This is a genomic window from Pseudomonas onubensis, assembly GCF_965653655.1.
Taxonomy (GTDB): domain Bacteria; phylum Pseudomonadota; class Gammaproteobacteria; order Pseudomonadales; family Pseudomonadaceae; genus Aquipseudomonas.
The window spans coordinates 1-40642 of sequence record NZ_CBFHAZ010000056.1; the positions used below are offsets into that span (position 1 = coordinate 1).

Consider the following 40642-nt stretch of genomic DNA (forward strand, 5'->3'; position numbering starts at 1 on the left):
CAGCATAACTGTAACTGACCCACCGCATTCGCGAGCAAGCCCGCTCCCACAGTTTGACCGCGTTTCTTCAGGGGCGATACAGGTGCGCATGCCCCGCCCGATACAGCGATGACTCGCTGAAACCGTCACTGGCCAACACCCGACCCACCACAATCAACGCCGTGCGCCGAAACCCTTTGGCCGCCACCTTCACGGCAATATCCGCCAAAGTGCCCACCACCCAATCCTGATCCGGCCACGTCGCGCGGTGCACCACTGCAATTGGGCAGTCGGCGCCGTAGTGCGGCAGCAGTTCGGCGACGATCTTCTCCAGATGGTTGACCCCCAGGTGAATTGCCATCGTCGTGCCATGTTGCGCCAAACTGTCGAATGCCTCACCTGCCGGCATGCTGGTTTTATCGGCATAACGGGTCAGGATCACACTTTGGGCGATGTCGGGCAGTGTCAGCTCCGTCTCCAGCAACGCTGCGCAAGCCGACACCGCCGTCACCCCTGGGATGATCTGGAACGGTATGCCCAACTCACGCAAACAACGGATCTGCTCGCCAATCGCGCCATACAGGCTCGGGTCGCCGGAGTGCACGCGGGCCACATCCTGGCCGTTGGCGTGGGCTGTCTTGATCAGCTCAATGATCTGCTCCAGGTGCAATTCGGCGCTGTTGACCACCTGTTCGGCCTGATGACCTTGCAGTACCGCCGCCGGTACCAGGGAACCGGCATAGATGATCACCGGGCAACTACGGATCAGCCGTTGGCCCTTGACGGTGATCAATTCCGGGTCGCCGGGGCCTGCACCGATAAAGTAGACGGTCATGGAAGTTCCTGTTGAAAAACGGGCGAGCATGAAAGTTGCTCATGATCGAGGTGGGCAATTATCGGGATTTTAGTCGGCGCACGCCAATGCAAAGGTGGCCTGGGCGGTTTTTTTGCGCGTGATCAACAGGCGGGCAGGGCGATGCGACAACTGTTCAGCCAGGGCCAGTGCCGCGCTTTCGGCGATGCCATAGCAACCGGTATGCGCAAAAGCGACGGCTGACTTGTGGCTCAAACGCTGTGCAAAACCGGCCAATTGTTCTGCGCTGAAACACTGCAAAGGCAGTTCCAGCAGCCGGGCCAGGGCCAGCAGGCCGGGTTCAGCCTGTTTGCGATCAATACTTGCCAGCGCCGTGATGCGTTGGCGTTCAATCCCGGCGTCGGCGAGGGCTGCGTCAAACAGGCCGAGCAGGGCGTGAACATCACAACCCCGCTGGCAGCCCAGGCCGACCACCAGTGTCATGCCGAGTATTGGCCGTCGCGGTTACGGCGAAACAGCCACGCGCTGATCCAGCCCAAGGCCAGCCAGAAGGCGACGTTGGTCAGTTGCGAGGCGATCTTGAACTGCGCTTCCAGGGCTTCGGGTGCCAGCATCGAATGCACTTGCGGTTGCGGCGCGCCGATCACGTGGGGCACGGCCAGGATCGCCACGCCCAGCACCTTGAGCAGCCAGCTACGACCAAACACCAACAGTGCGATACCCGCAGCGGTAGAGGCTGCAGTGCCGATCCACCAGATCTGCCGTTGGGCCAGGTCGGCGGCTGCGGTGCCCGGCAATTCCGGCGGCAGGCCCAGGGTGGGCGCCAGTACAAAAGTTGCGTAACCGGCCAAGCCCCACAACAACCCTTGAGCCGTGCGGGTCGGCGCGCGCAAGGTGTAGAGGCCGGCCAGCATCAGTGCGAAACCGACCGCTACCACCAGGTTGCCGCCGGTGGTCGACAACACACGCTGCCAGCCATTTTCCGGCTCCCAGGCTTCGGCATCGTGGGTGTGGGCTGCGGCGCCAGCGGCGTGTTCGTGCGCCACTTCGGCGACCGGGGCCTTTTCAAAGGTTTCCGCCTGCAAAATCAGCGGGGCGACCCAGAAACTTTGCAGCAGGGTCAGCAACAGGGCAGCCAGCAGGCCAGTGAAACCTGCGGTTTGGGCAATACGCTTGATCATGTCGGCAGCCCTCAGTGGCACGGGAACGCGGCGCTGTGGCGGGTATCGTGGGCGGCGTTGTGCACGGCCTCAATATGCGAGAACCCGGCGAAGTACACCAGGCACGCGCCGAGGATCGACGCGCCGATGGCGGCGCTCAGGCGTTGGCTCAAGGTGGCGGTGCTGCTGGCGGTGTGCGAAGTGCTGCTGATGATCGACATGGCGCGTCCCTTCAGGGTTTCAGGGTGACACGAGCGCATGAAAACCCCGCGAGCCAGGCACGCAGGGTTCCGAACAGCGCCCGCCCACCGCGGGTTTGTTATCTGATTTTTCGGGCCGGTCTCCGGGCTTGCGAGGGGCGCTCTTGGGAGAAGAGGTGGGCCGTATCAAGCATCGCCTTCCCATGCCCTACAGGCACAGTGGTTGTGACGCATCGCTCGCTTACCGTTGCGGGGGCAGCACCGGACTCGTCATTACGCGATGACTCACCGGTTTCCCGTTTCACCCTGTGAAGGGCACCCGAAACAAGATGTGTAGGAGAGCATGGGCGGGCGACGGTAGTCAAATGCCGCGAGCCCCTGTAGCCTTGCACCTTCGAGGTTCTTCGGCCCACGCCGAAGCTAAGAAGGGAACGCGGTACAAGCCGCGGCTGCCCCCGCAACTGTGAAGGGTTTATCTGCCTGCCACGCCACTGCCATAACGGCGGGAAGGCGCAGCCAGCGCGGGTCGCAAGGCCTGCAAACCCCAAGCCAGGAGACCTGCCTCGTAACCGATTTTCTACTTAACCGGGCGGGGTGATCCGGTGACGAAATCCGCTGCTGCGCGCCGTCGCAGGGTCTATCGTCCCGTCTGCCCGCCCCCAAGGGCATCCGATGAAAACACTGGCCAAACTCCCCGTCACCATCGTTACCGGCTTCCTCGGTTCGGGTAAAACCACCTTGCTGCGCCATATGCTCGACAACGCCCAAGGCCGTCGCATCGCCGTGATCGTCAACGAGTTCGGCGAACTGGGCATTGACGGTGAGATCCTCAAGCAGTGCTCCATCGGTTGCACCGAAGAAGAAGCCAACGGCCGCGTTTACGAATTGGCCAACGGCTGCCTGTGCTGCACCGTGCAGGAAGAGTTCTTCCCGGTCATGCGCGAACTCGTGGCACGTCGCGGTGACCTCGACCATATCCTTATCGAAACCTCGGGCCTGGCCCTGCCAAAACCCTTGGTGCAAGCCTTCCAGTGGCCGGAAATCCGCAGCGCCTGCACGGTTGACGCGGTAATCACCGTGGTCGACAGCCCGGCCGTGGCCGCCGGCACCTTCGCCGCCTTCCCGGACCAGGTTGATGCCCAGCGCAAACTCGACCCGAACCTGGACCACGAATCGCCGCTGCACGAGCTGTTTGCCGACCAACTGGCCAGCGCCGACCTGGTGATCCTCAACAAATCCGACCTGATCAGCCCCGAAGACCTGGCCCGCGTGCGCCTGGAAGTCGCCGAGGAACTGCCGCCGGCGGTGAAGATCATTGAAGCCAGCAGCGGTCGTTTGCCGTTGGACGTGCTGATCGGCCTGGGCGCCGGTTCCGAAGAACACATCGACGGCCGCCACAGCCATCACGATCATCACCATGAAGGCGAAGACGATCACGACCACGATGCGTTCGACTCCATCTCCATCGACTTGCCGCAGGCCGACGAAGCACTGCTGCTCGACGCCCTGACCCAGTTGGTGGTGCAGCACGGCATCCTGCGCGTCAAAGGCTTCGCGGCGATCCCGAACAAGCCGATGCGTCTGCTGATCCAGGGTGTGGGCACGCGTTTCGACAAGCACTTCGACCGCGCCTGGGGCGCCGACGAAGCGCGCATCACACGCCTGGTGCTGATCGGCCAGGAACTGGACGCGGCGGGCCTTGAAGCGCAATTGCGCGCAGCGCTCAGCGTTTAACCCATGCACCTGCTCAGGACTCAGCCGGGCGGTTTCGTTTCGGACGACAATATTGCCGACCTTGGCCAAACCCCTGCCGAGCTGGTCATCCTGTGCAGCGGTGATTCCAGCCTTGCACTGTTGGCCGAGGCTGGCCAGCAGTTGCCGGACGACTACCCCAGTTTTCGCCTGGCCAACCCCATGCAGGTGCAGAACCACGCCTCGGTCGACCTTTACGTCGACGAGGTGCTGCGCCACGCCAAGGTCATCCTGATTTCGCTGCACGGCGGCATCGGCTACTGGCGCTACGGCATTGAGCGGCTGGTGGAGTTGGCCGAGCGCGGCGTGCAGTTGATTCTGGTGCCGGGCGATGATCGCCCCGACCCGGAACTCAGCGGCTTAAGCACCGTTGGCATGGCTGAGCGCGACCGCCTCTGGCACTTCCTGCGCCAGGGCGGTTTGGGCAATGCGCTGGATTTCTACCGTTGCCTGGCCAGCAGCCACCTGGGCCGCGACTACACCTGGGACGAGCCGCAAACCCTGGCGCGCACGGCCATTTATCACCCGTATAAACCCCACCCACGGCTGAACGACTGGCAGGCCGATTGGCACGCCGACTGGCCGGTGGCGGCGGTGTTGTTCTACCGCTCGCACTTGCAGGCGGCCAACACCGGTTTTATCGATGTGTTCTGCCAACGCTTGCAGGCGGCGGGCCTTAACCCGCTGCCGGTGGCGGTGGCCAGTTTAAAAGAGCCCGGCTGCCTGACGGTGGTCGAGGACTTGCTGGATGAAGTGCAGGCGGCGGTAATTTTGAACACCACCGGCTTTGCCCAGTCCAGCCCGGAAGCCCCGCACCTGCGCCCGTTTCGCCGCAATATCGCGGTGATCCAGGCGATCTGCGCGCAAGACAACCAGCCCGGCTGGGAGGCCAGCGAACAAGGCCTTGGCCCGCGTGACCTGGCCATGCACATTGCCTTGCCGGAGCTGGACGGGCGCATTATCAGCCGGCCCATCAGCTTTAAAGATTTAGCCTGGCGCAGCGAGCGCAGCCAATCCGACGTGGTGTGCTACCGCGCAGCGCCCGAGCGCATGGATTTTGTCGCTGAGCTGGCGCGGCGCTGGGTCGAACTGGCGCGGGTGCCGAATGCCGACAAACGCATCGCACTGATCCTCGCCAATTACCCGACCCGCGATGGCCGCATCGGCAATGGCGTAGGCCTGGACACCCCGGCGGCAGCGCTGAATATCCTGCGGGCGCTGCACGCCGAAGGTTACCCGGTGCCGAGTGAGTTGCCCGCCAGCGGCACGGCCTTGATCCATGAGCTGCTCGGCGGCGTCACCAACGACCTCGACAGCCTCGACCTGCGCCCGTGCCATCAAAGCCTGGGCCTGGACGACTACGAGGCGATGTTCCAGCGCTTGCCCGAGGCCAATCGGCAAGCCGTATTGGAACGCTGGGGCGCGCCGCACAACGACCCGATGTGCCGCGACGGGCGCATGATGATCGCCGGCCTGCGCCTGGGCCTGACCTTCGTCGGCATTCAGCCGGCACGCGGTTATCAGGTGGACCACAGCGCGGTGTACCACGACCCCGACCTGGTGCCGCCCCACGGCTACCTGGCGTTCTACTTCTGGTTGCGCCACACCTATGGCGCCCATGGCGTGATCCATGTGGGCAAGCACGGCAACCTTGAATGGCTGCCGGGCAAGGGTGTCGGGCTATCGCAACATTGCTGGCCGGATGCGCTGCTCGGGCCGTTGCCGAATATCTACCCGTTTATCGTCAATGACCCAGGCGAGGGCGCCCAGGCCAAGCGCCGCACCCAGGCGGTGATCATCGACCACTTGATGCCGCCGCTGACCCGCGCCGAAACCTACGGCCCGCTGCGTAACCTGGAGCTGTTGGCGGACGAGTACTACGAGGCGCAATTGCTCGACCCGCGCCGCGCCCTTGAGCTGCAAAAAGACATTCTCAAGCTGGTGCGCGAAACCCGTATCGACCAGGAACTGGAGCTGGATAACGACGCCGACGCGGCAGTCTGGCTGCCGCGCCTGGACACCTACCTGTGTGACTTGAAGGAATCGCAGATCCGCGACGGCCTGCATATCTTTGGCGAGTCGCCCGACGGCCGCCTGCGTATCGACACTTTGCTGGCCCTGCTGCGCATTCCCCGTGGCGATGGCCGTGGCCCGCAATCGAGCCTGCTGCGGGTGTTGGCCAAAGCCTTCGACCTGGGTTTCGACCCACTGGACTGTGCCTTGGCCGAACCCTGGACCGGGCGCCGCCCCGAGGTGTTGCAGAAGATCGATGCGCAGTTGTGGCGCACCGCCGGCGACACCCGTGAACGCCTGGAACTGTATGCCGCGCGACTGATCGAGCAGGCACTGGAAGGCCCGCTCGAACAGCTAGAAGAACCCGGTTGGGAGGACGTGAAGTCGGTGATCGAGAGCCTGCGCATTGTTGTCGCGCCGCGCCTCGACGCCTGTGGCCCCGCCGAAATGCGCGGCCTGCTGGATGCCCTCAGTGGTCGCTTCGTACCGGCTGGCCCCAGCGGTGCGCCAAGTCGTGGCCGCCTGGACGTGCTGCCCACCGGGCGTAATTTCTTCAGCGTGGATGTGCGCAACCTGCCCACCACCACGGCCTGGCGCATTGGCTTTCAATCCGCCAACCTGATCCTTGAGCGGCACTTGCAAGACCATGGCGACCACCTGCGCCAGCTCGGTCTGTCTGTATGGGGCACCGCCACCATGCGCACCGGTGGCGACGATATCGCCCAGGCCATGGCGCTGATGGGCGTGCGGCCGGTGTGGGCCACCGGCAGCCAGCGCGTGGATGACTTTGAAATCCTGCCGATCAGCCTGTTGGATCGCCCACGAGTGGATGTGACGCTGCGCGTGTCCGGGTTCTTCCGCGATGCCTTTGCCAACCTGATCCGCCTGTTCGACGCGGCGGTGCAGGCGGTGGCGGCGCTGGATGAGCCGGACGACATGAACCCGCTGGCGGCCAAGGTGCGCAGTGAGCGTGAAGCGCTGCTCGCGGCGGGCCTGGACGAGGCGGCGGCTGCGAAGCAGGCGGGCTGGCGCATCTTTGGCGCCAAACCCGGTGCCTATGGCGCGGGTGTGCAGGGCGCGATTGACGGCCGCCTGTGGCAAAGCCGCGAAGACCTGGCCGAGGTCTACCTGAACTGGGGCGGCTACGCCTATGGGGGTGCCGATGAAGGCACCGCTGCCCGCGAACAATTCGCCCAGCGCCTGAGCCAGGTGCAGGCGGTATTGCAAAACCAGGACAACCGCGAACACGACTTGCTCGATTCCAACGATTACTACCAGTTCCAGGGTGGCATGCTCGCCGCCGTGGAAACCCTGAGCGGCGACAAGGCCGCCAGCTACCATGGTGACCACAGCCAGCCGGACCTGCCGAAGATCCGCACCTTGAAGGAAGAGCTCAACCGGGTGATCCGCTCCCGCGCCGCCAACCCCAAGTGGATCGACGGGGTGAAACGCCACGGTTATAAAGGCGCATTCGAGATGGCGGCCACGGTGGACAACCTGTTCGCATTCGACGCCACCACCGCGCTGATCGACGATCACCAATACGCCTTGCTTGCCGACGCTTACCTGCTCGACGCCGACACCCGCGCCTTTGTGCAACAGCACAACCCGGCGGCACTGCGCGACATGACCGAACGCATGCTCGAAGCCCAGCAGCGCGGCATGTGGCAGGAGCCGGGCGCGTACCGCGAGGCGTTGGAAAACCTGTTGCTGGACATAGAAGAAGACAGCTGACCGATCGCTCGCCACAAGAAATAGCAGAATTTAAAGAGAGCAGGTATGACCGATATTCCCCATTTCCCGCTGTCCGCCGTGGTCGGCGCCGATGAGCTGAAACTGGCGCTGTGCCTGACCGCCATCGACCCGAAAATCGGCGGCGTGCTGATCGAAGGTCCGCGCGGCATGGCCAAGTCGACCCTGGCGCGTGGCCTGGCGGACCTGCTCGCCAGTGGCCAGTTCGTCACCCTGCCATTGGGCGCCACCGAAGAGCGCCTGGTCGGTACCCTGGACCTGGACGCCGCGCTGGGCGAGGGCCGCGCACAATTCTCCCCGGGCGTATTGGCCAAGGCCGATGGCGGCGTGTTGTATGTCGATGAAGTCAACTTGTTGCCTGATCATCTGGTCGACTTGCTGCTGGATGTGGCCGCCAGTGGCACCAACCTGATCGAGCGTGATGGCATCTCCCATCGCCATTCGGCGCGCTTTGTGCTGATCGGCACCATGAACCCGGAGGAGGGTGAGTTGCGCCCGCAACTGCTCGACCGCTTCGGCTTCAATGTGGCGCTGAGCGGGCAGACCCTGCCCAACGAGCGCGGGCAGATCATCCGGCGCCGCCTGGATTTCGACAGCGACCCGACTGCGTTCTGCAGCCAATGGGCTGAACCACAGGCGGCGCTGCGTGAGCGTTGCACCCAGGCGCGCCAGCGGCTCGACAACATTGAACTGGACGATCAGGCCCTGGCGCAGATCACCGAGCGTTGTTTTGCCGCCGGTGTCGATGGCTTGCGTGCCGACCTGGTCTGGTTGCGCGGCGCCCGTGCCCATGCTGCCTGGCGCGGCGCGGCTGCTATCGCCGAAGAAGATATTGAAGCGGTGGCTGAGTTCGCCTTGCGTCATCGCCGGCAACCGCAGTCAGCGTCGACAAGCCCGCCCGATCAAGGCCAGGCAGCAAAACCGTCTGACCCGACACCCGGCCAGGGCCAGTGGGGCGATATGCCCGCACCCGCATTGCCCACGGGCGCCCGCCGGGAAGTGCCCGCCTGGCCAAAAAAGCCCTAGGCATCCGCCCTCGACCTGACGCGGGGGCGGATGCACGACCCAAGGCAGGGCGACTGGAACACGGCAGGCACGGCAAGGCGCGCAGTGCCCAGCGTGGCGCGATCAATTGGCCGGGCACCTTGCTCGGTGGTCGCCCACACAGCCGTGAGGATCTGCTCTATCACCTGCGCAGCCGCGCGGCCCATGAGCTGTGGCTGGTGATTGTCGATGCCTCGGCGTCCACCCGCCGCCATGGCGCACTGAGCGACGCCAAAGGCCTGCTCGCCCAGCTGTTTGACGACGCCTATCGGCAACGCGCGCGCATGGCGTTATTGACCGCCAGCGGCCAATCGCCCAAGTGGCAGGTGCAGGGGCTCAAGGCTGCCCAAAGCTTGACCGGCTGGTTGGCACAGTTGGGTGCCGGGGGCGGCACACCGTTGCTGGCGGCGTTGTCCGAAGCCGGCCACTGGCTGCACGTGCGCCGCCAGCGTTACCCGGCCGAGCAGCAACGGCTGCTGGTGATCACCGATGGGCGGCTCAAAGATATCGCTGGGTTGCCCGTGCTCGATTGCCCTGGAGTACTGGTGGATATCGAGCGCGGCCCGATCAGGCTGGGCCGGGCTAGGCAGTTGGCGATGGCGTTGGGCGTGGACTATCTGCCGATCGATACGTTGTAAGGACTGAAACAACGCCGCCCAGCGACCGGATGTTTAAACCGGCGGACTTAACAAGTCATCAAAACTCTCAAGCATCTCCTCCTTTGCCATTTTGTAGATCCTCATCTCCATTTTATAAGTCCGGCTACCCGGTACGAGCTGCTCCGGCGGGAGTGACTGGATATCAATCGGATAGATTTTTTGGTCTTTGGCACTGTAGAGGAAGTTCTGCAGCACTAGATCCTGATGGAATATTCCCCTACTTTCCATGTCGATCAATGTCTGTTCAAGCAGACCTTTGACGTCAGCGGACAGGCTATGTTTACTGACTTTTGATAGCGGTACGCCGTCCAGCTTCCCCATCTTTATATAGGCGCGGCCGTCCTCAATGATGCTCGTCGCAAACCCATCCCCGTAATACCGGTTGAGCGCGTTCACTTCGGTGTCCAGGTCAATACCGGAAGGCCGTGAGGAGAGCAGACCAAAGTCTTTGTACACGTGTTTTCCGTCCAGGCTTTCGTAGACGACCGCCTCGGCGCCGCTGTCGATCTTGCGGCCAATGTCTGATTTGACCTGAGTCGGGAGTGCATCCTGTCGCGGTTGCTTGGCATCATTGTCTTGAGGCGGGCCGGGTCGCTTGCGAGACTGCGGCGCCAGGTAAATGTCCATTTCAGGATCCCAGTGCGGGTTCAATGGTGGCTCCAGTGTGATTCCACCGGGCGCACCCAACCGTTGCCATTGATCACCCTGGATATGCTGGAGGAGCAATTCGGTTTGCCGATTGTTGTGATACACCCGCGCCTGCACGCCGCCGCCTTCTGTGCGCGAGACCTGTCGAACCTCATAGACCGCTGTTTTACCGCTGCTGTCGGTATGGCGGATATACGACAGGTGCCCGTCGGCTGCGACATACACGCCCTGACTATTGCGTGTAAGCCCGGCGATGCGGGATTCGGGCACACTGAGATGACCAAACAGCGCATAGCTCAGATCTTGCCGCCCGGCATTGCGTGCCGTCTCCACGTTCCCCGCCACAGCCTGGGTCGCGACCGTGAAATCGTCGAGCGGGCTGCCATACGGTCGCATTGTATTGGTATCAAATGAATACCAATGGCCGTTCTTGAGTACCGCAGCGCTTTCCACCGTCCGGCCAGCTACCTTGAGGCTGCCGGTTGCCGCAGCGTCATACTGCTTGCTGATCGCCTTCAACAGGTCGTAGCTGCCGGTAGCGCCTCTGAGCTCGTTCACTGCTTTGACGCCTTTGGACAGCAGAAACAGACCAGCACTGCCCGCAAACTTGACCAGATCACCCACGCCACCCACGGGGTTGAGTACGTCGATGGCCGCCACGCCAACCACCTTGGCGACCTGCAATGCCTTGCCGGCGGTGGACAGCAGAGAACGGCCGACCTTGAGCAGTTTTCCTGCGGTTGCGGTGCCGGCGGTCAAAAAGCCGAAAACATCCAGTAAGAGATCGACTGCGCCCGCGCCATGCTGGCCGTTCTGAAAATTGACAATGGCGGACCTGAACGGAATCAGGTTTAACAAAAACTCGCTCAACTGCGCGTTCGCCTTGTCCAGGGCCGTCTGCCCGCGCGCCTGCTGTTTGATAACAGGATCGTCAAGGTCCAGGTGCTCGACAAACGCCGAGGCGATCACCTGGGATCGAGCGCTGGTAAAACTATTCCAGGGTGAGTCATTCAGCGGGCGTTCACGCTCCAGGCTCTGTGCTGCATCCGCCGGGGTGAACACTTTGGTGGTAAAAACGGTGTTGGCGTTCCTGGTTTCCTTAACCCTTGCGCTGTACAGGCTCGTCGTTTCAATCACACCCTTGTTGAAGTCGATGACATAGGCCTGTCGGTTGGCACCGCGCTGCGTCTTGACCAGCAGGCCCGGGTTATTTGGGCCATGGGTATTATTGAAATGACCATCCATGACGTATGAGCCTTCCTGGAAAAAACTGACTTTTCCAAACTCGAAGTTCTTTCGATCCTCAAATGGCAGTTGCGAGATCATGTGCCTGACCGTGGTATTGACCGCGGCTTTTTTATCCTTGACGGCGGCGCTGAATTGCCTTTCGAATTCAGCCGGCACGCCAAACTGCGGGTTTGCGTTCAACAGCGTTAACACCCCGCGCAATGCATCGGACTTGAGCGAGCTGCTGGGTTCATGTGCCTTGAAGGGCCTGGGTTCCAGCCAGTCGATCATGGCGATATCCAATAGCGAAAGTGTGCCCCGTTCAATCGCCACGTAATGTTGATCAACAGAAAATATTTTTTCCTGGAAGAACCCGCCGAGGTCGCCAAATCGCGCCTTGAGTGCGGCCAGTGCGATCGCCTCACGCGTGGGTAATCCTTTGTCCAGTGCCTCAGAGGCCGTGAGCCGGGTGTGGAGCTGCGCGTTGAAGTGGGTTCTTACCGATTCAAGTTGGGCGGGAGGGTAGTTGTCATCGGGTGTTTTGGTGAGTATTCCATTCGCAATCGCCCAATCGAGCAGCGCCGTCGCTTGTGCCGTTTGGCTGATCGCCGGGTCCGCCCGCTGAGCCTGTTCAGCCGCGCTCATGACTTGGGCAAACGTCATGCCGGGGACTTTGCCCGGTGTCTGCGCCTCAATCGTCATGGCGGCAATCGTCAGACTGGCCCATGCCTGGCTGCCGATTTTTACCGTCGGGGGAATGTCTTTGATCAGAAACTGCGGCGCCGATCTGGCCAGCAACAGGTAAGCACCGACGCTCGCCAGCGCCGCGCTGGTTCTGCCGGTGCGGCTTAAATGGTTGGCCAGGTTGTCCACGACCGTAGACGCATGCCGCCCGCCCTGTGTATCAGGGGCCAGATCGAAGCCGGCGACGGTGTTGCGAGCGGGCGCGGTAATCGACTCAGGGTCCATCTGCAATGCGATTGCCGCCAGCAGGTAATCCGTCACGCTGCTATCACTGTCGATGCCTTGCATGCTCTGTTGCAGGGCTTTGCCCATCAGTTGCCCTTGCGGCGAGCCGACCAGCGCTTCGAGGATCTTGGCAGGGTCGTTCCCCGCGCCTGCCGGGAGCGGCTGGCGATAACGCAGGAACTCCAGAACGCCGCCTTTGGTTTGCATCACCAACGGCTGCTCGCCCAGCGCGTGTTGGTGGTTCAACGTAAGAAGGCGCAAGCGCCGCTGTTCGTCGGTATCCAAAGGGATCGGCCAGGACAACGCGCCTCCCAGACTACCCAGAGGGGGCTTCGTGGTGCCGGCGGACACGTTACTGGCGCTGCTGTGGAGGTCGACTGGGTTGCCGGTTACAGACTCTGCCTTTGGGCTGCTCTCGAGTGGCAGGGGCTGGGTACGCAGCGGCAGGTGAGCGATGGTCGTCATGAGGTTCAGGTCCTGGGTAGAGACGCGTATTTGACGCCTCTGGGTGCCGGAATCGGGTGCGCGGGTTCCACCCTGACTGTTAGGCCATATGTCTGCGTAGAGAGCCGCTTTGTCCCCGCTTCCCATGTCACCCCCTGCCTGCCAAATCCCTTAATTTTCCAAGCCTGCCGCAAGCCACCCCAGGCCCCCGGCTGCGCCCGCGTTTTCTTTCCGGCGCCCAGCACACCCGCTTCAAACGGCAGCTGAATACGGACGTTCTCCTCAACCGTGACTTATCAGGCAGGTTACCCCATGCAGTTCAGTGAATTATTGGCAGCGATTTCCACCCATGCGATCCGTCTTCAATTGGAGGAAGGCGACCTGATTATCCTCGGCGATGACCAAGCCCTGGATGACGCGCTGTGGGATCAACTGATCGCGCACAAACCCCAACTGCTTGCCTTTGTGGCTGAACACGGGGGTGACTGGCTCAGCCCGGCCTACCGCATTACCCCGGACATGCTGGCACTGGTCACACTCGACCAGCCCGCCATCGACCGTATTGTCGCCGCCATCCCCGGAGGCGCTGCGAATGTGCAGGATATCTACCCGCTGGCGCCGCTGCAGGAAGGCATGCTGTACCACCACCTGTCGGCGCAGCAGGGTGACCCCTACGTGTTGCACGCGCAGTTTGTATTCGACAGCCGCGCGCGCCTCGATGCGTTTGCCGAGGCGCTGCAATGGGTGATCGACCGCCATGACATCCTGCGCACTTCCATGGCCTGGGAGCGTCTGGACGAACCGCTGCAAGTGGTGTGGCGCAAGGCAACCCTGGCCTGCGAAGAAGCGCATTTTACCGACGGCGACCGCCTGGCGCAGTTGCTCGCCCGCTATGACGCCCGCAGCTACCGCATGGACCTGGGCCAGGCACCGTTGCTGCGCCTGGTTTACGCCAATGACCCGGCCAACCAGCGCGTGGTGGCGATGCTGTTGTTCCACCACACCATCCTCGACCACACCGCGCTGGATGTGGTGCGCCATGAGATCCAACGGTATCTGGCCGGTGAGCAAGCCCAGGCTGCTGAGCCGGTGGCGTTTCGCAGCTATATCGCCCAGGTGCGCCATGGCGTCAGTGAACAGGCGCATCAGGCGTTCTTTCGCGACATGCTGGCGGATATCGATGCGCCAACCTTGCCTTTCGGCCTGCAGGATGTGCAAGGCGATGGGCACGGCATCGATGAAGTGCGCGTGCCCGTCGACAGCAGCCTGAGCCGGCGCCTGCGCAGCCTGGCGCGGCCGTTGGGCGTCAGCGTGGCGAGCATCATGCACCTGGCCCTGGCACGCGTACTGGGCGTGGTGTCCGGGCGCGATGCCGTGGTGTTCGGCACGGTGATGCTCGGCCGCATGGGCGCCGGCGATGGCGGTGAACGCGCGCTGGGTATGTTTATCAACACCTTGCCGCTGCGCGTGGATGTAGGCGAGCAGGGCGTGCGCGCCGGGGTCAAGGCCACCCACGAACGCCTCACCACCTTGCTCAATCACGAGCATGCATCCCTGGCGTTGGCCCAACGTTGCAGCGGTGTGGCGGCGCCGACACCGCTGTTCAGTGCGATGCTCAACTACCGTCACAGTGCCGCCACCGACATGGCGGCGGTGATCGAGGTGGCCGAAGGCATCCAGGTGCTGGGCGCCGAAGAGCGCACCAACTACCCGCTGACAGTCAACGTCGACGACCTGGGTGAAGACTTTGCGCTGACGGTGATGGTCGATGCGTCCATCGGCGCGCAACAGGTCGCCGGTTACCTGCACACAGCCCTGCATAGCCTGGCCGAGGCCCTGGAACAGCGACCGGATATGCCGCTCTGCGGCCTGAATATCCTGCCTGACACCGAACGTCACCATCTGCTGCACCGCCTCAATCAAAGCCCCGCGCACTACCGCGACACCGTCCTGATTCACGCGCAAGTCGAAGCCCACGCCGCCGCTCAACCCAACGCCATCGCCCTGCGTTTCGACACCCAGCGCATCACTTACCGCCAACTCAACGAACGCGCCAACCAGGTCGCCCACCGCCTGCTGGCCCAGGGCATTCGCGCCGATGACCGCGTGGCGATCTGCGTGGAACGTGGCCCGGAAATGATCATCGGCCTGCTCGGCATCCTCAAGGCCGGCGCCGGTTATGTGCCCATCGACCCGGCTTACCCGCTGGAGCGCATCGCCTTTACCCTGGCCGATAGCGCGCCATTGGCGGTGTTGGTGCAAGCCAACACCCAACATCTGGTCGGTGATTTGACCCGCATCGACCTCAACAACCTGCGCGCAGAATCCATCGTCAACCCGCGCGTCGCGCTCAGCCCGGCCCACCTCGCCTATGTGATCTACACCTCCGGCTCCACCGGCCTGCCCAAAGGCGTGATGATCGAACACCGCCAGGTGGCGCGGCTGTTCACCGCCACCGAGCATTGGTTTGGCTTTAACGCCAACGATGTGTGGGCGCTGTTCCATTCCTTCGCGTTCGACTTCTCGGTCTGGGAAATCTGGGGCGCGCTGATGCACGGCGGCCAGTTGTTGATCGTGCCGCAACTGGTCAGCCGCTCGCCGGATGAGTGCTACGCGCTGATCTGCGACGCCGGTGTGAGCATCCTCAACCAGACGCCCAGCGCATTTCGCCAGTTGATCGCGGCCCAGAGCGCCCAGGCGCATTCACTGCGCCAGGTGATTTTCGGCGGCGAAGCCCTGGAACCGGGCATGCTCAAACCGTGGTACGCCCGCGCCATCAACGCCGGCACTCAATTGGTCAACATGTATGGCATCACCGAAACCACCGTGCACGTGACCTACCGCGCCCTGGAAGCGGCGGATGCGCAGCTGGTCGGCGTCAGCCCGATTGGTGTGCGCATTCCCGACCTGCAGCTGTATGTGCTGGATGCGCGCCGTGAGCCGTTACCCATGGGTGTGGTCGGCGAGTTGTACGTTGGCGGCGCCGGTGTGGCGCGCGGTTACCTCAACCGTGATCAGCTGAATGCCGAACGCTTCCTGGCCGATCCGGCCACCGGCCTGCGCATGTACAAGACCGGCGACCTCGGCCGCCTGCTGGCCGATGGCAGTGTCGACTACCTGGGCCGTAACGATGACCAGGTGAAGATCCGCGGTTTCCGCATTGAACTGGGCGAAATCGAAGCCACGCTGGCCAGCGCCGACGGCGTGCGCGACGCGGTGGTTATCGCCCGTGAAGACGAACCGGGTGACAAACGCCTGGTGGCCTACGTGATCGCCGAGCGCGAACTCGGCGCCGCCGAGCTGCGCGACCATCTGCTGCTGAGCCTGGCCGAATACATGGTGCCCAGCGCCTTCGTGCTGCTGGACCGGTTCCCGCTGACCACCAACGGCAAACTCGACCGCAAAGCCTTGCCCGCGCCGGATGCCGACGCCCTCGCGCGGCGCGACTATGCCGCCCCGCAAGGCGCGGTGGAAAGCACCCTCGCCGGCATCTGGCAGTCGCTGTTGAAACTCGACAAAGTCGGCCGTGACGACAACTTCTTCGAGCTGGGCGGCCATTCGCTGCTGGCGGTCAAGCTGATCGAGCGCATGCGCCAGGTGGAGTTGAGCTGCGACGTGCGCGTGCTGTTCGGCCAACCTACGTTGCGCGCACTCGCCGCTGCGGTGGGCGGGCAGCAGGAAGTGCAGGTGCCGGCCAATCGGATCACGGCGACGAGCGAACACATCAGCCCCGACATGCTGCCGCTGGTGGCGCTGGACCAGGCCGCCATCGACCATATCCTCAAGCACGTGCCCGGTGGCATCGCCAACGTGCAGGACATCTACGGCCTGGCGCCGTTGCAGGCGGGCATTCTGTATCACCATCTGGCAACCACCGAGGGCGACCCCTACGTGTTGCAGGTGCAGTTCAATTTTGCCGACCAAATGGCGGTGGACGCGTTTACCCACGCCTTGCACAGTGTGATCGAGCGTAACGATATCCTGCGCACCGGTATTCTGTGGGAAGGCCTGGATGAGCCGGTGCAAGTGGTGTTGCGCAAGGCGCAGCTGCAGGTCGAGCGCCTAGACGTGCCGGCCGATGATGCGCTGGCGCAGCTGCAACAGCGCTTCGACCCACGCCATTTCCGCCTCGATCTGAGCCGCGCGTCGCTGATGCATTTCGGTTATGCGCAACAACGGGATGGCTTCGCAGGCATCCTGCTGCTGCACCATATCCTGCTCGACCACACCGCTCTGCAGGTGTTGGTGGAGGAGATGAGCGCCAGCCTGGCCGGCCACAGCGCGCAACTGCCGCCGGCGGTGCAATACCGCAATTACGTGGCCCAGGCGCGTTTGGGCGTGACCCAGGCGCAACACGAAGCCTTCTTCAGCGACATGCTCGGCGATATCGACGAGCCTACGCTGGCGTTCGGTTTGCAGGATGTGCACGGCGACGGCAGCGGCATTGTCGAGGCGCATTTGCCGCTGGCCCCGGCACTCGGCCAAGGCCTGCGCGAGCAAGCACGGCAACTGGGCGTCAGCAGCGCCAGCCTGGTGCACCTGGCCTGGGCGCAGGTGCTGGCCCAAGTCTCCGGCCAGCAGGATGTGGTGTTCGGCACCGTATTGCTGGGGCGCATGCAAGGCGGCGAGGGCGCCGACCGGGCGCTGGGTATGTTCATCAACACCTTGCCGTTGCGCGTCAGCCTGGGCGCCACCAGTGTGCAGGCCGGCGTGCGCGCCACCCATGCGCGCCTGGCGCAGTTGCTTGGGCACGAGCACGCTTCGCTGTCCCTGGCCCAGCGTTGCAGTGGTGTACCGGGTTCATTGCCGCTGTTCAGTACCTTGCTCAACTATCGCCACAGCGCCCCGGACGAGGCGCCGGGAGACAGCCCGTTTGCCGCGCACGGTATCGAGATTCTCAGTTCCCAGGAGCGCAGCAACTACCCGTTGGTGCTCAACGTCGATGACCTCGGCACAGGCTTTGCGCTGACCGTACAAGGCGTGGCCAGCGTGGATGTGCAGCGCGTGGGCGACTACATGCTCACCGCGCTCAGCCACCTGGTGACCGCGCTGCAACAAGCGCCGACCACCGCCTTGCAGGCGGTGTCGATTTTGCCGGCGGCCGAGCGTCACCAGCTGTTGGTCGAGTTCAACGCCACCGCGCGCGCCTACCCCTCGCAACTCACGGTACACCAGCTGTTCGAGGCCCAGGCCTTGGCCCGTCCGGATGCCGTGGCGGCGGTGCAGGGCGCGTTGTCCTTGAGCTACCGCGACCTCAACCGCCGCGCCAACCGCCTGGCCCATCACCTGATCAACCAAGGCGTGCAACCGGGTGAAAGCGTGGCGATTGCATTGCCACGCTCGCTGGATTTGCTGGTCAGTCAACTGGCGATCCTCAAGTGCGCGGCGGTGTATGTGCCGCTGGACATCAACGCGCCGCTCGAACGCCAGGCCTTCATGGTGCAGGACAGCGGTGCGCGGCATGTGCTCAACACCCTGGCCGACCTCAACCTCGACAGCCTGTCGCCGCGCAACCCCGAGCTTGCGCAGTCTTCGGACGAAGTGGCGTACATCATGTACACCTCCGGCTCCACCGGCGCGCCCAAAGGCGTGCAAGTGCCGCACCGCGCCGTCTCGCGGCTGGTGCTCAACAACGGCTATGCCGACTTCAACGAGCGCGACCGCGTGGCCTTCGCTTCCAACCCGGCATTCGACGCCAGCACCCTCGATGTGTGGGCGCCGTTGCTCAATGGCGGTTGCGTGGTGGTGGTCGAGCACGCAGTGCTGCTGTCCCAGGCCGCTTTTGCCGAGCTGTTGCAGGCACAGGCCGTCAGCGTGTTGTGGATGACGGCGGGCTTGTTCCATCAATACGCCGACGCATTGCTGCCGGCGCTGCGCCAGTTGCGCTACCTGATCGTCGGCGGCGACGTGCTCGACCCGCTGGTGATCGGCCGCGTGCTCAAGCACGGCAAGCCGCAACACCTGTTGAACGGCTACGGGCCGACCGAAGCCACTACCTTCTCGACCACCTTTGAAATCACCACACCGGGCGCGGGCGCGGTGCCGATCGGCCGGCCCATCGCGAATGCCCAGGCCTATGTGCTGGATGCGCGCCAGCAGCCGCTGCCGCTGGGTGTGGTCGGCGAGCTGTACATCGGCGGTGCAGGCGTGGCCAAGGGTTACTTGAACCAGCCGCAACTGACGGCCGAAAAGTTCATCCCCAACCCGTTCGGCGAAGGCTTGTTGTACCGCACCGGCGACCTCGCCAGTTGGCAGGCCGACGGTACCTTGCTGTACCAGGGGCGCAATGACTTGCAGGTGAAGATCCGTGGTTTCCGCATCGAGCCCGGCGAAATCGAAACCTGCCTGGCGGCCTTCCCGGGCGTGCGCGACGCAGTGGTACTGGCCCGCGAAGACGAGCCCGGCGACAAGCGTCTGGTGGCGTACTACACGGCCCGGATCCCGTTGGAAATCGAAGCATTGCGCGCCCATCTGCAAAGCCAGTTGCCGGATTACATGGTGCCGTCGGCCTATGTGTGGCTGGAGCTGTTGCCACTGACGGCCAACGGCAAGCTGGACCGCAAGGGCCTGCCGGTGCCGGATCAAAGTGCGCTGCTCAGCCGTGGCTACGAAGCACCGGAAGGTGAAGTGGAAACCCTGCTGGCGCAGATCTGGCAGGACGTGCTCAAGCTCGAGCGCGTCGGGCGCCATGATCATTTTTTCGAGTTGGGCGGGCATTCGTTGCTGGCGGTCAGCCTGATCGAGCGCATGCGCCAGGTCGGCCTGAGCGCGGATGTGCGCGTGCTGTTCAGCCAGCCAAGCCTGGCGGCACTCGCGGCGGCAGTCGGCAGTGGGCGTGAAATTGTGGTGCCGGCCAATGGCATTGCGCCGGGCTGCACGCAAATCACGCCGTCGATGCTGACCCTGGTGCAGCTCGACCAGCCAGCAATCGAACGCATCGTTGCCAACGTGCCCGGCGGTGCGGCGAATGTGCAGGAGATCTACCCGCTGGCGCCGTTGCAGGAAGGCATTCTTTATCACCATATCAGCGCCGAACAGGGCGACCCGTACCTGCTGCAATCGCGCATGGCGTTCGATAGCCTGGAGCGTTTGCACGGCTTTATGGGCGCGCTGCAACAGGTAGTAGCGCGTCACGACATCCTGCGCACCGGCGTGGTCTGGGAAGGGTTGGACAGCCCGGTGCAAGTGGTCTGGCGCGACGCGCTACTGAGTGTGCAGGAGGTGATCCTGGACCCGGCCGAGGGCGGCATCATCGAGCAATTGCACGCACGTTTCGATGCCCGTCACTACCGCCTGGATATCACCCAGGCGCCGCTGCTGCGCATGGTTTACGCCCAGGACCCGGCGAATAACCGGGTGGCGGCGATCCTGCTGTTCCACCACCTGGCGCTGGACCACACGGCCATGGAAGTGGTGGGCCAGGAGATGCGTGCGTTCCTGTTCAACCAGGCGGATGCGCTGCCCGTGGCGGCGCCGTTTCGCAACTACGTGGCCCAGGCACGCCTGGGCGTGAGCGTGGCCGAGCATGAGCAGTTCTTCAGCGCCATGCTCGCCGATGTGGACGAACCGACCCTGCCGTTTGGCGTGCAGGACGTGCAGGGCGATGGCCGCGATATCGAAGAGGCCGAGCAGCACCTGGACGCGACGCTGGCCGTGCGTGTGCGTGAGCAGGCGCGCCTGTTGGGCGTGAGTGCGGCGAGCCTGATGCACCTGGCCTGGGCGCAGGTGCTGGGGCTGGTGTCCGGGCGCGATGACGTGGTGTTCGGCACCGTATTGATGGGCCGCATGCAAGCGGGTGAGGGCGCCGATAGGGCGCTGGGCATGTTCATCAACACCTTGCCTCTGCGGGTGAATGTCGCGGCGGGCGCCGCCGTGGCGGTCAAGGCCACCCATTCGCGCTTGAGCGCCTTGCTGGGGCACGAACACGCGTCGCTGGCGCTGGCCCAGCGTTGCAGCGGCGTGCCCACCAGCGTGCCGCTGTTCAGTGCCTTGCTCAATTTTCGCCACAGCAGCCCCGGCGAAATGGCCCGCGATGGTCACGGCATCTGGGAAGGGGTGCAACTGCTGGGCGGTGAAGAGCGCAGCAACTACCCGCTGACCTTGAGCGTGGATGATTTTGGCGCAGGCTTTGGCCTCAGTGTGCTGGCGCTGCCGCAGATCGGCGCCCAGCGCCTGTGCGGCTATATGCATAACGCCGTGGAGCAACTGGTGGAGGCCTTGGAAAATGCTGCCGATACCGCGCTCAACCGCCTGCCGATACTGCCGTCGGCCGAACGCGAGACCCTGTTGCGCGAATTCAACGCAACGGCTGCGGATTTCCCCGTCGGGCACACCCTGCACGGTGCCTTCGAAGCCCAGGTCGAGCGCCAGCCCCACGCGATTGCGGTGCAGCAGGGCGAACGGTCGCTGACCTACCAGCAGCTTAATCAGCGCGCCAACCAACTGGCCCATCACCTGCTCGCGCTCGGCGTACAGCCGGACGACCGCGTGGCGATCTGCTGCCGCCGTGGCCCGCAGATGCTGATCGGGCTGTTGGGCATACTCAAGGCCGGCGCCGGTTATGTGCCGGTCGACCCGGCTTACCCTGCCGAGCGCATCGCCTATCTGTTGCAGGACAGTGCGCAGGTGGCCGTGCTGGCCGAGCCCAGTACGCAAGCGTTGCTGGGGGCATTCGCCACAGTCGACCTGCTGGGCGAAAGCTGGCAGCACCACGCGGTCAGCAATCCCCAGCTCGCAGCGCTGACCCCGGCGCACCTGGCCTACGTGATCTACACCTCCGGCTCCACCGGCCAGCCCAAAGGCGTGATGGTGGAACACCGTAACGTGGAAAACCTGGTGCACTGGCACTGCGAAGCCTTCGGCCTGGACGCGCGTAGCCACACCAGCAGTGTCGCCGGTTTTGGCTTCGACGCCATGGCCTGGGAAGTCTGGCCGGCGCTGTGTGCCGGTGCGACCCTGCATTTGCCACCTGCCAGCGTCGGCAATGAAAACATCGACGAACTGCTGGCCTGGTGGCTGGCGCAGCCGCTGGACGTCAGCTTCCTGCCCACGCCAGTGGCCGAATACGCCTTCAGCCAGCACCTGCAACACCCGTCCTTGCGCCTCCTGCTGATTGGCGGCGACCGCCTGCGCCAATTCACCCAGGAGCGACGTTTTGCGCTGATCAACAACTACGGGCCGACCGAGGCCACGGTGGTCGCCACCTCCGGCCGTATCCGCGCCGGCCAGGCGCTGCATATCGGCCGGCCGGTGGCGAATGCCAGCACCTACTTGCTCGATGCACAGCTGCGCCCGGTGCCGGTGGGCGTGGCCGGTGAGCTGTATGTGGGCGGCAGCGGCGTGGCGCGCGGTTACCTGAACCGTGCTGACCTGACCGCCGAACGCTTCCTGCAAGATCCGTTCAACCCAGGGCGCATGTACCGTACCGGCGACCTGGCGCGCTGGTTGCCCGACGGCAATATCGAATACCTGGGCCGTAATGATGATCAGGTCAAGGTGCGTGGCGTGCGCGTGGAGCTGGGCGAGATCGAAAGCCGCCTCGCTGCACTCGAAGGCGTGGCTGAAGCGGTGGTGCTGGTGCGCGAAGGGCGCCTGATTGCCTGGTTCACTGAGCACCAGCCGCTGGCGATCGAAACCCTGCGCGCACAATTGCAGGCGCAACTGCCCGACGCCCTGGTGCCTGCCGCTTACGTGAGGCTCGACGCGTTGCCCTTGACCGCCAACGGCAAGCTGGACCGCAAGGCGTTGCCGGAACCTGACCAAAGCGCGTTGTTGAAGCGTGTTTATGAAGCGCCTCAGGGCGAGGTGGAAACGACGCTGGCGCAGATTTGGGCCGAGGTGTTGCAGGTGGAGAAAGTCGGTCGCCACGACCATTTCTTCGAACTCGGCGGCCATTCGTTGCTGGCCGTGAGCCTGATCGAACGCATGCGTCAAGTGAACCTTAGCGCTGATGTGCGCGTGCTGTTCAGCCAGCCGACCCTGGCCGCGCTGGCGGCTGCCGTGGGCAGTGGCCGCGAAGTGCAGGTGCCGGCCAACCGGATCGCAGCCGATTGCCTGCGCATCACGCCGGACATGCTGCCCTTGGTTGATATCGACCAGTCGACCCTCGATCAAGTCGTCAGCCGCATCCCCGGCGGCGCGGCCAACGTGCAGGATATTTATCCGCTGGCGCCGTTGCAGGAGGGCATTCTTTACCACTACCTCACCGCCGAACAGGGCGACCCGTACCTGCTGCAATCGCACCTGGCCTTCGACAGCCTCGAGCGCCTGCAAGCCTTCGCCCACGCGCTGCAACAGGTGATCAACCGGCACGACATCCTGCGCACCGGCATCGTTTGGGAAGGCCTCGCGCAACCGCTGCAAGTGGTGTGGCGCCAGGCCCGATTGCCGCTGGAAGAGCTGCAGCTGCAGGGTGATGTACTCGCCGGCCTGCACGAGCGTTTTGATGCGCGGCGTTACCGCCTGGACATCAGCCAGGCGCCGCTGATCTGCCTCAAGTACGCCAAGGACCCGGCCAACCAGCGCGTGGTGGTGGTGTTGCTCTATCACCATATTGCGCTGGACCACACCGCGTTCGACGTGGTGCTGCGTGAGATGCAAGGGCACTTGTTGGGGCACGCCGCCCCGACGGCGGCGCCGATGCCGTATCGCAACTATGTGGCCCAGGCGCAATTGGGCGTCAGTGAGCAGGAGCACGAAGCGTTCTTTCGCGAGATGCTCGCCGATGTCGATGAGCCGACCTTGCCGTTCGGCTTGCAGGACGTGCGCGGCGACGGCAGCGCGATCCAGGAATACAGCCTGCACCTGGACAGCGACCTCAACCGCCGCCTGCGGGCCCAGGCACGTTTGCTCGGCGTGAGCACGGCGAGCCTGTTCCACCTGGCCTGGGGCCAGGTGCTGGCGGCCACGTCGGGGCGTCACAGCGTGGTGTTCGGCACCGTGCTGGTCGGCCGTCTGCAAGGCGGCGAGGGCGCCGACCGCGCGCTTGGGGTGTTTATCAATACCTTGCCGCTGCGCCTGGATATCGACGCACAAGGTGCACGCGATGCCGTGCGGGCCACCCACACACGGCTCACCGCGTTGCTCGGCCATGAGCACGCGTCCCTGGCCCTGGCCCAGCGGTGCAGTGGGGTGGCGGCCCCGGCGCCGTTGTTCAGCTCGATGCTCAACTATCGCCATCGCGGCGCCGCGATGCGTTCTGCCGAGGCGCAACACGCCTGGGAAGGCATGCAGACGCTGGTCAACGATGGCCGCACCAACTACCCGGTGACCCTCAACGTGGATGACTTGGGTAATGGTTATGATGTCACCGCCCTGGCGCAGATTGACGCGCAACGGGTGTGTGGTTACCTGCAGAACGCCTTGGCCGGGCTGGTCGAAGCCTTGGAACAGGCGCCGCACCAGGCGCTCAATCGCCTGCCGATCCTGGGCGCCGAGGAACGCCAGAAACTGCTGGTAGCGTTCAACGCCACCGAGGTCGATTACAACCTCGACCAGACCTTGCACGGCCTGTTCGAGGCCCAGGTCGAACGCTCGCCGGATGCGGTAGCGGTCAAGGCCGGTGACCAGCAGTTGACCTACCGGGCGCTTAACGAGCGCGCCAACCGCCTGGCCCATCACCTGCGCGAACTCGGCGTGCAGCCGGATTCGCGCGTGGGTATCTGCGTCGAGCGTGGCCTGGACATGGTGGTCGGCCTGTTTGCCATCCTCAAGGCCGGTGGCGGTTATGTGCCGCTGGACCCGGCGTATCCCCTCGAACGCATCGCTTACATGCTGCAAGACAGCGCACCGGTGGTGGTGCTGGCGCAAGGCGCGACCCGCCAGTTGTTGGGCGACGTGCCAGTGCTGGACCTGGATCACCTCACCTGGCAACACCAGAGCGCGAGCAACCCACAGGTGCCGGGCCTTACCGCCCGGCATCAGGCCTATGTGATCTACACCTCCGGCTCCACCGGCCAGCCCAAAGGCGTGATCAACGAACACGCCGGCGTGGTCAACCGCTTGCTGTGGATGCAGGACGCCTATGGCCTCAAGGCCCATGACGCGGTGCTGCAGAAAACCCCGTTCAGCTTCGACGTGTCGGTGTGGGAATTCTTCTGGCCGCTGTTTACCGGCGCACGGTTGGTGATGGCGCGCCCGGGCGGGCACAAAGAGCCGGAGTACCTGTGCCAGGTGATCGAGGCTGAACAGATCACCACCTTGCACTTCGTGCCGTCGATGCTCGATGTGTTCCTGGCCCATGGCGATGTCAGCCAGGCCATAGGGCTGGTGCGGGTGATGTGCAGCGGCGAAGCCTTGCCGGGCAGCCTGGTGCGGCGCTTCAAAGCGCAACTGCCGGGGGGTGGCCTGTACAACCTGTACGGCCCGACGGAAGCGGCGGTCGACGTCACCGCGTGGAACTGCGCGCGCCCCGACGTGCCGGACAACACGCCAATCGGCAAGCCGATTGCCAATACACGCATGTACGTGCTGGACGCCCAGTTGCAGCCGGTGCCGTTGGGGGTGGTGGGTGAGTTGTTTATCGGCGGCGTGCAAGTGGCGCGCGGGTATCTGAACCGCCCGGAGCTGACCGCCGAACGCTTCCTCAAGAACCCGTTCACCAGCGGGCGTATGTACCGCACGGGCGACATCGGCCGTTACCTGCCCGACGGCAATATCGAATACCTGGGCCGCAACGATGACCAGGTCAAGATCCGTGGCCTGCGCATCGAACTGGGCGAAATCCAGGCGCGCTTGCTGGAACACCCGCAGGTCAAAGAGGCCGCCGTGGTGGCCCGCGAGGACCGTCTGGTGGCGTACTACACCGGCGCGCACACCGACATCGACCGCTTGCGCGCCCACCTGTTGCAGTACTTGCCGGACTTTATGGTGCCCGCCGTGTTTGTGCACCTCGATGCATTGCCCCTGAGCCCCAACGGCAAGCTCGACCGCAAGGCGCTGCCGGTGCCGGGCATGGACGCGCTGAGTGTGCGCGAATACGCAGCGCCCGAAGGCGACACCGAAATCCTCATGGCAGCGCTGTGGGCCGAACTGCTCAACGTGGAGCGCGTTGGGCGCCATGACAACTTCTTTGAGCTGGGCGGGCACTCGCTGCTGGCCGTGAGCTTGATCGGACGCCTGCGCCAGGAAGGCCTGGAAGCCGATGTTCGGGCGCTGTTCGAACAGCCGAGCCTGGCCGGCTACGCCGCCATTACCGAACGAATGGAGATCGTCCTGTGAGCATTTTTGAGTTATTGACCACGCTGAAAACCAAGGACGTACAACTGGCGCTCAAGGGCGAGCAGTTGTCGGTGCAAGGCAACAAACAAGCGCTGAGCGATCCGGCGATCCTGGCGGCGTTGCGCGAGCACAAAGCGGCTTTGATCGAACTGATCAAGGCCGGTGAATACTCGGCCTCCAAGGCCGGTGAAGTGCAGGTGCCGGCCAATGGCATACCGCCAGGTGCCGAGCACATCACCCCGGCGATGCTGAGCCTGTCGACGTTGAGCCAGGACGAGATCGAGCGCATCGTCGCCACGGTCGACGGCGGTGTGGCGAATATTCAGGACATTTACCCGCTGGCGCCGTTGCAGGAAGGCATTCTGTTCCACCACGTCAGCGCCGAGCAGGGCGATCCGTACGTGATGCAGTCGCAGTTCGCGTTCGACAGCCTGGAGCGTTTCGAGGCCTTCGCCCAGGCGTTGCAGAGCGTGATGGACCGCCACGATATCCTGCGCACCGGGGTGGTCTGGGACGGTTTGCAGCAACCCTCGCAAGTGGTGTGGCGCCAGGCACGCCTGCCGGTGCAGGCGCTCCAATTGGACCCGGCCGACGGCGATATTGCCGCTCAATTGCACGGGCTGTTCGATGCCCGCCACTATCGCCTCGACGTGACCCAGGCGCCGCTGCTGCGCCTGGTACGGGCCGACGACCCACTGAACCAGCGCATTGTCGCAACCTTGCTGTTCCACCATATGGCCCTCGACCACAGCGCCCTCGAAGTGGTGTGCCATGAAATGCAGGCGTGCCTGCTGGGGCAGGGCGCGGCGCTTGGCCAGGCCGTGCCGTTTCGCAATTATGTGGCGCAGGCACGGCTGGGTATCACTGAGCCGGAACACGAAGGTTTCTTCCGCCAGATGCTCGGCGACATCAGCGAGCCGACCTTGCCATACGGCTTGCAGGACGTGCAGGGCGATGCCCGTGGCATCAGCGAAGTCAGCCTGCCTTTGCCCGCAGCGCTCAGCCAACGGTTGCGCGCGCAAGCCCGGCAATTGGGCGTGAGTGCCGCCAGCCTGTTCCATATGGGCTGGGCGCAGGTGTTGGCGGTGCTGGCCGGTAAAGAGCAGGTGGTGTTCGGCACCGTATTGATGGGCCGCATGCAAGGCAGCCATGACACGGATCGGGCGCTGGGTATTTTCATCAACACCTTGCCGTTTCGCGTGGACGTGGGCGGCCAGGACGTACGCGCCGGGGTCAAGGCCACCCACGCGCGGCTCACCACCTTGTTGCGCCATGAACACGCGCCGCTGGCCCTGGCCCAACGCTGCAGTGGGGTGGTGGCGCCGACGCCGCTGTTCAGCGCCTTGCTCAACTATCGCCACAGCGCCCCGGCCGCCAGCGCCGAAGCCGTGTCGGCCTGGCAAGGGATCGCCGCGCTCAGCGCCGAAGAACGCACCAACTACCCGCTGACCCTGAGTGTGGATGACCTGGGTGAAGGCTTTGGCCTTAGCCTGCTGGCCAGCCAGCGGGTCGACCCGCAGCGCGTGTGCAGCTACCTGCAAACCGCCCTGGAGAACCTGGTGACGGCGCTGGAGCAAGCACCGCACACCGCGCTCAATCAGCTGTCGGTGCTGCCCGCCGCCGAGCAGCAACTGCTGCTTGAACAGTTCAACGCCACCCAGGCCAATTTCCCCCAGGGCAGCACCTTGCACGGGCGCGTCGAAGCCCAGGCCGCGCTCACGCCGGACGCGATCGCCGCCGTGCAGCAGGGCCGCCAACTGACCTACGCCGAACTCAACCAGCAAGCCAACCTGCTGGCCCATCACCTGTTGGCGTTGGGGGTCAAACCCGATGACCGCGTGGCCATCGTCGCGCGCCGTGGCCTGGACACCCTGGCCGGGTTGCTGGCTATCCTCAAGGCCGGTGCCTGCTACGTGCCGGTCGACCCGTCGCACCCGGCCGAGCGCCTGAGCTACCTGCTGAGCGACAGCGCCCCGGTGGCGGTGCTGACCCAACAGGCATTGCTTGAGCGCTTGCCGGCGCTGGACGTGCCGGTGATCCAGCTGGACCGCTACACCTGGCAGCACCATTCAGCCTGCAATCCGAAAGCCGCCGTCAGCCCATCGAACCTCGCCTATGTGATCTATACCTCCGGCTCCACCGGCCTGCCCAAAGGCGTGATGGTCGAACACCACACGGTGGCCAACCTGGTGGGCTGGCATGGCCGCGCCTTTGACCTGTGCGCCGGGCGCCACACCGCCAGCGTTGCCGGCTTTGGTTTTGATGCGATGGCCTGGGAAGTGTGGCCGGCGCTGTGTGTCGGCGCGACCTTGCACTTGCCGCCCGCCACGGACGGCGCCGAAGATATCGACGCGCTGCTGAGCTGGTGGTGCACACAGCCGCTGGACGTGTGCTTTTTGCCGACGCCGGTGGCCGAGTACGCGTTCAGCCAGCAAATCGAACACCCTACATTACGCACCTTGCTCATCGGCGGTGACCGCCTGCGCCAGTTTGCGCGGGCACAGCGGTTTGAACTGATCAACAACTATGGCCCCACCGAAGCCACGGTGGTTGCCACTTCCGGCAAGGTCGAGGCGGGCCAGCCGTTGCATATCGGCAAACCGGTGGCCAATGCCACGGTGTACCTGCTCGATGAACAACAACGGCCGGTGCCATTGGGTGTGGCCGGTGAGCTGTACGTGGGCGGCAAGGGCGTGGCGCGGGGTTACCTCAACCGCCCGGAGTTGACCGCCGAGCGCTTCCTGCAAGACCCGTTCAACCCGGGGCGCATGTACCGCACCGGCGACCTGGCGCGCTGGTTGTCGGATGGCAATATCGAGTATTTGGGGCGCAACGATGATCAGGTAAAAATCCGTGGCGTGCGCATCGAGCTGGGTGAGATTGAAACCCGGCTCGGCCAACTGCCTGGGATACAGGAAGCGGTGGTGCTGGTGCGTGAGGACCGCTTGGTCGCCTATTTCACCCAGAACCCGCAACTCGACCCGCTGGCAGTGGGTGATATCCGTGCCCACCTGGTCGCGCATCTGCCGGACTACATGGTCCCGGTCGCCTATGTGAAACTCGAGGTCTTGCCACTCACCGCCAACGGCAAGCTCGACCGCAAGGCGTTGCCGGCGCCGGACATGGCCGCGGTGTTTACCCGCGAATACGCAGCGCCCGAGGGCGAGATCGAAAGCGTGCTCGCGCAGATCTGGGCCGATGTGCTGCAGGTGCAGCGTGTCGGGCGCCACGACCATTTCTTCGAGCTGGGCGGGCACTCGTTGCTGGCGATGCGCATGGTGTCGCAAGTGCGCCAGCGCCTGGGGGTGGAACTGGTCCTCGGCGACTTGTTTGCCAATGCCGAACTGGCGGCGGTCGCCGAAGTGCTGGCGCAGTCGGGGCGCAGCACCTTGCCGGATATCCTGCCGGCCAATCGTGATGAAGACGTGCCGCTGTCGTTCGCCCAGCAGCGCCTGTGGTTCCTGGCGCTGATGGAAGGCGCCAACACCGCCTACAACATTCCCATCGGCCTGCGTTTGCGTGGCCAGCTGCATGTCGAGGCGCTGCAACGCGCGCTGGCGCGCATCGTCGCGCGCCACGAAACCTTGCGCAGCCGCTTTGCCCAACAGGGCGACCAAGCTCAGGTGCTGATCGTAGCGGCTGAAGACATGTTGCCCCTGCAAGTGCAGGATTTGCGCCGCCACCCGCAACCGCAGCAGGCGCTGGATGCCTTGATTCATGGCGAAGCCTCGGCGCCGTTCGACCTGGAACGCGGCCCGTTGCTGCGTGGGCGCCTGGTGGTGATGGCCGACGATCACCATGTGCTGCTGTTGACCTTGCACCATATCGTTTCCGATGGCTGGTCGATGGGCGTGCTCACCCGTGAGTTGATGGCGCTGTATCAAGCCTTCAGCCACGGCATGCCTGACCCGTTGCCAAGCCTGCCGATCCAGTACGGCGACTTTGCCGTGTGGCAGCGTTTATGGCTGAGCGGCGAAGTGTTGCAGCGCCAAAGCACCTATTGGCAACAGGCCCTGGCCGGTGCGCCGGCCTTGCTCACGCTGCCCACCGACCGCCCACGCCCTGTGCAGCAGGACTACGCCGGCAATAGCGTCGAAGTGCGCCTGGACGAACGCCTGACCGCCGGGCTCAAGGCCTTGAGCCAACGCCATGGCACCACGCTGTACATGACCTTGATGACGGCCTGGGCCTCACTGCTGGCGCGGCTCTCGGGGCAACCGGATGTGGTGATCGGCTCGCCGGTGGCCAACCGTACCCGCAGCGAGGTGGAAGGGCTGATCGGCCTGTTCGTCAACACCCTGGCGGTGCGCATCGACACCGCGGGCGAGCTGAGCACCGAGGCCTTGCTGGCGCGGGTCAAGGCGCTGACGCTGGCGGCCCAGGCGCACCAGGACTTGCCGTTCGAGCAGGTGGTGGAAATCACCCGGCCGGTGCGCAGCCTGGCCCATAGCCCAGTGTTCCAGACCTTGCTGAGCTGGCAGGACAGCAGCGCGCCGACCCTGGCCTTGGGTGACCTGGCCCTGGAAGGCATTGTCGAGAACAGCCACTTTGCCAAGTTCGACCTGTCGCTGAACCTGGGTGAAGTGCAGGGCAGCATTCTCGGCGCGCTGGAGTTTGCCGTGGCGCTGTTTGATGAGTCGACCGTGCAGCGTTATGCCGGTTATTTCATCCGCACCTTGCAGGCCATGGTCGATAACGACCAGGCGGTGCTGGAACACGCACCGTTGGTGGATGAGCGTGAGCGTCAGCACCTGCTGGTCGATTTCAACGCCACCGCAGTGGACTACAACCTCGACCAAACCCTGCACGGGATGTTTGAAGCGCAGGTAACGCGCACGCCGCACGCGATTGCAGTGAAGGCCGGCGAGCAGCAACTGACCTACGCCAAACTGAATGCCCAGGCTAACCAGCTGGCCCATCACCTGCTGGCGTTGGGCGTACAGCCGGGTTCGCGGGTGGCGATCTGCGTGGAGCGCGGCCTTTCCATGGTCGTTGGCCTGTATGCGATTCTCAAGGCTGGCGCGGCATATGTGCCGCTGGACCCGGCCTATCCGCAGGAGCGTCTGGCGTACATGCTGCAAGACAGTGCGCCGCTGGTGGTGCTGGCCCAAGGTGCGACCCGTGGCTTGCTCGGTGAGGTGGCGGTGGTCGATCTGGACCAGCCAGGCTGGCAGCACTTGCCCGCAGGCAACCCGCAGGTACAGGGCGTGAGCGCCTATGTGATCTACACCTCCGGCTCCACCGGCCAGCCCAAAGGCGTGATCAATGACCACGCCGGGGTGGTCAACCGCTTGCTGTGGATGCAGGACGAATATCGCCTCACGGCGCAGGATTCGGTGCTGCAGAAAACCCCGTTCAGCTTTGACGTGTCGGTGTGGGAATTCTTCTGGCCATTGTTTACCGGCGCGCGCCTGGTGATGGCGCGCCCGGGCGGGCACAAAGAGCCCGAATACCTGTGCGATGTGATCGAGGCCGAACAGATCACCACCTTGCACTTTGTGCCGTCGATGCTCGATGTGTTCCTGGCTCATGGCGATATCCGCCAGGCGGCCGGGCTGGTGCGGGTGATGTGCAGCGGCGAAGCCTTGCCGGGCAGCCTGGTGCGGCGCTTCAAGCAGCAACTGCCGGGCAGCGAGCTGCATAACCTGTATGGGCCGACCGAAGCGGCCGTCGACGTCACTGCCTGGCACTGTGCCGGCCCGGTCACCCCGGACAACACGCCGATCGGCAAACCCATCGCCAACACGCGCATGTACCTGCTCGACAGCCAATTGCAACCGGTGCCGCTGGGCGTGGTGGGCGAGTTGTTTATCGCGGGCGTACAAGTCGCGCGCGGGTATCTGAACCGGCCGGAACTGACCGCCGAGCGTTTCCTTGACGACCCTTTCATGCCGGGGCGCATGTACCGCACCGGTGATGTCGGGCGTTACTTGCCGGACGGCAATATCGAGTACCTGGGGCGCAACGATGACCAAGTGAAGATCCGTGGTTTGCGTATCGAACTGGGTGAAATCCAGGCACGGCTGCTTGAGCATCCGCAGGTTAACGAAGCCGCCGTGGTCGCCCGTGAAGAGCGGCTGGTGGCCTACTACACCGGCACGCCGAGCGAAATCGACGCACTGCGCAGCCATCTGCTGCGGCATCTGCCGGAGTTCATGGTGCCGGCGATTTTCGTGCATCTGCAGGCGTTGCCACTGAGCCCCAATGGCAAGCTCGACCGCAAGGCGCTGCCGGCGCCGGGCCTGGATTCAGTGGTGGTGCGCGAATACGAAGCGCCCCAGGGCGATACCGAAATGGCCTTGGCCAGCCTGTGGGCCGAACTGCTCAATGTTGAGCGCGTGGGCCGTCACGATAACTTCTTCGAACTGGGCGGGCATTCGCTGTTGGCCGTCAGTTTGATGGGGCGCATGCGCCGCCTGGGCTTGTCGGCGGACGTGAAGGTGCTGTTCGGCCAGCCGACGCTCTCGGCGTTGGCGGCGGCTTTGGGCAGTGGGCGTGAAGTGGCGGTGCCGGCCAATGGCATTGCCGAAGGTTGCACCCACATCACCCCTGCGATGTTGCCCTTGATCCAGATGGACCAGGCCGCCATCGACCGCACCGTCGCGTGCATTCCCGGCGGAGCCGCGAATGTGCAGGATATCTACCCGCTGGCGCCGTTGCAGGCCGGCATCCTGTATCACCATCGGGCTGTGCTTGAAGGCGATGCCTACCTGTTGCGGGCGCAGTTTGCCTTCGACAACCGTCTGCGCCTGGACGCCTTTGCCCATGCATTGCAGGCGGTGATCCAGCGGCATGACATCCTGCGTTCCTCTTTCCATTGGGACGGCCTGGAGGAACCGGTGCAAGTGGTGTGGCGTGAGGCCTCGCTCAGCATTGAAACCGGTGCCGTGCCACAGCGCCTGGAACTTTCGCAAGCGCCGTTGATGCGGCTGATCTATACCGAGGAGCCGCAGCGCGTGGTCGCCACGTTGCTGTTCCATCATTTGGTGATGGACCACATCGCGCTGGACATCCTGCAGCATGAAATGCAGGCGTTCCTGCTCGGCACCCAGCACACGCTGGGCGCGGCCGTCCCGTATCGAAACTATGTGGCCCAGACTGTGGCCCAGACCCGCCTGGGCGTTGACGACCACGAAACCTTCTTGCGCGAAATGCTCGGTGAAGTCGATGAACCAACCGACGTCGGCTACCTGGGCGTCGATGAACACGCGCATCTGGCCATCGACCCTCAGTTGAGTCAGCGCCTGCGCACCCAGGCCCGCCAGGCAGGCGTGAGTGCCGCCAGCCTGATGCACCTGGCCTGGGCGCAGGTGCTGGGCAAGGTCAGTGGCCGCGAACAGGTGGTGTTCGGCACCGTAATGCTTGGGCGCCTGCACGGCGGCGAAGGTGCGGAGCGGGCCATGGGCGTGTTTATCAACACCTTGCCGCTGCGCGTCGACCTGGGTGAACACTCGGTACGCACCGCGCTGCGGGCCACCCATGCGCGCCTGAGCCAATTGCTCAGCCATGAGCACGCGCCGCTGGCCTTGGCCCAGCGTTGCAGCGGCGTGCCAGTGGGTACGCCGTTGTTCAGCGTGTTATTCAACTACCGCCACAGTGCGCCGCACAGCGGTGGTCTGGCACAGGCTTGGCAGGGCATTGAGCTGCTCAGTGCCGAGGAACAGACCAATTACGGGCTGTCGGTGAGTGTCGATGACCTTGGTGAGGGTTTCAGCCTGACCGCCATGGGGCAGGGCGCCCGGCGTTTGTGTGATTACCTGAATATTGCCCTAGAGCAACTGGTTGAGGCGCTGGAGCACCACAGTGATGTGGGCATCAGTCGCTTGCCCATCCTGCCGGCAGCCGAGCGCCAACAGCTGGCAGGTTTCAATGCCACCACCCGCGTGTTTCCCCGTGAGCACACGGTGCAGCGCCTATTCGAAGCCCAGGCCCAGGCACGGCCGGACGCGGTGGCTGCGTTGCACTGCGACGCGGTATTGAGCTACGGCGAACTCAACACCCGCGCCAATCGCTTGGCCCATCACCTGATGAGCCTGGGTGTGCGCCCGGCCGATAACGTCGCGATCCTGCTGCCGCGCTCCCTGGACCTGCTGGTCAGCCAATTGGCGATCCTCAAGTGTGCGGCGGCCTATGTGCCGCTGGACATCAACGCACCCACCGAACGCCAGGGCTTCATGTTGCAGGACAGCGGCGCGAGCTGGCTGTTGACCCGCAGTGACGCGGCGCTGGAGTACCCGGCGCGGCGCCTGGACCTGGACACCCTCGCCCTTGACCCGCAACCGAGCCACAACCCCGACCTGTCGCAGTCCTCGGACAGCGTGGCGTACATCATGTACACCTCGGGCTCCACGGGTACGCCCAAGGGCGTATTGGTGCCCCATCGCGGCATCACGCGGCTGGTGCTCAACAACGGTTACGCCGACTTCAACGCCGCCGACCGCATGGTGTTTGCCTCCAACCCGGCGTTCGACGCCAGCACCATGGACGTGTGGGGCGCGCTGCTCAACGGCGGCCAGGTGCAGGTGATCGACCATTGCACCTTGCTCGACCCGGCTGCATTCGGCCGGGCACTGCACGGTGCGACGGTGCTGTTCGTGACCACCGCGCTGTTCAACCAGTATGTGCAGATGATCCCCGAGGCCCTGGCAGGCTTGCGCATTTTGCTCTGCGGCGGCGAGCGTGCCGACCCGGCGGCGTTCCGCAGCCTGCTGGCGCAGGCGCCGGGCTTGCGCCTGGTGCATTGCTACGGGCCGACGGAAACCACCACCTACGCCACCACTTACGAGGTGCAGGCGATTGCCGACGATGCTGACAGCGTGCCGGTGGGTCGACCGATTTCCAACACGCAGATTCACGTGCTGGATGCGTACTTGCAGGCACTGCCGGTGGGTGTGACGGGCGAAATCTGCATCGGTGGCGACGGCGTGGCCAGGGGCTATTTGAACCGGCCGGAGCTGACTGCCGAAAAATTTGTCGACGACCCGTTCAACCCAGGCGCCTTGATGTACCGCACCGGCGACCTCGGCCGCTGGACGGCGGACGGCTTGCTGGAGTGCATCGGGCGTAATGACGACCAAGTCAAGATCCGCGGTTTCCGTATCGAGTTGGGCGAGATTGAAGCACGCCTGGCGACCTTCGCAAGTATCCAGGACGTGGTGGTGCTGGCCCGTGAAGATGTGCCCGGCGACAAGCGTCTGGTGGCGTATTTCACCTGGGCTGGCGAGCCTGGCGACGTCGACAGTGTGCGTGCGCACCTGCACGGCCAGTTGCCGGACTACATGCTGCCGTCGGCCTATGTGCCGCTGGCGCAGTTGCCGCTGACGGCCAATGGCAAGATCGATCGCAAAGCCTTGCCAATTCCGGCGTTGGAGGCCTTGCTCAGCCGTGACTTCGAGGCCCCGGCCGATGCGCTGGAACAGTCGCTTGCCGGCCTGTGGGCGGAGGTGTTGAAACTTGAGCAGGTGGGGCGTCACGACAGCTTCTTTGAGCTGGGCGGGCATTCCTTGCTGGCGATTCGATTGGTCAACCTGATGGAAGCAGCGGGCTTGCAGGTGTCGCTGGCCGAGCTGTTCCAGCACGTCAGCGTGGCCTCGGTGGCGGCGATGTTGCGCCAGCGCACCGGCGAGCCGGTGCGCGACACCGCGCTGATTACCGTGCGCAGCAGCGGCGCGCAGCCGCCATTGTTTCTGGTGCACGAGTTCAGCGGCATGGACGTGTATTTCCCGGCGCTGGGTCAGCACTTGCCCGGCGACTATCCGATCTACGGCCTGCCGGGCGCGGCACTGGGCGAGCCGCACCTGAACACCATGGAAGGCTTGGCGGCGCGCATGGTCGGCCTGATCCGTCAGGTTCAGCCACACGGGCCTTACCGCGTGGCGGGCTGGTCGTTTGGCGGCGTGCTGGCCTATGAAGTGGCGATGCAACTGCTGGGGCTGGATGAACCGGTGGCGTTCCTCGGTCTGATCGACAGCTACGTGCCGCGCATGACCGACCAAGGCAAGGCACGTTGGAGCGGGCCGGATGCCCTCAAGCGGCATTTGCTTTTGCAGTGCACGGCGTATTGGAAAGCACAGGGAGGTGTGGATGAACTGGCGAGCCTTGAGCAGCTTGAGGCGGGCATTGGACAGCTGGACTTTGCGGGTTTGCTGCAACGCTGTCGCGATCAAGGTCTGCTATACGCGCAAATGGCAGCGGCTACGGACGCGGACCTCTTGAGCTTTATCGAGCGGGAAGTCGGCCACGGGCATGCGCTGGCGCACTACAGCCTGTTCCCGCTGCCGGTGCCGGTGCATCTGTTCAGTGCCCGCGAACGGCCGACCGAGCTGTCGCGGCGCAGTGAATCGCTGGGTTGGGAAGCCGCCTTGGCGCCTGGGCAACTGCGTCGGGTCGAGGTGCCTGGCGATCACCAGAGCATGATGCAGGCACCGCATATTCAAGGCTTGGGCGCGGCGATGGCTGAGGCCTTGGCTGTGAGTGCGCCGGTGAGGGAAGCGGTGCATCAACCGTTGCTGCGCATTCAGAGTGGGCGTGCGGGCCATGCGCCGGTGTTCTGTGTGCCGGGAGCGGGGGACAGCGTCACTGGGTTTGTGGGGTTGAGCGAGGCACTCGGGCGCGACTGGCCGCTGTTCGGCTTGCAGCCGCGCGGGCTGGATGGCGAGGCGGTGCCCCATAGCCAGGTGGAAGCGGCGGCGCAGTGTTACCTGGCGGCGCTGGCGCAGGAGTGCCCGCGCGGGCCGGTGCATCTGGTCGGGCATTCATTTGGTGGCTGGGTCGCACTGGAGATGGCGCTGCGCTTGCAGGCGATGGGCCGCGAGGTGGCGTCGTTGACGGTGATCGACAGTGAATCGCCAGGCGGTGCGGGCAAGCCGTATTCGACCACGGCAGCGCTGTTGCGCTTGATCGAGGCCATGCAGTTGTCGGCGGGCAAGTCGCTGGGCATTGACCGGGTGGAGTTTGCCGGGCGCGATGAGGTGGCGCAGCAGCAATGGCTGCATGCGGGGATGGTGAGCGTGGGGCTGCTGCCGGGGCGTGCCAGTGTGGATGCGATGGCGGGGCCGGCGCGTACTTATGCGGCGGCGTTGCGCACGGTGTATCGGCCGGCGCAGCGGTTCAACGGGGTGGTGCGGTTGGTGTTGGCGCAGGATCCGGCGTTGGATGCGGCGGGTAATCAGCGTGAGCAGGGGTTGATGGAAGAGGGTTGGCGGCGCCAGGGGAGTGGGTTGCAGGTTTGGTATGGCGCGGGGAATCACTTCACGTTGCTTAAGACGCCGAATGTTTTGGGGTTGGCGCGGTGGTGGCTGGAAGGGGTGGTGGTTGGGGAGGTGGTGTCGTGAAGACGGTACACCGCTCCCACATTGTTGAACCGTGCTCGTTGTAGGCCCTCTTCATCTTTTTATGGTCATTTATGGAAAAGTCAAAGTTTCGCAAAATTGGAATGCTCGCGGTGTTGGCGGTTGCCATTGGCCTGGTGGTGTACACGGTGCAGGCACCCGCCGACGCGCCGCAGTACCTTACGGCTACGGCTGAGCGCGGTGATATCGAGAATGCGGTGTTGGCCACCGGTTTGCTTGAAGGTATCAAGCAGGTCGATGTCGGCGCGCAGGTGTCGGGGCAGTTGAAGTCGCTCAAGGTCAAGGTCGGCGACAAGGTGAAGAAGGGCCAGTGGCTGGCCGAAATCGACCCGCTGATCCTGCAGAACACCTTGCGCAAGGCCCAGGTGGATGAGGAAAACCTGCAAGCCCAGCGCCGTGCCACGGCGGCGCAGCTCAGGCAGGCCAAGTCGGTGTATGAGCGCTATAAGGGCTTGCAGGTGGATGAGTCGGTGTCGCGTCAGGATTTTGAAGATGCCGAGTCCACGTTCCAGGTGCAACAGGCCAACCTGTTGTCCCTGGATGCGCAGATCAAAAGCGCGCATATCCAGATCGACACTGCCAAGGTCAACCTGGCGTATACGCGCATCGTCGCGCCCATCGACGGTGATGTGGTGGGTATCGTCACGCAGGAAGGCCAGACCGTGATCGCCAGCCAGTTGGCGCCGGTGCTGCTCAAGCTGGCCGACCTGGACACCATGACCGTCAAGGCCCAGGTGTCGGAGGCCGATGTGATTCATATCAGCCCCGGCCAGCAGGTGTATTTCACCATCCTGGGTGAAGCCGACAAGCGCTACTACGCCAAGTTGCGTGGCACGGAGCCGGCGCCGCAGAACTTCCTCGAAACCCAGACTGCCGGCACGCCCAAGCAGAACACTGCGGTGTTTTACAACGCACTGTTCGATGTGCCCAACCCGGACCATCGCCTGCGCATCGCCATGACCGCCCAGGTGCGTATTGTGCTCGACACCGCACAGGCGGCGTTGATGGTGCCGGTGGCGGCGCTCGGCGCGCGCAATAACGACGGTACTTACCCGTTGCGGGTGCTGGATGCCAAGGGCAAGGCGCTGTCGCGGGATGTGAAGGCCGGCATCAATAACAACGTCAAGGTGCAGATTCTGGAGGGCCTGGCCGAGGGCGACAAAGTCGTGATTGGCGACGCCACCCCAGCTGTGGCGGGGAACTGAGCCATGACCCAACCCCTGTTGGAGCTCAAGGGCATTACCCGCAGTTTCATGGCCGGCGAGCGCGAGTTCATTGCGCTCAAGGGCATCGACCTGACGATTCATGCCGGCGAAATGGTCGCGATCATCGGCGCTTCGGGTTCGGGCAAATCCACCCTGATGAATATCCTCGGCGGCCTCGACTACGCCACCGCAGGCAGCTACAAGATCAACGGTATCGAGACCCGCTCGCTGGGCGATGAACAGTTGGCGGAACTGCGCCGTGATTACTTCGGGTTTATCTTCCAGCGCTACCATTTGCTCGCGCACTTGAGCGCCTTGCACAACGTGGAAATGCCGGCGATCTACGCCGGTACGCCCGAGAGCCAACGGCACAGCCGCGCACGCGATCTGCTCACACGCCTGGGCCTGGCGGGGCACACCACCCACCGCCCGAGCCAGCTCTCCGGAGGCCAGCAACAGCGCGTGAGTATCGCCCGGGCCTTGATGAATGGCGGCGAAGTGATCCTTGCCGACGAGCCCACCGGCGCCCTCGACACCCACAGCGGCAAGGAGGTGATGCGCATCCTCGCCGAGCTGCACGCGGCCGGGCACACGGTGATCATCGTCACCCACGACCCCAAGGTGGCGGCGAACGCCCAGCGCATTGTCGAGGTGTGCGACGGCGAGATTGTCAGCGACAAAGCTAACGACAGTGTGGGGTTGGACCTACCCACCGAGGCGCCGATCGAACCCAAACGCAGCGGTGCGCGACGCTTGGTGGCGAGCCTGGGGCTGTTCAAGGAAGCCTTCAACATGGCCTGGGTCGCGCTGATTTCCCATCGCATGCGCACCTTGCTGACCATGCTCGGTATCGTCATCGGCATCACCTCGGTGGTGTCGATCTCGGCGATCGGCGAGGGGGCCAAGCGGTATGTGCTCAAGGACATCCAGGCGATTGGCAGCAACACTATCGATATCTTTTCCGGCACCAGTTTCGGCGACAGCCGTGCGTCGGCCATCGAGACGTTGATGCCGTCGGATGTGGAGGCGTTGAACCAGCTGTATTACGTCGACAGCGCCACGCCGGTGGTAGGGCGCAACCTGTTGCTGCGTTTCGGCAATATCGACCTTGATGCGCAGGTGAATGGCGTGAGCGATCGTTATTTCAAAGTGAAGGGGCTCAAGCTCGAAGCCGGGATTGCCTTCAGCGAAAGTGATGCGCGGCGTCAGGCGCAGGTGGTGGTGATTGACCACAACACTCGGCATCGCCTGTTCGGGCCGAATGTGGACCCGCTGGGGCAGGTGATCCTGGTTGGGAACCTGCCGTGTACGGTGATCGGGGTGACGGCTGACAATAAAAACATGTTCGCCGCCAGCAAGGCGTTGAACGTGTGGGTGCCTTATGAAACGGCGGCGGGGCGGCTGTTGGGGCAGCGGCATCTGGACAGCATTACCTTGCGTATCAAGGATGGGCAGCCGAGCAAGGTGGTGGAAGACAACGTCAACAAGCTGATGCTGCAGCGGCATGGGACCAAGGATTTTTTCACCAATAACCTTGATAGCATCATGCAGACGGTGCAGAAAACCAGCCGCTCCCTCGCGCTGTTGTTGTCGCTGATTGCGGTGATTTCGTTGTTGGTGGGTGGGATTGGGGTGATGAATATCATGCTGGTGTCGGTGACTGAGCGCACCCGTGAGATTGGGATTCGTATGGCGGTGGGGGCGCGGCAGTCGGATATTCGCCAGCAGTTTCTGGTGGAGGCGGTGATGGTGTGTTTGATCGGCGGGGTAATTGGGATTTCGTTGTCTTACGCCATTGGTTATTTGTTTTCGCTGTTTGTGAAGGAGTGGGAGATGGTGTTTTCCGTGGGGTCGATTGTGACGGCGTTTGCGTGTTCGACGTTGATTGGGATTGTGTTTGGTTTTGTGCCGGCACGGAATGCGGCGCGGTTGGACCCGATTGAGGCGCTGGCGCGGGATTGATTTCTGCTGGCAGCGTTTGACTGGGGGGAGGCTGGTTTGTCGGTGTACATAATCAAGATCTACAGCACGGCGGCCTGAAAGCCGACCTGAGCGGTTGAAGCAAGAGCCAGATCAAGTGCAAGTCAAAAGCCTATTTACCTGATGCAACACAGTCTAAATGTGGGAGCGGGCTTGCTCGCGAATACGGTGTGTCAGTCAATTCATCTGTCACTGACCCACCGCATTCGCGAGCAAGCCCGCTCCCA

General features: G+C 64.0%; 13 protein-coding genes and 2 riboswitches. Of the genes, 8 read left to right on the forward strand and 5 right to left on the reverse strand.

Going from position 1 to position 40642, the window contains the following annotated elements; all coding sequences use genetic code 11:
• Positions 1-67 precede the first annotated feature (67 nt).
• The 4 genes from cobM to ACTD9P_RS18140 form a co-directional block, all read right to left on the reverse strand.
• Entirely contained in the window at positions 68-814 is a 747-nt protein-coding gene (cobM, locus tag ACTD9P_RS18125; protein ID WP_438868778.1) for a precorrin-4 C(11)-methyltransferase, read from the reverse strand.
• Between the two features lie 69 nt (positions 815-883).
• The gene (locus tag ACTD9P_RS18130) at positions 884-1276 is read right to left on the reverse strand and encodes a cobalamin biosynthesis protein (protein WP_438868779.1); all 393 of its coding nucleotides are present in this window, start codon (positions 1274-1276) and stop codon (positions 884-886) included.
• Positions 1273-1974, reverse strand: coding sequence for a CbtA family protein (locus ACTD9P_RS18135; protein WP_065911425.1), 702 nt, complete (start codon positions 1972-1974; stop codon positions 1273-1275). Before ACTD9P_RS18135 ends, ACTD9P_RS18130 begins: the two co-directional genes overlap by 4 nt.
• Positions 1975-1985: 11 nt before the next feature.
• Positions 1986-2174, reverse strand: coding sequence for a CbtB domain-containing protein (locus ACTD9P_RS18140; RefSeq protein WP_138815786.1), 189 nt, complete (start codon positions 2172-2174; stop codon positions 1986-1988).
• A gap of 96 nt (positions 2175-2270) precedes the next feature.
• Positions 2271-2491, reverse strand: a riboswitch (cobalamin riboswitch).
• A 42-nt stretch (positions 2492-2533) separates the two neighbouring features.
• A riboswitch (cobalamin riboswitch) is annotated at positions 2534-2733 on the forward strand.
• 92 nt (positions 2734-2825) lie between these two features.
• On the opposite strand from ACTD9P_RS18140, the gene cobW reads away from it, so the two are divergent.
• The 4 genes from cobW to ACTD9P_RS18160 are packed head-to-tail and all read left to right on the forward strand — an operon-like array spanning position 2826 to position 9352.
• On the forward strand, positions 2826-3887 hold the full coding sequence (gene cobW / locus ACTD9P_RS18145) for a cobalamin biosynthesis protein CobW (protein WP_438868780.1): 1062 nt from the start codon (positions 2826-2828) through the stop codon (positions 3885-3887).
• A 3-nt stretch (positions 3888-3890) separates the two neighbouring features.
• A complete protein-coding gene (cobN, locus tag ACTD9P_RS18150) occupies positions 3891-7652 on the forward strand; it encodes a cobaltochelatase subunit CobN (RefSeq protein WP_438868781.1) in 3762 nt (1253 codons plus the stop codon).
• A 45-nt stretch (positions 7653-7697) separates the two neighbouring features.
• Positions 7698-8696 (forward strand): magnesium chelatase ATPase subunit I, encoded by a 999-nt coding sequence (locus ACTD9P_RS18155; protein WP_438868782.1) that lies wholly within the window; start codon positions 7698-7700, stop codon positions 8694-8696.
• A 53-nt stretch (positions 8697-8749) separates the two neighbouring features.
• Positions 8750-9352, forward strand: coding sequence for a vWA domain-containing protein (locus tag ACTD9P_RS18160; RefSeq protein WP_438868788.1), 603 nt, complete (start codon positions 8750-8752; stop codon positions 9350-9352).
• Between the two features lie 33 nt (positions 9353-9385).
• Here ACTD9P_RS18160 and ACTD9P_RS18165 read toward each other — a convergent pair whose 3' ends face one another.
• Complete coding sequence (locus ACTD9P_RS18165) at positions 9386-12682, reverse strand: OspG family effector kinase (RefSeq protein ID WP_438868783.1); 3297 nt, start codon at positions 12680-12682, stop codon at positions 9386-9388.
• Between the two features lie 291 nt (positions 12683-12973).
• Here ACTD9P_RS18165 and ACTD9P_RS18170 point away from each other — a divergent pair, with 291 nt between their 5' ends.
• The 4 genes from ACTD9P_RS18170 to ACTD9P_RS18185 all read left to right on the forward strand — a co-directional run bounded on the left by ACTD9P_RS18170 (position 12974) and on the right by ACTD9P_RS18185 (position 40397).
• Positions 12974-25879 (forward strand): non-ribosomal peptide synthetase, encoded by a 12906-nt coding sequence (locus ACTD9P_RS18170; RefSeq protein WP_438868784.1) that lies wholly within the window; start codon positions 12974-12976, stop codon positions 25877-25879.
• Positions 25876-37212 (forward strand): non-ribosomal peptide synthetase, encoded by an 11337-nt coding sequence (locus ACTD9P_RS18175; RefSeq protein ID WP_438868785.1) that lies wholly within the window; start codon positions 25876-25878, stop codon positions 37210-37212. The genes ACTD9P_RS18170 and ACTD9P_RS18175 overlap by 4 nt, the downstream gene beginning before the upstream one ends.
• Before the next feature lie 71 nt (positions 37213-37283).
• Positions 37284-38435 (forward strand): macrolide transporter subunit MacA, encoded by a 1152-nt coding sequence (gene macA, locus ACTD9P_RS18180; RefSeq protein ID WP_438868786.1) that lies wholly within the window; start codon positions 37284-37286, stop codon positions 38433-38435.
• Between the two features lie 3 nt (positions 38436-38438).
• On the forward strand, positions 38439-40397 hold the full coding sequence (locus tag ACTD9P_RS18185) for a MacB family efflux pump subunit (protein ID WP_438868787.1): 1959 nt from the start codon (positions 38439-38441) through the stop codon (positions 40395-40397).
• Positions 40398-40642 lie beyond the last annotated feature (245 nt).

What these genes read in the sequence shown, in the direction of transcription:
- ACTD9P_RS18135 (WP_065911425.1), bottom strand. Translation starts at nt 1,974, where the DNA reads ATGATCAAGCGTATTGCCCAAACCGCAGGTTTCACTGGCCTGCTGGCT.
- ACTD9P_RS18170 (WP_438868784.1), top strand. Translation starts at nt 12,974, where the DNA reads ATGCAGTTCAGTGAATTATTGGCAGCGATTTCCACCCATGCGATCCGT.
- cobN (WP_438868781.1), top strand. Translation starts at nt 3,891, where the DNA reads ATGCACCTGCTCAGGACTCAGCCGGGCGGTTTCGTTTCGGACGACAAT.
- ACTD9P_RS18130 (WP_438868779.1), bottom strand. Translation starts at nt 1,276, where the DNA reads ATGACACTGGTGGTCGGCCTGGGCTGCCAGCGGGGTTGTGATGTTCAC.
- ACTD9P_RS18185 (WP_438868787.1), top strand. Translation starts at nt 38,439, where the DNA reads ATGACCCAACCCCTGTTGGAGCTCAAGGGCATTACCCGCAGTTTCATG.
- ACTD9P_RS18155 (WP_438868782.1), top strand. Translation starts at nt 7,698, where the DNA reads ATGACCGATATTCCCCATTTCCCGCTGTCCGCCGTGGTCGGCGCCGAT.
- cobM (WP_438868778.1), bottom strand. Translation starts at nt 814, where the DNA reads ATGACCGTCTACTTTATCGGTGCAGGCCCCGGCGACCCGGAATTGATC.
- macA (WP_438868786.1), top strand. Translation starts at nt 37,284, where the DNA reads ATGGAAAAGTCAAAGTTTCGCAAAATTGGAATGCTCGCGGTGTTGGCG.
- ACTD9P_RS18165 (WP_438868783.1), bottom strand. Translation starts at nt 12,682, where the DNA reads ATGACGACCATCGCTCACCTGCCGCTGCGTACCCAGCCCCTGCCACTC.
- cobW (WP_438868780.1), top strand. Translation starts at nt 2,826, where the DNA reads ATGAAAACACTGGCCAAACTCCCCGTCACCATCGTTACCGGCTTCCTC.
- ACTD9P_RS18140 (WP_138815786.1), bottom strand. Translation starts at nt 2,174, where the DNA reads ATGTCGATCATCAGCAGCACTTCGCACACCGCCAGCAGCACCGCCACC.